Source organism: Gemella haemolysans (genome assembly GCF_901873445.1).
Taxonomy (GTDB): domain Bacteria; phylum Bacillota; class Bacilli; order Staphylococcales; family Gemellaceae; genus Gemella; species Gemella haemolysans_C.
Genome location: NZ_CABFLN010000001.1, coordinates 1 through 57,671 on the forward strand (window position 1 = coordinate 1; position 57,671 = coordinate 57,671).

At 30.1% G+C, this 57,671-nt stretch carries 51 protein-coding genes and 1 other RNA gene (1 of these 52 running past the window's edge); 11 read left to right on the top strand and 41 right to left on the bottom strand.

The window, feature by feature from the left end; translation table 11 throughout:
• Positions 1-158 precede the first annotated feature (158 nt).
• The 11 genes from JX287_RS00005 to JX287_RS00055 all read right to left on the bottom strand — a co-directional run bounded on the left by JX287_RS00005 (position 159) and on the right by JX287_RS00055 (position 8,480).
• The gene (locus JX287_RS00005; RefSeq protein WP_204641197.1) at positions 159-611 is read right to left on the bottom strand and encodes a DUF2335 domain-containing protein; all 453 of its coding nucleotides are present in this window, start codon (positions 609-611) and stop codon (positions 159-161) included.
• Positions 586-774 carry a hypothetical protein gene (locus JX287_RS00010; RefSeq protein WP_204641198.1) on the bottom strand — a complete coding sequence of 63 codons (189 nt, stop codon included), beginning with the start codon at positions 772-774 and terminating at the stop codon, positions 586-588. Before JX287_RS00010 ends, JX287_RS00005 begins: the two co-directional genes overlap by 26 nt.
• Before the next feature lie 566 nt (positions 775-1,340).
• Positions 1,341-2,099, bottom strand: a complete 759-nt coding sequence (locus tag JX287_RS00015; protein ID WP_204641199.1) for a hypothetical protein — start codon at positions 2,097-2,099, stop codon at positions 1,341-1,343.
• A complete protein-coding gene (locus tag JX287_RS00020; protein ID WP_204641200.1) occupies positions 2,092-2,508 on the bottom strand; it encodes a Panacea domain-containing protein in 417 nt (138 codons plus the stop codon). The genes JX287_RS00015 and JX287_RS00020 overlap by 8 nt, the downstream gene beginning before the upstream one ends.
• Positions 2,509-2,734: 226 nt before the next feature.
• Entirely contained in the window at positions 2,735-3,148 is a 414-nt protein-coding gene (locus tag JX287_RS09010; RefSeq protein ID WP_275576612.1) for an SH3 domain-containing protein, read from the bottom strand.
• Between the two features lie 1,132 nt (positions 3,149-4,280).
• Positions 4,281-4,994 carry a hypothetical protein gene (locus tag JX287_RS00030; protein WP_204641202.1) on the bottom strand — a complete coding sequence of 238 codons (714 nt, stop codon included), beginning with the start codon at positions 4,992-4,994 and terminating at the stop codon, positions 4,281-4,283.
• A gap of 31 nt (positions 4,995-5,025) precedes the next feature.
• Positions 5,026-5,496 (bottom strand): hypothetical protein, encoded by a 471-nt coding sequence (locus tag JX287_RS00035; RefSeq protein ID WP_204641203.1) that lies wholly within the window; start codon positions 5,494-5,496, stop codon positions 5,026-5,028.
• Positions 5,497-6,131: 635 nt separating this feature from the next.
• Positions 6,132-7,346 carry an AAA family ATPase gene (locus tag JX287_RS00040; RefSeq protein ID WP_204641204.1) on the bottom strand — a complete coding sequence of 405 codons (1,215 nt, stop codon included), beginning with the start codon at positions 7,344-7,346 and terminating at the stop codon, positions 6,132-6,134.
• A gap of 34 nt (positions 7,347-7,380) precedes the next feature.
• Positions 7,381-7,680, bottom strand: a complete 300-nt coding sequence (locus JX287_RS00045; protein WP_204641205.1) for a hypothetical protein — start codon at positions 7,678-7,680, stop codon at positions 7,381-7,383.
• A gap of 89 nt (positions 7,681-7,769) precedes the next feature.
• Positions 7,770-8,015, bottom strand: a complete 246-nt coding sequence (locus tag JX287_RS00050) for a helix-turn-helix domain-containing protein (RefSeq protein WP_204641206.1) — start codon at positions 8,013-8,015, stop codon at positions 7,770-7,772.
• A 255-nt stretch (positions 8,016-8,270) separates the two neighbouring features.
• Positions 8,271-8,480: a transcriptional regulator gene (locus JX287_RS00055; RefSeq protein WP_204641207.1), complete on the bottom strand. Its 210-nt coding sequence runs from the start codon at positions 8,478-8,480 to the stop codon at positions 8,271-8,273.
• A 163-nt stretch (positions 8,481-8,643) separates the two neighbouring features.
• Here JX287_RS00055 and JX287_RS00060 point away from each other — a divergent pair, with 163 nt between their 5' ends.
• The 3 genes from JX287_RS00060 (at position 8,644) to JX287_RS00070 (ending at position 11,309) form a co-directional block, all read left to right on the top strand.
• Positions 8,644-9,300 carry a helix-turn-helix domain-containing protein gene (locus JX287_RS00060; protein ID WP_204641208.1) on the top strand — a complete coding sequence of 219 codons (657 nt, stop codon included), beginning with the start codon at positions 8,644-8,646 and terminating at the stop codon, positions 9,298-9,300.
• Positions 9,290-9,889, top strand: coding sequence for a hypothetical protein (locus JX287_RS00065; protein ID WP_204641209.1), 600 nt, complete (start codon positions 9,290-9,292; stop codon positions 9,887-9,889). Before JX287_RS00060 ends, JX287_RS00065 begins: the two co-directional genes overlap by 11 nt.
• Positions 9,890-10,163: 274 nt before the next feature.
• Positions 10,164-11,309, top strand: coding sequence for a site-specific integrase (locus JX287_RS00070; protein ID WP_204641210.1), 1,146 nt, complete (start codon positions 10,164-10,166; stop codon positions 11,307-11,309).
• Positions 11,310-11,385: 76 nt separating this feature from the next.
• Here the strand turns inward: JX287_RS00070 and rpmG are convergent, their stop codons facing one another.
• Positions 11,386-11,535, bottom strand: coding sequence for a 50S ribosomal protein L33 (rpmG, locus tag JX287_RS00075; protein WP_003145675.1), 150 nt, complete (start codon positions 11,533-11,535; stop codon positions 11,386-11,388).
• 154 nt (positions 11,536-11,689) lie between these two features.
• Positions 11,690-12,343: a fructose-6-phosphate aldolase gene (gene fsa, locus JX287_RS00080; protein ID WP_204641211.1), complete on the bottom strand. Its 654-nt coding sequence runs from the start codon at positions 12,341-12,343 to the stop codon at positions 11,690-11,692.
• A 145-nt stretch (positions 12,344-12,488) separates the two neighbouring features.
• On the opposite strand from fsa, the gene JX287_RS00085 reads away from it, so the two are divergent.
• Positions 12,489-12,848: a hypothetical protein gene (locus JX287_RS00085; protein ID WP_204641212.1), complete on the top strand. Its 360-nt coding sequence runs from the start codon at positions 12,489-12,491 to the stop codon at positions 12,846-12,848.
• Positions 12,849-12,938: 90 nt separating this feature from the next.
• Here JX287_RS00085 and JX287_RS00090 read toward each other — a convergent pair whose 3' ends face one another.
• The 19 genes from JX287_RS00090 to JX287_RS00180 all read right to left on the bottom strand — a co-directional run bounded on the left by JX287_RS00090 (position 12,939) and on the right by JX287_RS00180 (position 31,882).
• Positions 12,939-13,781 (bottom strand): DegV family protein, encoded by an 843-nt coding sequence (locus JX287_RS00090; RefSeq protein WP_204641213.1) that lies wholly within the window; start codon positions 13,779-13,781, stop codon positions 12,939-12,941.
• 18 nt (positions 13,782-13,799) lie between these two features.
• Positions 13,800-14,228: a DUF1836 domain-containing protein gene (locus tag JX287_RS00095; RefSeq protein WP_204641214.1), complete on the bottom strand. Its 429-nt coding sequence runs from the start codon at positions 14,226-14,228 to the stop codon at positions 13,800-13,802.
• A gap of 126 nt (positions 14,229-14,354) precedes the next feature.
• Positions 14,355-15,716 carry an MATE family efflux transporter gene (locus JX287_RS00100; RefSeq protein WP_204641215.1) on the bottom strand — a complete coding sequence of 454 codons (1,362 nt, stop codon included), beginning with the start codon at positions 15,714-15,716 and terminating at the stop codon, positions 14,355-14,357.
• A gap of 86 nt (positions 15,717-15,802) precedes the next feature.
• Positions 15,803-16,067: signal recognition particle sRNA large type (gene ffs / locus JX287_RS00105), an RNA gene on the bottom strand.
• 149 nt (positions 16,068-16,216) lie between these two features.
• Positions 16,217-16,474 (bottom strand): hypothetical protein, encoded by a 258-nt coding sequence (locus JX287_RS00110; protein ID WP_204641216.1) that lies wholly within the window; start codon positions 16,472-16,474, stop codon positions 16,217-16,219.
• 42 nt (positions 16,475-16,516) lie between these two features.
• Positions 16,517-16,966: a threonine/serine exporter family protein gene (locus JX287_RS00115; protein ID WP_204641217.1), complete on the bottom strand. Its 450-nt coding sequence runs from the start codon at positions 16,964-16,966 to the stop codon at positions 16,517-16,519.
• 10 nt (positions 16,967-16,976) lie between these two features.
• Positions 16,977-17,747, bottom strand: a complete 771-nt coding sequence (locus JX287_RS00120; RefSeq protein ID WP_204641218.1) for a threonine/serine ThrE exporter family protein — start codon at positions 17,745-17,747, stop codon at positions 16,977-16,979.
• A gap of 25 nt (positions 17,748-17,772) precedes the next feature.
• The gene (locus JX287_RS00125) at positions 17,773-18,453 is read right to left on the bottom strand and encodes a tRNA (adenine(22)-N(1))-methyltransferase (protein WP_204641219.1); all 681 of its coding nucleotides are present in this window, start codon (positions 18,451-18,453) and stop codon (positions 17,773-17,775) included.
• A 15-nt stretch (positions 18,454-18,468) separates the two neighbouring features.
• Positions 18,469-19,677, bottom strand: a complete 1,209-nt coding sequence (locus JX287_RS00130) for a DNA polymerase IV (RefSeq protein WP_204641220.1) — start codon at positions 19,675-19,677, stop codon at positions 18,469-18,471.
• A gap of 114 nt (positions 19,678-19,791) precedes the next feature.
• Complete coding sequence (locus JX287_RS00135; protein WP_204641221.1) at positions 19,792-21,654, bottom strand: ribonuclease J; 1,863 nt, start codon at positions 21,652-21,654, stop codon at positions 19,792-19,794.
• The gene (locus JX287_RS00140; protein WP_204641222.1) at positions 21,647-22,423 is read right to left on the bottom strand and encodes a ribonuclease HII; all 777 of its coding nucleotides are present in this window, start codon (positions 22,421-22,423) and stop codon (positions 21,647-21,649) included. Before JX287_RS00140 ends, JX287_RS00135 begins: the two co-directional genes overlap by 8 nt.
• Entirely contained in the window at positions 22,413-23,291 is an 879-nt protein-coding gene (gene ylqF, locus JX287_RS00145; RefSeq protein WP_204641223.1) for a ribosome biogenesis GTPase YlqF, read from the bottom strand. The genes JX287_RS00140 and ylqF overlap by 11 nt, the downstream gene beginning before the upstream one ends.
• A gap of 226 nt (positions 23,292-23,517) precedes the next feature.
• Positions 23,518-24,180, bottom strand: coding sequence for a methionine ABC transporter permease (locus JX287_RS00150; RefSeq protein WP_204641224.1), 663 nt, complete (start codon positions 24,178-24,180; stop codon positions 23,518-23,520).
• Positions 24,180-25,193: a methionine ABC transporter ATP-binding protein gene (locus JX287_RS00155; protein ID WP_102170296.1), complete on the bottom strand. Its 1,014-nt coding sequence runs from the start codon at positions 25,191-25,193 to the stop codon at positions 24,180-24,182. Before JX287_RS00155 ends, JX287_RS00150 begins: the two co-directional genes overlap by 1 nt.
• Positions 25,194-25,547: 354 nt before the next feature.
• Positions 25,548-26,540 (bottom strand): DHH family phosphoesterase, encoded by a 993-nt coding sequence (locus tag JX287_RS00160; protein ID WP_204641225.1) that lies wholly within the window; start codon positions 26,538-26,540, stop codon positions 25,548-25,550.
• Positions 26,541-26,556: 16 nt separating this feature from the next.
• Complete coding sequence (locus JX287_RS00165; protein WP_204641226.1) at positions 26,557-27,864, bottom strand: DRTGG domain-containing protein; 1,308 nt, start codon at positions 27,862-27,864, stop codon at positions 26,557-26,559.
• A gap of 271 nt (positions 27,865-28,135) precedes the next feature.
• Entirely contained in the window at positions 28,136-29,518 is a 1,383-nt protein-coding gene (gene glmU, locus JX287_RS00170) for a bifunctional UDP-N-acetylglucosamine diphosphorylase/glucosamine-1-phosphate N-acetyltransferase GlmU (protein ID WP_204641227.1), read from the bottom strand.
• A complete protein-coding gene (purR, locus tag JX287_RS00175; RefSeq protein ID WP_204641228.1) occupies positions 29,511-30,365 on the bottom strand; it encodes a pur operon repressor in 855 nt (284 codons plus the stop codon). Before purR ends, glmU begins: the two co-directional genes overlap by 8 nt.
• A gap of 215 nt (positions 30,366-30,580) precedes the next feature.
• Entirely contained in the window at positions 30,581-31,882 is a 1,302-nt protein-coding gene (locus tag JX287_RS00180; protein ID WP_204641229.1) for a hemolysin family protein, read from the bottom strand.
• 200 nt (positions 31,883-32,082) lie between these two features.
• Here JX287_RS00180 and JX287_RS00185 point away from each other — a divergent pair, with 200 nt between their 5' ends.
• Entirely contained in the window at positions 32,083-33,009 is a 927-nt protein-coding gene (locus JX287_RS00185; RefSeq protein WP_204641230.1) for an alpha/beta fold hydrolase, read from the top strand.
• Positions 33,010-33,018: 9 nt separating this feature from the next.
• Entirely contained in the window at positions 33,019-33,846 is an 828-nt protein-coding gene (locus tag JX287_RS00190; RefSeq protein ID WP_204641231.1) for an acetylxylan esterase, read from the top strand.
• Positions 33,847-33,899: 53 nt separating this feature from the next.
• Here JX287_RS00190 and JX287_RS00195 read toward each other — a convergent pair whose 3' ends face one another.
• The 6 genes from JX287_RS00195 to JX287_RS00220 form a co-directional block, all read right to left on the bottom strand.
• Positions 33,900-35,159 carry a Glu/Leu/Phe/Val family dehydrogenase gene (locus JX287_RS00195; protein ID WP_048802154.1) on the bottom strand — a complete coding sequence of 420 codons (1,260 nt, stop codon included), beginning with the start codon at positions 35,157-35,159 and terminating at the stop codon, positions 33,900-33,902.
• 330 nt (positions 35,160-35,489) lie between these two features.
• Positions 35,490-36,419, bottom strand: a complete 930-nt coding sequence (gene mmuM, locus JX287_RS00200; protein ID WP_204641232.1) for a homocysteine S-methyltransferase — start codon at positions 36,417-36,419, stop codon at positions 35,490-35,492.
• A 12-nt stretch (positions 36,420-36,431) separates the two neighbouring features.
• Positions 36,432-37,799 carry an amino acid permease gene (locus JX287_RS00205; RefSeq protein ID WP_204641233.1) on the bottom strand — a complete coding sequence of 456 codons (1,368 nt, stop codon included), beginning with the start codon at positions 37,797-37,799 and terminating at the stop codon, positions 36,432-36,434.
• 146 nt (positions 37,800-37,945) lie between these two features.
• Complete coding sequence (gene polA / locus JX287_RS00210; RefSeq protein ID WP_204641234.1) at positions 37,946-40,585, bottom strand: DNA polymerase I; 2,640 nt, start codon at positions 40,583-40,585, stop codon at positions 37,946-37,948.
• A 163-nt stretch (positions 40,586-40,748) separates the two neighbouring features.
• A complete protein-coding gene (locus tag JX287_RS00215) occupies positions 40,749-41,951 on the bottom strand; it encodes a glycosyltransferase (RefSeq protein ID WP_204641235.1) in 1,203 nt (400 codons plus the stop codon).
• 213 nt (positions 41,952-42,164) lie between these two features.
• Positions 42,165-42,893: a rhodanese-like domain-containing protein gene (locus JX287_RS00220; RefSeq protein WP_204641236.1), complete on the bottom strand. Its 729-nt coding sequence runs from the start codon at positions 42,891-42,893 to the stop codon at positions 42,165-42,167.
• A gap of 149 nt (positions 42,894-43,042) precedes the next feature.
• On the opposite strand from JX287_RS00220, the gene JX287_RS00225 reads away from it, so the two are divergent.
• Complete coding sequence (locus tag JX287_RS00225; RefSeq protein WP_204641237.1) at positions 43,043-44,566, top strand: ClC family H(+)/Cl(-) exchange transporter; 1,524 nt, start codon at positions 43,043-43,045, stop codon at positions 44,564-44,566.
• 143 nt (positions 44,567-44,709) lie between these two features.
• Here the strand turns inward: JX287_RS00225 and JX287_RS00230 are convergent, their stop codons facing one another.
• Both JX287_RS00230 and JX287_RS00235 read right to left on the bottom strand, forming a co-directional pair.
• The gene (locus tag JX287_RS00230; protein ID WP_204641238.1) at positions 44,710-45,507 is read right to left on the bottom strand and encodes a Cof-type HAD-IIB family hydrolase; all 798 of its coding nucleotides are present in this window, start codon (positions 45,505-45,507) and stop codon (positions 44,710-44,712) included.
• A gap of 2 nt (positions 45,508-45,509) precedes the next feature.
• Positions 45,510-46,514 carry a LacI family DNA-binding transcriptional regulator gene (locus tag JX287_RS00235; protein ID WP_204641239.1) on the bottom strand — a complete coding sequence of 335 codons (1,005 nt, stop codon included), beginning with the start codon at positions 46,512-46,514 and terminating at the stop codon, positions 45,510-45,512.
• A 430-nt stretch (positions 46,515-46,944) separates the two neighbouring features.
• Between JX287_RS00235 and JX287_RS00240 the strand changes: the two genes are divergently transcribed.
• The 4 genes from JX287_RS00240 (at position 46,945) to JX287_RS00255 (ending at position 50,100) form a co-directional block, all read left to right on the top strand.
• Complete coding sequence (locus JX287_RS00240) at positions 46,945-47,679, top strand: ATP-binding cassette domain-containing protein (protein ID WP_048802161.1); 735 nt, start codon at positions 46,945-46,947, stop codon at positions 47,677-47,679.
• Positions 47,672-48,343, top strand: coding sequence for a methionine ABC transporter permease (locus JX287_RS00245; protein WP_204641240.1), 672 nt, complete (start codon positions 47,672-47,674; stop codon positions 48,341-48,343). The genes JX287_RS00240 and JX287_RS00245 overlap by 8 nt, the downstream gene beginning before the upstream one ends.
• Positions 48,344-48,347: 4 nt before the next feature.
• A complete protein-coding gene (locus JX287_RS00250) occupies positions 48,348-49,172 on the top strand; it encodes a MetQ/NlpA family ABC transporter substrate-binding protein (protein ID WP_048802163.1) in 825 nt (274 codons plus the stop codon).
• Positions 49,173-49,269: 97 nt separating this feature from the next.
• Positions 49,270-50,100, top strand: a complete 831-nt coding sequence (locus JX287_RS00255; RefSeq protein WP_204641241.1) for a MetQ/NlpA family ABC transporter substrate-binding protein — start codon at positions 49,270-49,272, stop codon at positions 50,098-50,100.
• A 546-nt stretch (positions 50,101-50,646) separates the two neighbouring features.
• Here the strand turns inward: JX287_RS00255 and JX287_RS00260 are convergent.
• On the bottom strand, positions 50,647-57,671 hold the 3' portion of the coding sequence (locus tag JX287_RS00260) for a Rib/alpha-like domain-containing protein (RefSeq protein WP_204641242.1). Its footprint extends 2,479 nt past the window's final position; the window shows 7,025 of its 9,504 coding nt (coding positions 2,480-9,504); the start codon falls outside the window, past its right edge — the gene reads right to left on this strand; it ends in the stop codon at positions 50,647-50,649.

Genomic DNA, 57,671 nt, shown 5'->3' on the forward strand with positions numbered 1-57,671 from the left:
ATTCAAGAACTAAAATCTAATTTACAATGTTTAACTATTTAATTTCAATCAAAAAATTATCTTTTTAATATCTATTTTAAAAAAAAGGAATCATAAGCTTAAAGCTCATGACCCTTCTCATCAGTCCTAAATTTTGAAGAACCGATGTCTATACTTTATTATTTATCCGTCTTACCTCTACTTAAATTCAGAAAAGAATTAACTAATCCACCTAGTGCAGGAATTGCAAATACTCCTGCTCCAACATTATTTCCTTTATACGCTAATATTGCAGCACTTATTAACCCTATGATAGATATGGAAAATGCAAATACTAAGCCTAAGTTTTCATTTTTCACATTAGACTCTACTATTTTTTGTTCAATCTTTCTTCTATGCTCAGATTGTTCTTCTGCCATTTTCATAAACCTATCCGCACCATTAGGAATAATTTTATCAAATTCCCTTAGCATTTCTGGGGGAGGTACAGCTCCAGAGTATGTAATTGATCTACTCATCTCTAATTTCTGTATCATTTCACCCTTTTTATTATCAGGTAGTTCTATCATTTCTTTTTCTAATTCTTCTAGTTTTTTATCATCAGTATTAGCAGTATTTGTTTCTAAAGTCATTAAAACTTGCCCTCATATCATTTTCTACAGTTTTCCAATCAGAAGCTAAACTTTCTGAATCACTTAGTACTTTATATTCTTCTGATTTACTAAACATACTAGAGAACCCAAAAACAATTGCAATTCCTCTAATTAAGTTATATATAAATGATGTTTGTTTCATAAGAAACCCCTCCTTAGTTAAATTAATTATACTATTTAAAATAATAAAATTCAAGAATTAATAGTCACTTTCAATTATATTTTCAAAATAAAATTTAATATTTATTAATAAATTAGTACTATCTCATTATTATAAATAAAACAATAGTTTTTAAAAGTTTCATAGTTGTTACGTCACTCTAACACGCTGTATTTTACGTTCTAAGCGTTCTGATTATACTTTACCTTATAATTATACTCCTTGACCTCTTACAAGGTAAATAAAAGCTTATATATATTTACTGCATTAAGACACGGTATTCATGGTATTACTTTATAGGTTATAAATGTCAAGTTTTATCAAGTTTTTTATGTTATTTCATCTTTTAAAAATAAATGTAGTAATTTGTAGTATCTTCTTATCACTAACTATTCAAATAAATTGTACAGTTACTTTCCTATACAGCTAATTTATTCTTATCAAAAACTAAAGAAAAAGTTAAAAAGTACAGAAAAAAAGCGTACTAACAAAATTTCTCATTTGTTAATACGCTCTTATCCAATTTAATATTTTAGTTTTAGTCGTTATTAATTTCTATTATTTATGAAATCCATATAATATTTTTTAGAAAACTTCATTATACAACATATCATTAAAGCCAATGTTCCATTGCCAAAAACAAATAAACCTATCATTTTCCATATATTCAGATCTTTAATAGTAGCTATAGCTGCTATTATTGAAGCATTAACTCCTAAAACGGTAAATATAGTAAATACAACGCTCATAAGTGCTATTAAGTCAAATTTATGAGCACTTACCGAATTTGTTAAAGTAGTTATTTCTTGAGTGCTTGAATTTAGTTTAGTAGTTAAACTAGTAATTTTTTCTTTACTTGAATCTAATTCCCTAGTTAGTTCATCTATTAACTCTTTTTGTTTTGTATATAAATTATTCTTTTGACTTAAAGCTAATTCTGTATGTTCTATTATCTTAGCCATTATTCTAGCTTGCTTTCTGTCTACATCATATACTCCATTACTATTCTTTAATTTTTCAATTTTTCTAGTTAAACATTTTTTTAGCTCAGCTATAAAATCGCTTAAATCAATATCTTCTCCAACTTCAAAAATAAATCTAGTAAATGTAGAGTAAGGTAAATTATATTGCTTATATGTATTGGTAAAAGAAAAAAGTTCATCAAAATCTACTTCATCTATCATATCTGTCTCAATATATTTACTCAATACGTGTTTATATTTACTTTCAAACTGAGTTTGTTCATTTTTAATCTCTTTTAATAATTCTAATATATCATTATCACTCAAAGGGGGTTTTTTAGCCATTTATTACATCCTCTAAAGAATATTTTACATCACTAGTTCCATGATATATTTTATCAGCATTAGATTTCCAAAAGATATGTCTATGACTCTCTTCTACTAAAGAGAATGGATCTTTCTCTAAAAGAATTAATATGCTATTATTAAAGATATTTAAATCATTATCCTTTTTTCCACTATCTATAATAGCTCTTGAACCATATCCTCTATATTTTCTATATATTGAAGGAACTACCGGTCCATAACGCCAAACATAAAACGGTTCGTCATACATTTGAGATAATAACTCATGATTATCTTTCTGCTCTCTCATTGCGAAGTACATTACTTTTTGCAATTGAAGATTGCTTACTGATAAATTATTTTCATAAGCTACTGCCAATATATGATTTGCAAAATTTAACATACTCATGATAAATCTCCTCCTTTATAGATGTATCACTTTTTCATTGTGTTACATCCTCTATTTATATTGTACAATATTATGAACACTCTATCAACTTTTTTTATTGGCAGTTTTAATAACCGGGAAATAGAGAGTAAACTAGAATTGTTATATCAATAATTCTTTAAATAAAAAAATTTCAAACAAAAAAGTCTATCCTAAATTTTTCTAAGATAGGCTAAAACAAAGGAGACTATTCAAAACTTCCAAATATACAGTTATTTACTCCATCAATAAACTCACCAGTTGCTACATAGTTTTTAATACCACTAGCTCCAATGTAGCTAGTCCATACATACCCTTCAGCTATGCAGTAACTATCATAGTTTATCACTTCACCGTTACCATAAACTGCAACTACTTCTCCACTTAAACTTGGACTTCTTCTAACATTTAAAGCATCTATACCTACTGTAAAATGCCAATTTGGTTCTGTTAAATTGAACTCACTAAAATTCATATCTGAATTTACAGAATTAGAATTATTATCGTATGGAAATCTGAACCAACCAATTACTCCAGTAAAAACTCTAGTTATATATCTCGCTGAACCACCTACATATAATGCATCCCAATTACCAGCAACATTTTGTTCTATAGTTTCCATAGTCCACTTTATTCCTATAACGTTTTGTATCATTTACTTATATAGGCTTTTATTTAAGGTTTTTAATACTCTATATAGGCTTTTATGTCACTAAATGCCACTAATTTCTATAAGAGTTTTTATTCTCGTATTTTCCAGTAATTTTACTATATAGTTTTCAATGTAGTATTTTGTAGTAATTCTATATAGGATTTTACACTCACATTTTCCAACATTTCAACTTACACAGGATTTTATTCCAACATTTTCCAACAATTTAACTTTCGTACGAAAAAATATGTACAGTGACGGCGTGAAAGGTCGAACAACATGGTAGAGAGGTACTATCCCCCCTTTTAAAACTTCTTTTTGATATATATGTTTTTTTATATAAGGTTTTCTAAGGTTTTTGAAAACTCCTTTAAGACAGCCGAAACAGCCGATTTTAAAGCTATATAGATTTTTATACCAACATTTACCAACATTTATAGGTTTTATTTGTCAAGTTTTGACAAGTTTTTTTATCTATATAACATGTTTTTATGCCAACATTTGCCAACATTCTATACAACATGAATAACACTCATATTTCTTAAATTTTATCTATATATAGGTTTTTATTCCTACATTTTCCAACATTTTATACTACGCCTTATAGAATTTTATGCCACTAAAAGCCACTATCTCAACATTTACTATATAGGTTTTTACACTCTCATTTTCCAACATTTTATGTAAAAAAACGTTATTTTTACCTCTAAAAATGGTAGTTTTTGTTAGTAAAAAGTAGTTTTTTCATACTGCTGTTTAAAAGCTGTTTAACGTGTTTCAACTCAATTTAGTGTAATTATATCTATTTCCACACAGAAGCGGTCTAATAACTGCATATTACCGCTCATAATGGAAAAGAAATAGTCACTGTTCATTATTATTGTTTTTTCTCTATATACATTTCAAACCTTAGCATTTCTTAGCATTCTACCTTAGTAATTTATACCTTTTACCGCTTCTAAAAATAGTGTATTTTATGAATTTTTTCACGCTTCGTTCACGCTTCAATATAATTTTATCGTAAAAAAAAGACACCTAATCAATAGATGTCTTGGTTGTGTATATCAAGTTTTGTTCTTTGTTCATTCATTGTTCAATAGGTTTATATATCCAGTTTTTCAAGATACTCATTATGTAACTTCATACAGTAACGTTCACTTTTTAAACCTACCAGTCTTGCTACCTTTTGCCATTCTTCTAACATATAGTATCGCCACCAAAATATATACCTTATTCGTATATCTTCTATTTGGTCTATAACGCTTGATAGGTATTCTCTTTCTTTCTCTATTGCTATTTTGAGTTTACTTATCTTATTTTCAGTATCTTGTATTTTAGCTAATAGATTAGTACCAGTAAAATCATAGTTAGTTCTACTGCATGTTATTTTTACTTTTGTATAGTCCATGGTCTGAACATGTGATTTACTATGTTGTTTTTCTTGCAACTCTTCTACTAAGTCGTATAATCTATATAACTGTTCTGTTAAGGCTCTATACCTATTTAATTTTTGCTTTTTATCATTGTTCAATCTTTGTTCAGTGGTTTTGGTGGTTCTCTTTTTCTCATCCTTAATATACCCTTTCTCAGATAATATGTTAAATAAATTAATTTTATGTTCATTAATAACCTTGCTTTCTTCTTCAGTTGCCTTACGTGATAGATTAAAATATACAGTTATCAATAACTCTTGTATCTTGGCGGGGTGGGTGTTTAAATATTCTTTTATAGTGCTAGCTTCTTTAATAGTCTCATCTTCTGAATAGCGTTCTATTATTTTATCTAGCTTGATTAATTGTTCTCTTGATAACTGCATTATTTAAATTCCTTTCTTTCGTATTATATATTTACCATAAATCGCCTACAATGTATCCATTATCTTTTTTTAGATATCCACAATATAAAGCTTGTAACACTAAATACTCTAGTATCTTGTATTTCTCTAGTAAATACCATGAAATTTCATTATCTTCCATTCTATATTCTTCAGTATCTTTTTTCTTCTTAAGTGGCTTCATAATATCTATTTCTTCATCAAAACAGATATTCAATAATTCAATAGTTATATTATGCTTATTGTTTCTTGGTACTAGTCTTATATCACTACCATAATTTAAGCCTTTGTAAATTTTTTCTTCTTTACTATATACAAGAAATCCAACTTTTATTAGTCTACCTTGAATATATTCTAAAGGTTGCATATTCTGTTTTAACCAATTTCTAACCTCTAATATATCTTTACATGGGTACATAACTCTAAATTTTTGAAAATCTTTATCTGTTATCTTTTTATATTTTTTTCTTGATCTCTTTTTCATTACCACACCTCCTACTTTTAGAAAATCAATTCTTAAATTTAAAAAATAGAAATACCATAAATTTTTAAAGCGACAAGTTTTTATTTTTTTTCTTTTTTTCGCTTTCCCTATCCGTGGGGTAAGGACGGTACAAGGGGGCTAGCTTTAAAGCCCCTTGTCCGTATTACCCACATAGGGGGTTATTGCCACCTACCAGACTATATACATCGTAGATAGTATATAGTGGGGTGTCTGACAAAAATACTTGTCGTTTAATGTCGTTTAGTAATTCTTAAATTCTATTAATCGTTGATTTGATAACTTTTATATGCGACAAGTATTTTAATTTGTCATATTTGTCGTAAAAAAACGACAAGTATATATTAAAAAACGCTTTTTGTCGCATTGTCGCATAGCGTCATTTGTCGTTTTTGTCGTTTCTGTCGTGGATAAAATAAATATATTTATTTTTTTAATCATGGTTTTCACAAGTGAAATATCAAATATAAATATTTTACTTTATATATTTTATGGTTATATGTCGTTTATTTATTTTGGCATGTATTTTAAAACTAATAAATAAACTTTTCCGTTAATACGACAACTATTTATAACTTTAAAATGTCTGTGTCGTTTTATTAAATATTATTTTATTTTTAATACAAATCATCAATTAAAGTATAAGTATTATCTATTTTTATAATTTCACCATCGCAGTCTTTAATTTTTCGTTGTAACGTCCTTTTACTTATACCTAAATATTCCTGTAAATCTTTTGAGGTTGGATATTCTCCTTCTAGTTGTCTAAACTTCTGAATACTTTCAATAATCTGTTTTTTATTAGAAGCTTTATTAATATCTTTTGTTTTACGCTTATCTTTTTTAGGTAGAGTATCAACAGCCTTTTTCCCTACTTCTAGATTTTCAATATATTCTGATGTTACATTGTATAAATATGGAAAATAAAAATAATAGAAATAATCTTCTGATCCATTTTCTTTTGATACTATCTTCAGTTTATAAAATTTCCTACGATTAACCATTTTCATCTGTTCATCGATCTCTGCAATAATCTTTTCTTTTTCATAGTCTTCTAAGAAATCAAGGGTATTTATTCTTTCTTTTAGCTCAATTATCTCATTTTCTAAACCTTTGCTAATATCAAATTTAAAAGTAGTTAAAATTTCCGGAATGGTATTTTTCAAATATCCTATTACTTCATCACATTTAATAGTGTCTAAGTAATAATCAGAAGGATATAATTCTAAAAATTCAATATATACATCACAAAATAAATGTAATTTAGTATATTTAATTTGATTATCTGTTTCTATATTACCAATTCGTGGGGTAAAATTATCATGTGTAAATACAATAGCAGTATTTAAATTGAAAGCTAATCTAGATAATGTGGTTTTAACTGGGATACTATTATAATTTTGATTTTCTAATTGTGTACATGTATCAATAGTATCAATTATAATTAAATCATATTTTTCAAAACTAGCATTATTTATAAAATTACATAATTCATCAATTTTATTAAAACTTTCGTTTCTAACATCTAAAATTTCTAAATTTTCGTTAACCGCTTCATTTCTTCCTAATTTCTCTATTGTTTTCACAACATAACTAAATTTACTACTTGTATTAACAAACAGAACTTTCTTACCACTTACTTTAAATCTATCTAACCAATAACCATTGTTTATTATACTAATAGCTAAACTTATTACAACACTTGTTTTACAACTGTTAGCACTCCCGACTAAAGCCATTACTTCATGTTTATTTAGTAAACTAGTTATTATTTCATCATTATTATTAATTTGAATTACTTCTTTTAATTTTAATGGTTTTACATCTTCCATATTTTTACCCTTTCTGTGTATATAGTATTCATAATTACATCACCTCTTTTAATGCTTCTTTAACTTTGTCTAGTTTTTCATAGCATAAAATAGATAATTCTTCTGATGTATTAATAGCAATAGAATTAGTTAAATTATGTAAGTTGTTTCCGTTGTTTACTTTGTCCCAATACTTGAGTAATTCTTCACTACTTATTGTTGAATTTTTTAATTCTTCAGGTGTTAGTACCTTAATTGCGTTTGTATGAGTTGCTAATAACTCCATTGAAACCTGTAGACTTGTCAACCTTTGTTCTATTTCCTCAATGTGTTTAATCACTTCTTGTTTATCCATTTTTATTATCTCCATTCTATTTTTATTTTAAGAAGCGGTAATAATACTGCCTTTATTAACTTCTTTGATATGTGCTAGATACCTTTATTTTAAATTGTGTTTTCTTTCAAAAACTTGTTTACTTCACTTTCAAGATAAATATACTGCCTACCTACTTTAGTAGGTCTTAAACCGCGTCTATTTAAGTCTGATAAGGTATCAACTCCAATTCCTAAGGTTTCACATAGTTCTTTTTGGTTGTATCGTTTATCTTGCTTTATTTCATCTTGTAAGATGTCTTTTACTATCTCACGTACTGCCTTAATCACTTCTTGTTCAAATTCTACACTGAACATATAATCACTCTCCTTTTAGTAAATGCTGTCCGTTAGCATAGCTAGTATATAAATAAATGCTGTTATGAATGGTATGAATACCACTGCACAACAAAAAGTATTAATGTATAGATCTTTATTTTCCATACTTAAAACTCCTTTCTTGTGTTATAATGTAAGAAAGTATTTTTGATAAATACTTGTCTTTAACCTTTTAAGTAGTTGAGTTGGTGGCTTGATACTTGAAAGGTTTTTGACATTTTTGACTCAAAGCGTCTAAAAAAATATACTTTCCAAAGTCTCTTCGGGAAAACTTTTTTTAAAATAGTTAGTAAGTATAACTTTTTCACTATCGGTAAATTTCTGTTTACGTTCCTTTTTACAATAAGTCCCTTGAGATATATTTAAATAGTCAGCCATATCAGATTGCCTTTTGTTTAGTGCCTCTCTAAAAGCCTTTACTTTATTAATTCTTACTGTATTCATTATTATCACCTCCTATTTTTTTGACTCTTTTGACACAATTAAATATTACCATTCATTTTTTTAGTTGTCAAGAATATTTTTGACATTTTTGACATTTTTTATTCCTTTTTTATAATAAATATTGTATAATGGTATCAATAAAATAAAATTAAGGATGTGTATTATGAAATTTAATGTTGATAAAATTAAAGTCGGTGAGCGTATATTTAACATAAGGAATAGTTTAAATTTGACTTTAGAACAATTTGGAAAAGATAAAGACATAAACGCTGAACGTAGTAATGCTTCAAAATGGGAACGTGGAGCAACTTTACCTAATCGTTCTAGATTAAAAGCAATAGCTAAAAAAGGAAATATGACTGTAAATGAATTATTATATGGTTCTATTGATGAATTTTTGGATAATAATTTAGTTTCTATACTTGAATATCAAACTGGAAACAAAGTATCATCTAACGAAGAGTATTCAATCGCTAGACTTCAGTTTAAAAAATGGTTAGAAGATAGAAATATAACATTAGAAAATATCAATTATATTTATGATTATATTGACCAAAATAATGCTTCATGGAATCCTTGGAATATTGATATTAATTATTTAGAAACTATGGAAAATATAAGGGTTAATATGCAAGACGGTACATATTCTCTAGTACCATTAATTGAAATGTTAACAGCGAAAGATAGAAAACAACTTATTAAAAAAGTTATATCAAAACTTAAGACTTATCAATTATCAGATAGTGATAAGAAATATATACAAAGTATAGAAGATGGTTATGCTAAAGAATTGAAGAATGAGGTAGAGAATGGAAAATAAAGAAAAAATCAATATTTCAGACTTAATAAAAGGATTAGCAGAGAGAGAAAAAAATGCAGTTCTAATACATAAAGATTTAGAAAATATAATGGATAATTTGACTGAGGAAGAAATCTCTCGTAATCTAGTTTCACTTAAACTTATGGATTTATTGCATATTAAATCAAATCTAGAAAATACTAAAGCAGCATTTACTAGATCAGAAAATGCTATTAAACCGCTTTTATCATCAGCGCTTAGTTTTGGTTTAGGTGCATTATCAGTAGGCATAAATAAAGCAGAAACTTTAAAAGAGATATGTATTTATACTGGATATCTAGTTTTTCTAGTTATTTGTTTTCTTGGTTATATAAAATATCTTTTGTTCCAAAAAATTGATTATCATGATAATAATGTTGATGTAATTTTATCGCTTACTAATTTAGTAATTGATAACCAAAAAGAAAAGTTAAAAAATAATTTAAGTATAGATGATAATAAAAAAGTAATCGATGGATCAGTACAAGGAAAAAAAGAAAATAAGGAGAAAAGTAATAAAAAAAGAGATAATAAAAATTATAAGAAAAAACAAAAAAGCACCAGTAAATAATTACTAGCGCTTTACGGATTTAATAAAAATGAAAAACATACTTTATTAAAGAATATATACATATTATATCATATAAATGCTGTTATATCAATGTTTCCGCTTCTTAATTAAAACCACAAGCTATTTAAACCGTTTCTAAGCGTTCCAATTGTTAAAAGGTGTAATTACATTACCTAACCTTTAAAAATCTTACCACGTCCATTATATAAGGTGATTTTCACCTAATCATTTATTAATTTCTTTGATATGTGCTAGATAGAAAGGAAACGGAAAAATGATTAAAGAATATATAAATAAACGTGACAATAAAAAATATTACATGGTAAAACTTTATCTAGGTATAGACGATAAAGGACGACGAAAAGAAACTACTAGACGTGGTTTTAAAACTAAAAAAGAAGCTCAACTATGTGAAGCTAAGATTAAAACTGAAATAGCTAATAATGGTTTATTAAATACAGATGTTACAACATTTAAAGAAATATATGAATTATGGTACGAGGGTTACCAACATACTATTAAAGAAAGTACTTTACTTGTTAATCAACACATCTTTAATTTACTACTTGATAAATTAGAAAATATGCAATTAAAAAAGATTACTCTACCTTATTGCCAAAAAATCATTAACAATTACAGCAAGAGTTTTTCACTTGCTGTTCTTAAAAAAATAAAGATCTATGGTAGCATGATTTTAGATTATGCTGTTAAGATGAAAGTTATCTACAGTAACCCTATGAAAGATGTTTTGTTACCTAAGAAAGATGATGATATTACTTCAGATGATAAGGATAAATATTACTCTAAAGAAGAGTTAAAACAATTCCTTACTTTAGTTGACAATGAGAACGATATAAAACTAACTGCAATGTTTAGGGTTTTAGCTTTTACAGGTATTCGTAAAGGTGAGTTACAGGCTCTTGAATGGTCTGATATTGACTTCACCAACAATACAATTAATATAAATAAGACGTTAGCATTGAATACAGAAAAAAAAGTAGTTGTTCAAACTCCTAAAAGTAAAAGTAGTGTAAGAAATATTAGTATTGATGAACAAACCGCCAATATTTTAAAACGTTGGAAATTAAACCAAAAGGAAAGGTTTTTAATGGTTGGTACAAGAGTAAAGAAACAACAACCTTGTTTTACTGATGAGGTTACAAACTCTTATTTATACCTAAATTTCATGAATGCTAATTTAAAACGTATCTGTAAAAAGCACGAGTTTAAAGAAATTAAAGTACATGGTTTCAGACACACACATTGTAGCTTACTTTTTGAAAGTGGTGTTACCATTCAAGAGGTACAAGAAAGATTAGGTCACTCTGACTTAAAAACAACAATGAGTATTTATGCTCACGTAACAGAAAAACAAAAAGAAGAAGTTGGGAAAAAATTCGCAAAATACGTAAATTTTTAATGTGTGGGTCAAGTGTGGGTCAAGTGGAAAAACAAAAAGCCTTAAACGTTGATACTTTAAGGCTTCTCTAACTTTATTATTTAGTTTCTCTGTGTAAAGTCACTTTTTTTAATCTTGGACAGTATTTTTTAAGTTCAATACGGTCCGGATTATTTCTTTTGTTCTTTTTAGTAATGTAGTTTCTGTCACCACATTCTGTACAAGCTAATGTTACATTTACGCGCATTAATATAACCTCCTATAAAATTTAATCTTAACAACTTTTTCATACAACAAAATATATTATAACATTACTTTATAAATATTTCTAGTATAAAGTGTAAATTTTTTAAATTTTTTTAAGAAATATGACTTTAAATTACGTAAATCGTTTCTATCGATTACTCACCAAATACTTTATAGTAATCTTGTTTGAATTTTTCTATTCCAATATCAGTTAATGGATGTTTAACCATTTGTTTAATTACAGAATAAGGAACAGTAGCAATATCGCACCCTAATTTAGCACATTCAGTAACATGAATTGGATTTCTTACACTTGCAGCGATAATTTGTGTATCAATATCATTATTAGCGAAAATTTCCACTATCTCTTCTATTAATAATAATCCATTATGAGAAATATCATCTAATCTACCTAAAAATGGAGAAACATATGTCGCTCCAGCTCTAGCTGCTAATAACGCTTGAGTTGGACTAAAGATTAGAGTAACATTTGTTTTAATTCCCTCTTTTTTTAATACATTTACAGCTTTTAATCCATCTTCAGTCATTGGAATTTTAACAACCATATTTGGATGGATTTTCGCAATTTCCCTTGCTTCTTCTATCATATCCTTCCAATCAGTAGTAGTTGCTTTTACTTCCCCACTAATAGGACCGTCCACTATTGATGTAATCTCCTTGATTACTTCTTTAAAATCACGTCCTTCTTTTGCGATTAACGATGGATTTGTAGTTACTCCACAAATTACCCCTAATTCATTAGCATTTCTAATATCTTCAACATTTGCTGTATCTATAAAAAATTTCATTGTATTATCTCCTCTCATTCTATAGTAATTTCATAATATCACATTCAGAAAGTGTTTTCAATTTTGTAGCTTGAATAATAATTATTTCTTTATTGTTTTTCACACCAATATATGATAGAATAACACTATAATTAGGAGGCAGATGATGAAGAAATTTTTAGAAAAAGTACCATATTTAATTTTTTCTTTCTTTTTATTTATAATACTCCCTCTGTGTTCTTATTTTATATCAAATAGATCAGGTATGATAATTTTATTATTAATTATCTTATATCCTGTTATTAGTTTTCTAATTTCGTTTCTATATGCATATAATAAAGAAGACTTTAGCTATATTTTCTCATTTATTATAGGAATTTTTTATATATTATCATGTTTAATCATTTTAAACTTTGATATTCTTATCTATGGTTTAGGTTATATATTCTTCAGCCTTTGTGGTCAAGGGACTGGTTTTTTAATTGGGAAGTTTCGAAAACGTAAAAAAAGAGCTAAACAGAGTTAGTTGAATTTATTAAAAAAGAGAAGAAGTGTTCATATTTTACAAACACTTCTTCTCTTTTTGTTAAGAGCATTAAATCTTTAAAGGTTTAACTTATATTTCATATCCTAAAAGCATTCCACCTTCTTCTCCGTAAAAACTACAGATTCCAGATGTGGGAACAACAATAAATTCTACTTCAGAAAATTTTTCTTTTAATTTTTCTTCTATTTTTTTACAAATATTTTCATTATTTCTATGAGTAATTACAGCTCTTCCACCTTTGTAGCCGGCTTTAATCATTTCATCAACTACGGTAGAAATAGCTTTTTTCTCACCACGCACTTTATGAAGTAAATGTAGGGTTCCTTCAGTACTCGCTTCTCCCACCATACGCATATTCAATAATCCTACTACTGCAGCTGCTAACTTAGATAAACGTCCATTTTTCACAAGATTATCCACCTTTTCTAATGAGAAAATAAGTTTTGTATTTTTTTGATACTCATTCATTTTTTCAACTACTTCATCAAAAGATAGCCCATCTTTTATTAATTCGTTTATCTTAAGAAGGAATAAGTCATTTTGTCCACCAGCAGAAAGTGTATTAACTATGTGAATATTAACATTTTCATTTTCTTCTTTCAACATCTTCTCACCGATTACTGCACTGTTATAACTCCCTGACATTCCACCAGTTAAAGTTAAAACTATTACATTATCTGCACCTCTATATGCTGAAAGATACGCCTCCGGACTAGGACATGCTGATCTTGCTGACTCAGAACTAGCATACATTTCTTCCATCATTTTATCAATATCTAAATCTAAGGAATCAACAAAAACCTTATCTTCTATTTGCAATGAAAATGGTACTCGCTCATAAGAGACATTTTCCGCTTTATTAGGAATTTCTCTAAAATCGCAAGCAGTATCAACTACAATTTTCCACTCCATAATTTACCTCCAAGTATTTTATTTTAACTTTTCTACTAGATCATGTGTTTTTTTATATAATCTCACAGTATCACAGGCTGCCACTATTACTTCTGCTAGTCCCTCTCTCTTCTCGCCATTCATACACATAACAAAATTATCATACATCTCTTCAGAACTTCCCTCTGAAGTCAAGCTATTTATTGTCTTACTAATCTCTTGAATTGAGAATACATTTTTTAAACATGTAATTACTATTAATCTTGCTAATTGTTTTCGATTATATTTTTTCTTAATTGGTTTATCTAAGTGAGCATTTTTTACATAATTATTTATCATCGCTGAAGTTAAACCTTTATCATCATCGACAATTGAGGAGTTATCTAATCGATTAACGTATAATAGTACTTGATCTAAGTACAAATCAATATCTGGTAACTCAGACCATTTTGGATATACTTTGTTCAAATTCTTTTCTCCTTCTTATCTAGTTCTGATAATCACATTATATAGTTTTTCAAAATTAGAGTCAAGTGATTATACAAGTAAAATAAAAAAAATTTTGTAGTATTTAAATTTACCACAAAATTTTTACTATTTAGCTAATTTTATTTTTTTCTTAATTCCTCTTCTCATATATAGATAGTAGAATAAGACACCTAAAGCATATACTGCAAGTCCTATTATCCAACCTATCCATAAACCTTCTATACCAATACCTTGTTTAAAAACAAAATAATAAGCTGTAGGAATACCTACTAGATAATAACCAATAAACATTACCACACAAATCGGTACAACTTTTTTGTATCCGCGAAGTACTCCTGCTAGTGCTGATGCAAATGAATCACAAATAGCAAAACCAATTGCAAATAATAATAGCTCTGCTGTTAAATTAATTACTCCACTATCATTAGTATATAAGTATGGAATTTTTGTATCAAATAACCAGACGATTATTCCAGCTATTATAGAAAATATCATTCCCATTATTACCGTCAGTTTTGTATACTCTGTTGCCATTTTATAGTCTTTTGCTCCTACATGAAATGCTATTATAATTGTTGCAGTATTCGCAACACTAACTGGTAAAGTATATAAAAATCCAGAGAAATTTAACGCAGCTTGATGGGAAGCAATAACTGTAGTATCAAAACGTGATACCATTAAAGATAACGTTGAAAAAACAACCGTCTCAAGTGCTGTAGCTAGAGCTATTGGAACTCCTAGCTTAAAGATTTCTCCCCATTTTTCAAATTTAATTTTTTCTTTTTCGAATATTTTATACTTATTAATTTTAGGGTTTGTTAGTACTATAAATAATGCGATGAAAAATAATACTGTATATGTTACTGAAACAGCAATTGCATTTCCAGCTCCACCAAGCTCTGGCATACCAAACTTCCCAAAAATGAAACTATACGCGAAAAATACATTTACAGGTACAGACACTATCATCATTATCATCGATAATCTTGTCAATCCTAAACTATCTATAAACGAACGTAAAACTACATACAAGAAGATTGATAGCACTCCAAAACTTTCATAAAACAGATAGTTCTTAGTTATTTCTGCAATATTACTATCCATACCTAATTGGTCTACTATTGGTGTTGCTAAAGTATTTAACCCAATAATTAAAACAATACTAATAATTACAGCTATGTACAGAAATTGTCTAACTACTGTAGGTATCTCTTCTTCTTTATTTTTTCCAATCAATTGTGAAACTATTGGAATTAATGCTAAGACGATCGCATTTAAAGTATACATAATTGGATTCCAAATATTAACACCCATACTCACACCAGCTAAATCTGTAGGACTATAGTGTCCCGCCATAAACGTTCCAATCATCCCAGATGAATATGAAATTACTTGATACACTAAAACAGGCAATAGTAATTTAATAAGAATACTTGCTCTTTCAGAAAAGTTTTTTCCTTGATACATATGTTCTCTCCTTTATATATTTTTTCTTTTTTCACACAAAAAAAATCCAAAAGCGAATTTACTTTTAGATATCATCGATTTATACTATATGCAACCGAGACTTGAATAGATTAAAAAACCGTTAGTCTAATCGCCAACTCAACCTCGACAAAAACTCACACCCACAATAGACTTACTTAATGCTGCTTCCTTCCGGACCTGACATGGTTCATAAGTATTGCGTCGTAAGGTGCCTTAGTCTCAACATTACGTGTTAAACTCGACATTCCCTATTCTACCCGCATCTCGGTATTCGGTCTTGCTAAAGCGGATTGCAAGTACAGGGCACCGCTAACTCCCCACCTAGCATTTTTTAATTATAACAAATTTAAATATAAAAAGCAAGGAATTAATAAAATTTATAAAATAAACTCCAAATTAGTACTTCATATAGTAGCATTATAATTTTTCAACATAATATCTACTACAAAAATACTATTTTGGAGTTTTTCTAACATTTATTATTTTAACTTATTTAATTCACTTAATTCTAAGATACATTCACCTTCACTAATAACTAAACAAGGTATACCAATTCTCATATTTCCTCTTATTTCTTCAAACTGAGTGTATGTGTCTCTTACAAATAAGAACTCTTTAAAGTTTTTCAACGAAGACATAACTTCTACTTCTTTATAAGTAATTCCTAATTCTGCTAGTTTTTCTTTAAATGGTGCAGTATCTGGACAAGTTTCTGCAAAGTATAAAATATATTCCATAATAATCTCCTTTTATAAAATCTTTCTTTTATTATATCACTTTTAACGTTTTCTTTGTATTTTTACCCTCTGAATTGAAGAAGAAAATACAGATGCTAGTAGTATCCCCATTGCTATTGCTCCAGCCTGAAGGAGTGTTTCCATCCCTACTTTTGAAGCTACACCATAATTCTTTGTTACTATATTTTGCATTGTATTATACATACCATATCCTGGCACTAACGGCACCATCCCTGTATAAATAAATATAGTAGCCGGGAGCTTTAAAAGCTTAGATGCATTTGTTGATAATATACCAACACAAACGGCACCTAAAAAACTACTCACAACAACGTCTGCTAATAACAAGTTAACTACCACTTGAATTAACCAACCGATAGCTCCAATCAGTCCACAAGTAAACAATGATTTTCTCGGCGCATTAAAGAAAATTGCAAATGCTACACTAACTACAAAACCTGCAATAAATTGTATAAAAACATTATTCTCCATAAATTTCTCCTTACACCAATTTTAATCCCATAACCACACCAAGTGCAATAGCTGTAGATACAAAAATTGCTGCCTGTATACCAATCATCCCTGATAAATAATCACCAGCCATAAAATCACGTACAGCATTGGTAACCTGTACTCCAGGAACAAGCGGCATTAACCCCGCAATAATAATACTAAAAGGATTATGTATTAAGAAAAACTTGTTTAACACCATTACCAAAATGGTAGCTATAAAGGCCCCTAAAAAATTACTCACAAAAGATGTAAGTTTATATTTCACAGTTAAAGTCAAGAACATAGCTTCTATTGCCATAATAAAGAATGCGTATAAACTGTCCTTAAACATTCCTCCAAACATTATCGCAAAAAAAGGACCCGATAAGGTTAAAGCAATAATCACAGAAGTATTTGAATATCTTTTTCTAGCCTTTATTTCCTTCATTTTTTTGAAGGCATAATCTAGAGTACAACCACCCATTACCATTCTTCTTGAGATATCATTTAATAGCGCAATTTTTTCTAAATCACGATCTCCTAATACGACTCTTCTCATCGCAGTATAAGTATTATCATCATAAACAAAAGAGACAATTACAAAGTTATATGTCACTAAACTATTTGCAGCTTTTATATTATCAAACAATCTAAAAATTCTATTTACAGTATCTTCTACTCTATATACTTCAGCTCCATATGCCAACATACTTTTAGCTATTTTCATACTAAAATTCAATAACATTTTAGCTTCTTTTTCATCACGTAAAGACTGTAACATACCTTCCCTCCTCTTAAAAAAATTATTATGAAATAATTTCTAATATTTTTTTATATTTATTTTTAAATTCTTCCACTTTATTCTCTTGAATTTCTGTTGCTTTTTCAAGTTGATTTAAAATATACTCAATTTTAGACAACTCTAATTTTTGCTTTTTTACAAATAGCTCATTCTTTTCTGCTAATAAATATTTCCCAAAGTTGATTTCATCTTCTGATAAGTTCATAACCCCTGGTTTTGCTACTATGATTTCATAAATATGTCCATCTTCTTCAATAATATTTTCTGCAGTTATTTCATATCCTAATTCTTGTAATTTTTCTCTAACGAAGTTTTCACCAACATTAGGTTGTAATACCAGATTTGGTTTATTTGCTAATTTATCTTTTCCTTTTTCTAGTATATCAGCAATTAGCTTTCCACCCATACCACAAATTGTTATTACTTCAATATTATCACTTAATTCTATAGCATCAAGTCCAGCTGCTTTACGACAATCTATAGTTCCTACTAAATTTTCTTCTTGAACATTTTTTATAGAAACCTTATGTGGACCTTCTACTATTTCTCCAGCTACAGCATAATCTATTTTATTGTTTTTAGCTAAATAAATAGGTAGATATGCATGATCACTACCAATGTCGGCCAATCTTCGATTTTCAACATATTCAGCTACTAATTTTAATCTTTTATTAATCGCTAACATCTTTTCTCCTTTTTATTAATCAAGAAAATCCTTACTAAAACTTGTTGTAATAACAGATTTACTTTTTTTATCAAAGTTTGCAAAATCAGTTATTATATTATCACCAAATTCAGCTTTTAACTTTTTAGAAAGCTTTCTTAGTTTCTGTTCTTCTTTATAATCTTTTTTATCAAAAATATCAAGTTGTACCTTTAATTCCTTTGATTTTTTAATATCATTTAATGACACTCCAAGCAACCTAACTCCTTGTGTGAAATCATAATGTTCCAATAATAATTCCCATGCATAACTAAAAATATCATTTGCACTAAATATAAATTCTGAAATTTTTTTAGATCTCGTAATTGTTTTAAAATCACTAAATCTTATCATTATTGAAATATTATTTCCAACATAGTTACGAGATTGTACTCTCGAACTGACTTTTTCAGATAGTTTTTTTATTTCTTTTAAAATATCGTCTTCATCTATTAAATCATTTGTGAATGTTTTTGAATTTCCAATTGATTTTCTATCAACTGTATATTTTAGTTCATCGCTACCTTCTCCATTAGCCCTATTCTTTAATCTTAAACCTTGAACACCTAATAGACTGTGTAGAATCACCTCATTCGCTTCAGCAACATCACCAATAGTATTAATTCCAATCTTTTTAAGTTTTTTAGTGGAAGCTTTACCACAACCATGCATTTCCCCTATATCTAAATTCCAAAGAATATCTTTATAATTTTTTTTATTTATAATTGAGAATCCAAGAGGTTTTTTTAAATTGGAACCCATCTTCGCGAAAAATTTATTAAAAGATATCCCTACCGATGAAGGCATTCCCAATTGCTTGTATATTCTTCTTTGTATTGTGGCTATTACCTTTATTGGTTCATGAAAATCACTTAAATCTATATATGCTTCATCAACAGAAACTACCTCAATTTTATCTGTATATTCTCGTACTAAATCAAAAATCATCTTTGATTCCTGCTGGTATTTCTGCATATCAGGTCGAAGAATTTTAATGTTAGGATAAATCTTTCTGGCATCTCCTACACGCATAGTAGTTTTTATACCTAATTTCCTCGCTTCGTAATTAGAGGTTACAATTATTCCATGTCTTGTTTTCACTTCTCCTGCTATTGCTAAAGGTTTTCCTTTCAATTCAGGATTATACTTTTCTTCTACACTTGCATAAAAGCAATTCATATCAATATGAGCAATAACTTTAGACATTTTTTCACCCCTTTTAATAGACTAAAAACGGGAACAATAGGGAGCCATTCTATTAAATGTTTAATACACTGTTCGAATTGTTCCCTATTATAATTTCCCGTTATATTTTCATTATTATACTAATGAAAAGTTAATTATTATTATTGGTTTTCTCTTAGTATTGTCATATAGTAAGCTAGATAACATACTTCTTATCTCTGCCTTAACAGCAGCACATTCTCTAATACTCTTGATTGGATTGTTTTCTAAGTACTCAATTACTTTTTCTTCAGCTTCTTTAATCAATTCCATACTCTTCTTAACATAGACAAAACCTTTTGTTTGAATTACTGGTTTACCTACTAAAGTTTTCTCTTTTTTACTAATCGCATATGAAGCCACGAAAATCCCGTCGTTAGAAAGCAGTTTTCTATCTTTTAATACACTATCTTCTACATCACCAATTCCACGACCATCAACTAGTATATTTCCTACCGGAACATTATTTTGAAGTGTTTTCGACTTACTTCCACTGATTTCTAAAGTTGTTCCTTTAGATAAAATATGAATATTTTCAGCAGCAACACCTGTTTCAGCAGCAATTTCAGCATGTTTACGAAGATTTCTAAATTCTCCTTGAACTGGAATAAAGTGCTTAGGCATTAGCATATTTAACATCATTTTTAACTCTTCTTTGGTAGCATGGCTCGCAGCGTGTAGACGTTTAGAAGCCGTTACAACATTTGCTCCAAGTTTAACTAGTAAGTTTAATGTTTGGAATAACATCACTTCCATATTTGGAGATGGTGTCGCCGCAACCATAATCGTATCTCCAGATTCAATCTGAATTCCATTAACTTTTTTCTCAGCGATATTTTTCATCGCCTCGATTGGCTCTCCCTGATCTCCAGATGAAAGAATACATACTTCGTTTTGTGGATAGTCTTTTAATTCTTCAATTGAAATTAAGTTACTATCTTCAATTTGTAAGTAATTCATATTTCTTGCAGTATTGATAGATGCTTCAATAGCTTGACCTAAAAGTAAAATTTTTCTATTTTGAGCCAGTGCTGCTCTAACAATATGAGAGATTGTTAAAAAGTTAGAAGCGTAACATGTTACTATAATGCGTTTATTTGCTTGATAAAATGCATTATCAATTTGCTCAGCAGCTTCATTTTCAGGAACATTATATCCCTTAACATTAGCGTTACTTGAATCACTTAGTAAAGCAAGAACACCTTTTTGACCTAGTGTACTAATTTTTACGATATCAGATTTATATTCTTTACTTACTGATTGGTCAAATTTAAACTCACCAGTATAAACAATATTTCCTTGACTAGTCTCAATACAAATACCTAAAGAATCAGGCATTGAATATGTTGTCTTAAAGAATGTAACACTAGCATTATTGAAATCATATTTATTATTATCTTTTACATAGTAAAACTTAATTCTTCTTTTTATTCCTAATTGTTTAAGATGATTTTTTAATAAATCAATTGTTAACTTAGAACCATAAACGGGACATTTTAATTTATCAATAATATATGGAACAGCCCCCATTGAACTCACGTGTCCATTAGATAAAAATAATCCTTTAATTTTTTGTTTATTTCTAACTAAGTAACTAATATCAGGTATAACAGCATCAATACCGATCATTTCTGTTTCAGGGAACATTAACCCCGCATCAAGAACGTAAATTTCGTCCCCAATTTCAACCATATACATATTTTTGGCTACTTCTTCTACCCCTCCTAGTGGAGTAATACGAATTTTAGCTAATTTTTTAGATTTATTTTGTTGAGATTTATCTCTATTCATATTATTAATTTTCTTTACTACTTGTTTTGAGTTATTTGGTTGCTCTTTAACTACAACTTTTTTTGAATTTTTTGGTCTAGTATTATTTTTCTTAGACACTTGTCCATTATTTTTCTTGCTATTATTTTTTTGTAAATTTTTAGCAATACTTATTCCGTTATTACTCATGTTTTCCTCCTTGTATCATTGATTTTATTGGTTCGAAGTCTCTTCTATGTATAGGTGTAACACCGTACTTTTTCAAGCCTTCTAGATGTTTCTTTGTTCCATATCCTGCATTATTTTCAAAATCATAATAAGGATATTTTTGGGCATATTCTTTCATTAGATTATCACGATAAACTTTCGCCATTACTGATGCCGCTGCAATAGATACACTCTTCTCATCACCTTTTACCATACTAAAATTAGGTATAGGATAATTTTCAAACGGCATAGCATCTATAAGTAGAAAGTCCGGTTTAACTTCTAACTTTTCAACTGCTCTTTGCATTGCTATACGCGCAGCGTTGTAAATATTATATTTTTCAATTTCAATATTATCAACTTCACAAATAGCATAAGCAACAGCTTCATTTTTTATCTGTTCATATAATGCTTCACGTTTCTTTTCAGATAATTTCTTTGAATCATTTAATCCTTCGAAATAGCTGTCTTTTTTTAAAATCACAGCGGCAGCAACTACTGGTCCAGCGAGTGGTCCTCTACCTACTTCATCTATTCCACAAATATACTTACATCCATTATTATAACATTTATTTTCGTAAAATGATTTTTTTTCATACTCTTTTTTATAAAAAAGTTTTTTCTCTTGCTTCTTAGCATAACTTAGTAGTAGTTTTTGAACTCCCAATCTTTCATCTTTTTTTAGCTCACTTAATATTTCCTCGGAAATAAATTCTTGATTTAAGACTTCTTTTACCTCACTAATTTTCATTTTGTTCCTCATTTTCTAATAAATCATTATAATTATCTAACGTAATAAGTCCAAATTTTTGTGTTCTAAAATCTTGAATTAATAGTTTAATTGTTGAATCGTAATCATAATCTCCACCAATTTTTTTAAATCTTTTTTCAGCTACTTTTTCCATAATAAATACATTTTCATCATCACTATTAACATTTATCTTATATAGATTATTTAGATTTTCTAAATAATTTTCTTTTAAAAGCTCTATTAAGTATAAACTAACATCGTCAAGTGGAGTAATGTCATCTTTTATAGAACCAATTAAACTTAACTTTTTACCAATTTCTTGATTATCAAACTTTGGCATAAGTATTCCTGGAGTATCTAATAATTCTATATCTTTGTTTAATTTTAACCATTGTTGTTTTTTAGTAACACCAGGTTTATTAGCAGTATTAGCTACATTTTTCTTAATCAGTTTATTTATAAACGTCGATTTACCAACGTTAGGTACACCTATTACCATTGATCTGATTGCTCTTGGTTTAATTCCTTTTGCAACTTGGCGAGCTATTTTTTCTGCTAATTCTTCTTTTGCTTTATCAATTACTTTATTTAAGTTATTACTATTTTTCGCATCAGTATATACTACAGTATATCCTTTATTTTCAAAGTAATTTTTCCATTTTGCTGTTTCAGCTCTATCACATAAATCTATTTTATTAAATATAATTATTTTCTTCTTATCTTTTACTACTTGATCTAAGTACATATTGTGAGAAGAAAGTGGGCAACGTGCATCTACTAGTTCAAAAACTATATCTACTAATTTTAGTTTTTCTTTCACTTCTCTTGTTGCCTTGGCCATATGCCCCGGGAACCATTGAATAACCATAAATTTAACTCCTTTTATTTTTATTTTATAAATTCTACTATTTTATACAGTCTTTACTATTTTACCACATTTTTGAGTTTTTTTAACCTATTTTGGTGTCAATTATTCGTAAAACATTAATATTTTATAATTTTCATGTCTATCAATTAAAAAATCGTTCATTTTTTACGCACAACCTCATATAAATAAAAAGAACAAGACAGCTACGCTACCTTGTTCTTTTTATTTATCTTTTATCTACTTTCTTAACGATAGTATCCCCTAGAATTTGAATTGTAAATACAATGATTAAAATTAACACTGTCGCAACGAATGTTAAAGTACTGTTATTACGTTGGAATCCATCTAAATAAGCTAAGTTACCTAATCCTCCAGCTCCGATAACACCTGCCATCGCTGTTGATCCAACTAAAGCGATTGCTGTAACAGTTAATCCTGAAATAATTGCTGGTAAACTCTCAGGAATTAAAACTTTTGTAATAATTGTAGATTTTTTAGCTCCCATAGCGCGTGCAGCTTCTATTACACCTTTATCTACCTCACGTAGACCAATTTCTACTAAACGAGCATAGAACGGTGCTGCTGAAATAATAAGTGCGGGAATCGCTGCTTGAACACCGATAATTGTACCAATTAATGCCTTAGTAAATGGAATTAATAATACAATTAAGATAATAAACGGAATCGCTCTAAAAATATTAACAATCGCTGTAACAACTGCATAAAAACCACGTCCAAATGTACTCTTACTATTAGATGTTAAGTACAATAGCAATCCTAAAAACAATCCGACAATAAACACTGCTATTAATGACTCAAAAGTCATAATTAGTGTTTCAATAGTTTTATCTTGTACTTTATCCCAATTAACTCTTGAAAAATCAAACATTATAACACCTCCGTTAAAATACCTAGTTCATTTAATCTAGCTATTACTTTATCTGTATTTTCTTTAGAACCAATCAATTGAACAAATAGCGTACCAATATTAGCATTTGCTGTTTTATCAATATGTCCATTGATAATATTAAAATCAAAATCGATTTCTTTTAATAACATACTAAGAATAGGTTTTTTCGAAGTATTATTGTCAAATGTAAATTTAATAATAATACCATCTGTAAATACTTTCTTCCATTCTTCGATATTTTCTCTTTCTTCAAATTCCGATGCAAATGAAGTCTGAGCTAAGAATTTCTTCGTTACTTCTTGTGTTGGGTGATAGAACACTTCAGAAACAAGACCATCTTCAGCAATTGTACCACCATCGATAACAGCAACTTTTGTACAAATTGTTTTAATTACATTCATTTCGTGAGTAATTAAAACAACAGTTATATTAGTTTTATTATGAATTTCTTTAATTAAATTTAATACCTCTGCTGTTGTTTCAGGGTCAAGTGCACTCGTTGCCTCATCACAAAGTAAAATTGAAGGATTCCCTGCTAATGCACGTGCAATACCTACTCTTTGTTTTTGACCACCAGAAAGTTGAGAAGGATAAGCATGCAGTCTATCTTCTAATCCAACTAACTTAGCTAATTCCTCTACTCTTTCTTTAATCTCAGCTTTTGATTTTCCTAAAATTTCTAATGGAAATGCAATATTTTCCGCAACAGTTCTACTCCATAATAGATTGAAATGTTGGAAAATCATTCCGATTTTTTGACGTTTTAATCTACGTTGCTCTTCAGTTATTTTATTGAAGTCATCGCCATCAATAATAACCTCACCATCTGTAGCCACCTCAAGTCCGTTTAACAGCCTTACTAACGTACTTTTTCCGGCACCAGAATAACCAATAATACCGTAAATATCACCTTTTTCAACTTTTAAATTAATATCTTTTAGAGCATGAACTTCATTATTATAAATCTTATTAACTTTTTTTAACTCAATCATGTCTATCTCCTTTCTCTTTTTAAAAAATAAAAAACACCCTTACTCCTACAGGAATAAGGGCGTTTTACGCGGTACCACCTTATATTTTACTTATTACAACTACTAACATAGTCTATCCTATAACGTGGATCACCGAACAAAGTTTACAATTTATGTTTACCTTATTAACCACTCGAACCATTTTCATAAATTTTATATTATACCTTTTCAGCTAACGGTACTCTCTTTAAATACTACATTTATTACTTATACGAGTATTGGTTTTTATTAATTTCTATTAAGTATAACATTATAATTTTATAGTGTCAAGTGTAATTTTTGAAAATATCTTAGAAAGATTCTGAAAATATTACTCTAATTTTCTAATTTAATATTGTTTTCTTTTAAGTATTCTGCTACGACTCTTGCCATATCATCTAATAAATCATCTAATTCTTCCCAGTTTTTGACCGTTGCACCACTCGCTAACGGGTGACCTCCACCTGCATACTTTTCTGCTAAAGTATTTATAACAGGTCCCTTAGATCTAATACGCACACGTACTTTATTCCCCTCATCTATTGCAAAGCACCATGCATATAAACCTTTTAAGCTTCTAAGTAAGTTTACTCCTGTTGAAACTTCTCCTGGATCTACACCATATTTATCCATATCTTCTTTTGTAATTTTTAAATATGCAACTCCATCTTGATAGACATCATAATTCTCAAAAATAAATGCTCTAAAACGCATAATATTTTCACTGATAATCTCCATCTTATCTAATAAAGCGCTCATATTGAAATCATACTTAATAAGTTCTGAGGCTACTTTAAGCGTATTGTTAGAAGTATTCGGGAATAAGAATCTACCAGTATCTCCTACAATACCAAGATAAAGTAATTTTGCCGCTTCATCATTCAATTTTATATTATGTTTTTCGTTTAAATATGTATAAAAATTATATATTAATTCACTACAAGATGAAACCTCAGTATCAACTAAATTAATACTTCCATAATTATCTAGTGGTGGGTGATGATCGATTTTTATTAGGAAATTATTTTTCGTAAATAATTTCCCATCAATTCTTGGAAAATTAGCCGTATCTGTTACAATAACTAAAGCATCTTTATAGTCTTCTTCTGTTACTTCTGAGTTTTTGAATAAGAAGTCCAATGAAGGGGAATCCTTACCTACAGTTATTAGAGTTTTTTCCGGAAAGTTTTCTTTAATAATTTGATACATTGCCCCTTGAGATCCATATGCATCTGGATCTGGTCTTTCATGTCTATGAATTATAATTTTATCATTTTCTTTAATCTTTTGAAAAATTTCCTCATATAAATTTTCGTAGTTTATATTCATCTAATTTCTTCTTTCTCTAATTTCTTTGGAATACTTGACAAGTTACCATAGCTTTTGCAACTAATTCTGTCTTATCATAAACTTCAACATCAAATTTGGCTGTTTTACGCCCTATATCCAAAATATTTACTTTTGTTGTTATTGTTCTATCTAATGGTACAGATTTTAAAAAATAAAGAGTAGTATTTTGCATAAGCACTTCACTTCTATTGTAGTTGTAACTTGTAATATGAATAGATTCGTCAATAATACTTAATAGAGCTGAGCTAGAGAATGTACCAAATTGATCTAACATTTGAGGAATAACTTTAACCTGTAATCCATCAGCTCTCGGAACTATACCTTTACGCATAATTTCATCAAATGTATCATTATTATGACCTTCTTGAAACCTATTATTTGTTAATAATGAGTTAATAACTATTTTTCTAGTAACTACACCAAGTAATGTATTTTTTGAATCTATTACAGGCATTAATTCATATCCTTCAGATAGCATAGTATTAGCTACTGAAGATATAGGTGTTTCTAAAGTCGTAGTTGCTACTTTTCTTTCCATAACTTCTTTTATTAGTGCATCTTTTTCTTGTAAAAATACATCACGAGCTGTAACAATACCAACTAATTTAGCATATTCATTGATTACAGGATATCTAGTGTGACCTACTTCTAATTGTAAATCATACCAGTCTTTTACAGTATCATTTAGATTTATTGTATATAGATTTTCAACTTTCATATAAATACTTTCAACAGTAATTATATCTCTCTTAATTATTTGGTCATTAGTTACACGATTTATTAAATGAGTTACTGAAAAAGTATCGTGCGGGGTTATAATTAAAGGTAAATTTTTACTATCAGCTAATGCTTTTATTGAATCATTTGGAACATATCCTCCTGTAACTAAGATAGCACATTCTTTTTCTAATGACATCTCAATAATTTTAGGACGATTACCAATAATTAATAATGTACCTTTTCGTATGTGTTGTCCTACTTGTTCAGAATCCATTGCCCCAATTGCAAAGTCCTGAACTATTTCATGAACTCCCCCGCGTCCAGCGATTAATTGTCCACTTACTATATTAACAATCTCTGAATATGATAATTTTTCTACATTATCTCGTTCTTTCTTCTGAATTCTCACTGTACCGACACGTTCTATCGATGATACAAAACCACGATTTTCAGATTCTTTTATTGCACGATATGCTGTTCCTTCACTAACTTTCAATTCTTTAGCTACTTGACGTACAGAAATCTTGCTACCAATCGGTAAGCTCTTTATATATTCTAATATTTTTTGGTGTTTTGATTTCATAATGATTCCTCCTTATATTTTTATTATAATACAAATATTTTATTTATAACACATTCTATACATATGTAATTATATACTTTTTATAGAACTATTTCAAGATGAAAGAGGACGAAAAATAACTAATTTTACTTATTTTTCATCCTCTTCTATATTATTTTGTATATATTTTAAACTTTGAAAAATATATTGAATATTTTTGAAAAATTTAATGATACAGTTTGTTTTCAATATTTTTACTATAACACCCTATTAACTGTTTAATATTAATATTTTACGATTTTCTACCCGCAGGCATTTTTCTAGCATATCCTTCTTTATTCTCTTGTTTCACCCTTGCTATTACTAAAGCATCAGATGGAGCATTTTCTGTAACAGTAGTTCCTGCAGCAACCACAGCACCATCACCTATTTCTAAAGGTGCTATTAAGTTTGAATTACATCCTATAAATGCATCGCTTCCTATTTTTGTTCTATATTTATTTTTACCATCGTAGTTAACAGTAATTGTTCCACAACCAATATTTGTATTTCTTCCTACTTCAGTATCTCCTAAATAACTTAAATGAGCTGTTTTAGACCCATCTCCATATGTAGTATTTTTTAATTCTACAAAATTACCTACTCTTACGTGTTGACCTAATTCACAATTATTTCTAATGTGGGAATATGGGCCAACACTAGTAAAGTCCCCAATTTTCGAGTCACTGATAGTTGAAGATAGAACTTTTACTCCATTTCCTATCTGTGCATTTTCTAAGTATGAATTAGGTTTAATTTGACAATCTTCTCCAATTACAGTATTAGATTTAATAGTAACGTTTGGATAAATCGTTGTATCACGCCCGATTACTGCATTCGGTGCAATATATGTATTTGTAGGATCTACTAGAGTAACTCCCGCTAGCATATGTTTAGTGTTAATTCTATTTCTCATAACATTTTCAGCGTAAGCTAACGCTACTCTGTCATTAACTCCAAAAGTTTCATCAAAATCATCACATAGATAAGTTTCAATAATTTCTTTTTGTTCTCTAATTAAGGCTAGTACATCTGGAAGATAATATTCACCTTGATTATTATCATTTTTTACTTTTTCTAGCATTTCAAACAATAATTTGTTATCAAAGCAATAAATTCCTGAGTTTATTTCTTTAATTTTTTTCTCTTGTTCTGTTGCATCTTTTTCTTCAACAATTTTCACTAACTTTCCATTCACATCACGAATAATACGACCATAAGCAAATGGATTATCTGCAATTGCTGTTAATACAGTTGCTTTTGCATTTGTATTTTCATGGTGATCTAGCATACTATTAATAGTCTCTGGACGAATTAGAGGAGTATCTCCATACATTACAATAGTTGTACCCTCTTTATCTTTTAATTCATCTTTGGCTACTTTTACAGCATGAGCAGTTCCCAATTGTTCTGCTTGAAGTACAAACTTAGTTCTGTTCCCTAGAACCTCTTTAACTCTTTCAGCTCCATGACCAACTACAGTTATTACCTCTTGCATTTCTAAGTCATTAAGGCTATCTAATACAAGTTCTACCATCGTTCTATCACAAACTTTATGCAATACTTTATATAGTTTTGATTGCATTCTAGTTCCTTTTCCAGCTGCAAGAATTACTGCATATCTATTATTACTCATTTTCAACATCCTCTTTTTCTACTTGTCTTAATTTTTCAATAACATTCCCTAATTTTACATCGAAAGTTCCATTAAATTCGTCAATATTTTCAATTTTTGAAAGGTATAAGTAATCATCTTCATGTTCTCTTGACGAATCAAAACACTGTGTGATTATTACTTTACCAACAACATTAACGTCAAATTCATTCATCAGACTTTCCATACCTGTAAGAACTCCTCCCCCACGCATGAAATCATCAACTAATAGTACTTTTGATCCTGTATTTAAACTTCGTTTAGATAAAATCATTGTTTCTATCTTCTTAGTAGAACCTGAAACATAGTTAATAGCTACAGTGGTTCCTTCTGTAACTTTATTATCTCTTCTTATTATTATTACAGGTTTATTTAATATTGAAGCTATGGCGTAAGCTACTGGAATTCCTTTTGTAGCGACAGTTACAACAGCATCTATCTCCTTATTTTTATATACAGTAGCAACTACTCGTCCTAATTTATTCATCAGACTAGGATCACCTATTATGTCTGACATAAAAATATACCCACCTGCTAATAAACGATTTCCATCATTTATTTTATCAAGAAAACTACTTAGAATTTCTTTAGCATCTTCTTCTACTAAAGTTGGTGTAAAGATAACACCACCACTAACTCCTGCTAAAGTTTTAACTTCTCCTATATTTTCTTCTTTAAAACCATTTTTTATTATATGTATATCTTCACTTATTGAAGATTTAGCTTGATTAAATTTTGAAACGAAATATGTTAATGGAATTAATTTATTCGGATTATTTAATAAATACTCCGTCATTACTACTATTCTTTCACTTCTCTTTAACTTCATCTTATACTCCTTACATAGCATATTTGGTAACATTACCATACTATATACATTCAATATATTTTATTCGTATATTATATGTATATAATACCACTATTGTTCGGAATAGTAAAGGGTATACAATAATTTTTAAGTTGATTTTAATTAACTAAACTTTTTATCACATCACCTATAATAAAGAGAAGATAGCTTAATAAAGCTATCTTCTCTTTTTCTATTTATTTTTCTTTCCAAACTTCTAAAGTTCGTATTTGATTTTCTTCTACTTTTCTCACAACAAAAGTTAATTTATCAATAGAATATACAGCTCCAACTTTCGCTTCATATTTTTCTAAATAAACATAAGCCCCAATTGTATCAACTTCTTCGTGGGGGAGTTGAACATGGAATAGTGCATTGACATCTTGGATTGGCACCCATCCATCAATAAGATAATGTCCATTTTTTAGTTTTTTAACTAAACTTTGTTCATCTTCATCAAACTCATCGCGAATTTCACCAGTAATTTCTTCTACTATATCTTCTAAAGTAACTACACCACTAGTTCCACCATATTCATCAGTAATTACTATCATGTGTTCCCTATTTTGTTTTATAGTTGCTAAAACTTGAGAAATCGGAGTATGTTCAAATATTTTTATAGCTGGTGTTATATATTCTTCTAAATCTTTAGTATTCTCCAAAGGTTTATCAGCAAACAATAATTTTTTAACATTTAAAATCCCTAAAATACGATCTTTATCTCCGTCTTCAATAACTGGATATCTAGTATATTCTTCTTGTTTTAATTGTCTCATGATAATTCCTAAAGAATCACTCATATCTATTGCTTCAACCTCTGTTCTAGGTGTCATAATCTCTTTTGCAATTTTATTATCAAATTCAAATACTCTTTCTACATATCGATACTCTACATCATTAATTTGACCATGTGCTCTTGAAGATTTCATTATCGTTCTCAATTCTTGTTCACTATGAATATCATCATGCTCTGATGCTGGTTCGAAACCAAACATTTTTGCTATGACATTCGCTAATGAATTAAGTAGCCAAACTAGCGGACGCATTACTTTATCAAACATATACATTGGCCAAGCAACTCGCAGACAAGTTTTTTCTGCAGATTGAATTGCTATAGTTTTAGGAACTAATTCCCCTAAAACTACATGTAATAGCGTCATAAATCCAAATGATACTACTAACGAGATTGTATGTGTAACTGCCTCATTTAGATGAAGTAATTCAAAAATCGGATTAAATAGAGAATGGAATGTTGATTCCCCAATCCAACCTAATCCTAAAGAAACGATTGTTATACCTAACTGTGTAGCAGATAAATAATGATCCAATTGCTCAACCATTACTACCAAAATTTTCGCTGTTTTATTTCCAGATTCAACTAATTCATTTACCCTTGTAGGTCTAAGCTTAACAAGTGCAAACTCAAACATTACGAATATTGCTGAGGCAATAAGTAATAATATAATTATAAATATTTTAATTAAGATACTGAGATCCATATGGTTTCAATTTAACCTCTTTCCTTATTTTTTAGTCATTAATAAATAATTTTACTACATATAAACTTTTTTTTCAATTATTATACCACCTATAAGTTTTATCGCTTCTTCCAATCTATTAGTAATTCATATTGATGGATATTTTTTCTTTTGAGTGATAGTATATTAAGTAATTGAAAACGCTAAAATAGGAGGTTATAATGAATAGCGCAAATAAATTCCAAAATTTTTGGTCAGAAAAAATAAACTATATGAATAGCCTTCAAATTAATTACAAGGTGGAAAAAACTTCATTTTCACAATTTGAAAATATAGAATTTTATAATTTAACTTTTAATAGTTTTGATAATTCAACAATATATGCCAAATATATAAAAAATATAAAGTATAGAACTCTATATCCAAATAAAGCTATCCCTATACTTTTCTATTTCCATGGCTACCCCGCTTCAAGTAGAAACTGGTTAGAAAAGTCCGCCCTTGCTTCTTTTGGATACGATGTAGTTGCAATAGATTTTAGAAATCAAGGCGGATTAAGTAAAGACAAAAGTAATTCCTCACCTTCAGTTTTCGGTCATCTTACAATAGGTCTAGACGAAAATATAGAAGATATGATATTTTACAAAAACATTTTAGATGCTCTTATTCTTTCTAGAATAGTTACCTCATTTGATAAAGTAGATTCGAAGAATATAATTACCTATGGAGCTTCTCAAGGTGGGGCTTTTTCTATAATGTTTGCTGCATTAAATAAAAGTGTTACAAAATGCATAAGTTTATATCCTTTCCTTTCAGACTTCCAAACCTTCTATGATCTTGATAATAGAAACAATGCATATGCAGAATTTACTTATTATGCACGTTGGTTTAATACTACAGGACAAAACACTAAAAATTTTTTAAGTAATCTTTATTACATAGATACTTTAAATTTTGCCAAACTATTAAATTGCGAAGTTTTATTTGGAATTTCTAACCTTGATGAAGATTGCCCTAAAACAACTCAAGAAAAAGTCTATAACAATATTAAAAGTAAAAAGAAAGTATATATTTATAAAAAACATTATCATGAGAGCATCCCAAATTTTAACGATGAAATAGTTAACTTCTTATTAAACAAAGATTAGGAGTATGTTATGAAATTAAAAAAATATAGAAAATTAAATTATTCGGAACAAATCTTAAATATTGACCATCCATTTGTTCAATATAAAAAGATTAATTTTAGGGGAATAGATAATTCAAAAATAGAACTGGATCTTGCGATTCCAAATTCTGATATTAAAGGAATCATAATTGACTTTCCAGAATTTAAAGTTAAAAATAAAGATTATTTAACTTTAACTAAATACAGTCTGTTAGGCTACGCTTTAGTATCTTTACATATTAGAGGACAAGCTGGAAACAGTGAAAACAATACTCCTAGTTCACATTTTCCATTTTTAGATGATAGTTATGAATTCCCATATTATAGTTTAGTTTTTCAAGATGCTCTAGATACTCTCCAGATAATTGAATCTCTATTCCTTCATAAAGATATATATGTTACTGGCGTTGGACAAGGTGCTGCTATTAGTATAGTTTGTGCAAAATTTTATGAAACTATTAAAGAACTTTTCATTTCAGATTGTTCACTTTGCGATATAAAAAATACCTATATTCAAAACAAAAAAAGCCCAATATTTAAAAAGTTATATAATTTTGAAATTGATCTACCTGAAAAAACTGATTATTTATATACTGTCCTGGATTCAATCGATATACTTAATATTAGTAGCTTCGTTACTCAAAAGGTTCACTATTCACTTTCATATCTGAGTCCTAAAACACCTCATTCTGCACAACTAAAATTAATTGATTCCCTTAATGATATAGAGGTTCAACACTACAAATTTTTAGATTACAAAAAAATATTTCAACATCAATTCGATGATTATATACTAGAAACACTCTCAAATAGATAAAAAATGAATCGACAGTAGTCTTATCCTCTGTCGATTCATTACTTTTAATGCAATTAGCTTAATTTACCTTTTAGCTTCATATTTTTAACAATTTTTTCAATAGAGTTTACATATGCAGCTTTTCTCATTGGGATATCAAATCTTTCTTTCACTTCCCAAATATCATTAAATGCTTTTGTCATTACTCTTGCTTGTTTTTCAACTACTTCCTCTTCAGTCCAGTAGTATCCTTGTAAGTTTTGTACCCATTCGAAGTAAGATACAGTTACACCACCACTATTTGCAAGAATGTCAGGTATTACAACAACACCTTTTTCTCGTAATGCCTTGTCACCTTCTAATGTAGCAGGACCATTAGCTCCTTCTGAAATTACAGGAGCTTTAATTAAACTTGCTTCCTTAGCATCAATAGCATTTTCTAAAGCACATGGACAAAGTACATCTACATCTAATGCCCAGAATTCATCCAATGTTAAACGTTTTGTATTTGGTAATGTATGGAATCTAACTTTCTTATCTTTACATTCTTGAAGTTCAGCGTATGATAATCCTTCTTCACGGTAAACCGCATATTGAACCCCATCATCATCACGTTCTGTTACTGCAACAACTGTTGCTCCAAATTTAACAGCAGTATCTACAGTATAACTACCAACGTTACCAAATCCTTGAACGGCAAATTTCGCACCTTGTGTAGATTTTCCTAATTTTTCTAATGCTAGTTTTGCAGCAAGTGCTACACCATATCCTGTAGCTTGTGTTCTTCCTAATGAACCACCTAATTCCAATGGTTTACCTGTTAAAGTTCCAACACCTTGTTCTCCTGTAAGCACATTATATTCATCAATCATCCAAGACATAATTTGACCATTTGTATTTACGTCTGGTGCAGGAACATCTTGTTTTTCACCTAGGTATTTGTATAATCCTCGAATATATCCTCTAGAAAGTCTTTCTAATTCACCTTTAGATAAATCTTTTGGATCTACAATAATACCACCTTTACCTCCACCATACGGAAGGTTAGCGACTGCACATTTAAATGTCATCCAAATTGATAATGCTTTAACTTCGTCTGCTGTTACAAGTGGATGGAATCTTAATCCACCTTTTGTAGGACCAATCGCATCATTATGTTGTGAACGGAATCCTTTAAAGTATTTTACCTCACCATTATCCATTCGAACCGGAATAGAAATCTCAATAAATCTTTGTGGATCTTTTAATGATTCATACACCTCTTCTTTATAACCTAATACTTCACAAGCACCTTTAATTTGTTCTCTTGCGTTAACCAATGGATTGTTATTCATAACTACATCTCCTTAGAATCTTATTTTACATTTTTAATGTAATGCTGTTTTAATTAATTATATCAAATACTACACTATTTTGTAAACTTTTATTTTTAAGAACCTTTTTAGATTTTTATATTTTTTTATGTAAACTATTTTCATTATTATTTTCAAAACAAAAAGTTGGTTTATCAGCTAAAATAATAGCTTTAAACTAATTTTTTTGAAAATAATATTAATTTTTATTTATTATTTCATAATATTTTTATAAGTTATTTAAGTCGAAATATATTTGAAATTAAAAGAAAACTAAATATTTTTATCTATTTAAATAGTATTATTTTCAGACTATTTTAAGATATTTTCTGATAAGGTTTCTGAGAGTGTTTTTATAGCCTCTTTCGATGTACAACAACACCCACCAATCATTGAACATCCTTTTCCATACCAATCAAGACAATCTTTACTAAAGATATGTTCACTATCTCCACTATTACTCCATTCTTTTATCGAAGCATCATAAACTGCTCCTCCATTAGGATAAGCAATTAGATTTTTTGATTTATTTAACGTTAATAGTTCCATTGATTTTGAGACATATTCAGGTTTAACACAATTTATACCGTAACCTATAATCTGTTTATTCCCTTCAAGTATAACTTGAACATCTCTCAATTTGCTTCCATCACTAATATGCTCAGAGTCTTTCAATGTACATGTTACCCAAGCAACGGTTTCGGGATACTCTGATAAGATATTCAACAATACTTTAATTTCTTCAAAATTAGGAATCGTCTCTATAGCAAGTAAATCGACACCTTCTTTAACTAATAATTCAATTCTTCTCTTATGAAAATTTTCTAAAAATTTACTATCTACTTTATAATCTCCTCTATATTCTGAACCATCAGCTAAATATGCTCCATAAGGACCTACAGAACCCGCTATCCACATATCTTCAGTTGTTTTAACTTCTTGCCTCGCTTGTTTTGCTAATTCTACTGATTGTCTTATAAATACTTCCGCCTCTTGTTCAGAATAACCTAAATCTTTAAAACCTAAAATACTAGCTTGATAAGTTGACGTAATAGCTATATTAGCACCAGCTTCAAAATACTCTTTGTGAACTTCTTTTATTTTCCCTGGATTCTCTACTAACACTTTTGCCGTCCACAATTTATGATTTAAATCCATTCCTTTTTTCTCTAACGCAGTAGATAAAGCTCCATCAATTACAACGTATTTTTGTTCATCTAACCATTTTTTAAAATTATTCATAATTGTAATCTCCTATTTTTTATTTTTAAATACTAGTTGATAATACCCAAAACATAATATTACAAAAGGAATAAATATTAAAAGTCCTAAACGTTGGTTAGGATCAATCGCTATACCAACCATAGAAATTAAACATAATACTATTACCAAAATAGGAACTATTGGATATAAAGGTGCTTTATATTTTAAATCATTTATTTGCCCACCATTTTTGATATATTGTTTTCTAAAATTGTAATGAGACCAACCTATTCCTAACCATACACCAACAACAGATAATCCTGAAATAGATGTTAATACTAGGTACACAGTTTCAGCTGCATATATACTTGAAAATAACGATAAGAATCCTCCAAGCATTGTAAGTGCTAAACCATAAACCGGCAATCCTTTTTTATTTAATTTAGCAAAAGATTTTGGCAATGTGTTTTGATCTGATAATGACCAAAGCATTCTTGAAGCTGCATATAATCCTGAATTAGCTGCTGATAACAATGTCACAATCAAAATAAAGTTCATTATATCTCCAATATAAGGAATACCTATATTAGTTAATATTGTTACAAATGGGCTCTCATCTAATCCTGCTTTCTCTTGAGGTAATAAAGCACCAATAACAACAATTGTCCCAATAAATAGTACGATTAATATAACTAATGTTTGAAATATTGCCTTTGGAACACTTTTCTCTGGATTTTTTGTTTCACCTGCTGCCACCCCGATAATTTCAGCTCCAGAAAATGCAAAGTTAGCTGATAATATCGCAAGAGCTATTGCACCAAATCCATTAGGAAACACACCATTTTTTGTGAATTCTTTAAACAATGGTGCTTCAGATGCACTTTGGTATTTTAAAATACCAAAAGTCGCTAATAAACCTAGAACTAATATGACAGCTAATGCTATAACTTTTATAAACGACATCCAAAACTCACTATTGGCGAATAATTTTAAGTTAAAAATATTCAACCCTAAAATAAATAACGCAAATATTAAGCACCAAATCCACTGATTAACTCCAGGGAACCATCTTCCCATAAAAATTGCTAACGTAATAAACTGGTATCCTAATGCAACTGTCCAAGTTAACCAATATAACCAAGCAACAACAAATCCTACGCCTGGATGAATATACTTACTAGCATATGTATGAAAAGCTCCCGTATTAGGGTCATGTACTGTAAGTTCACCTAAACACAACATTACTAGACATACTAAAAATGCTCCGATTAGATATGCAATTATCGTCCCTACTGCTCCTGCTTCTTGAATTAAATAACCAGAACTTAAAAAGATACCCGTACCTATAACTCCACCTAATGATAGGGTAATTAGATGCTTACTTTGCATCTCTTTAACAAAACTTTGTTTTTCCTCCATAAAAACATCCTTTCATAAATATAAATTAAGAGAATGATAATATTTCCATACTGAAAATAACTATCATTCTCCCTTGTTAATATTATATATTATTTCTTTTTATTTTAATAGTGAAAGCAATCAGACTTTTTCATATGTTTTCATTATTATTTCGCATCGTACCATGAAGACCCGCTACTTGCTTCAGCTTTAAGTTGAACATCTAAATTAGCCGCTTCTTCCATAATTTTAATCATTTCTTTTGTGAATTCTTCTTCTATATCTTTATTAACATCGAAGATTAATTCATCATGTACTTGTAATAATAATTTTGCATCTACATTTGTCTTTTCTAAATACTCAAATACATTAACCATAGCAATTTTTATAATATCCGCAGCAGTACCTTGAATTGGTGAATTCATGGCAATACGTGCATTCAGATTGGCTACAATCTTGTTTTTAGCATTTATATCCGGTAATGCTCTTCTTCTATTAAATAGAGTTTCTACATAACCATGTTCTTTTGCAAACTCTACAATATCACTCATATATTTATCAACACCTTTAAATGTTTCTAAATATTTATCGATAAATTCTTTTGCACGTTTTCTAGTTATACCTAGGTTATTAGATAATCCAAAATCAGAAATTCCATAAACAATACCAAAGTTAACAGCTTTAGCCTCTCGACGCATTGAAGAAGTTACCTCATCAAGACTCACTCCATTAACATCACTAGCAGTTTTAGTATGAATATCTACATCATGCTTAAATGCATCTATCATTCCTGCATCTTGTGCTATATGTGCTAGAACTCTAAGCTCTATTTGAGAATAGTCGATAGATAATATAACCCTATCGGCAGAAGCTGGAACAAACGCTTTTCTAATTTTTTTCCCTTCTTCGATTCTTGTAGGAATATTTTGAAGATTCGGATTCACTGAAGATAAACGCCCAGTTTGTGCTAATGTCTGCTCATAACGTGTATGAATTTTTCCTTCACGAGTAATATCTTTCACTAACCCTTTTGCATAAGTTGAGTTCAATTTTGTAATGGTTCTGTACTCCATAATTAATGGAATAATTTCATGACTATGTTGTAGTTGTTCTAGTACCTCAACAGCTGTAGAATATCCAGTCTTTGTTTTCTTAATAGGTAGCAGTCCTAGATCCTCAAATAATACTACCCCTAGCTGCTTAGGTGAAGCGATATTAAATTCAGAACCAGCTAAAGTGTATATACTAGATTCTAAAGTTTTAATTCTTTCATCAAACTCAGCACTCATTTCTTCAAGTGCTTTTTTACTAACATGTATACCTTCAAATTCCATATTAGCCAAAACTTTTGCAACTTTAATCTCTATATTTTTATATAAATCCATCATATTCTCTTCAGAAAGTTTTTCTTCCATCAACGGTTTCATAAGTGAAATACTCTCTGCAATTTCTGCTATATATGGATTAATAACTTCTTGAGCAGGTAAAGTACGTTTAGCACCCTTGCCATATATTTCTTCATCACTACTTATTATTTTTCCAAGATAGTTAAAGACGATTTTGTCAATTTCAGTTTTTGTGTTTACATCTAGTAAATAAGAAACTATCTTAACATCAAATACTTCACCATTAATATCAACACCATTTCTCTTAGCTATAAATAAAATCTTTTTGAAGTCATATACTGTTTTAAGCAATTCACTTTGAAGATATTCTACTACAAATTCATTAGTGAAAAATTGTTCTTCACTAAATATATAAGCATCCCCTTCTCTATAAACTACTATTCCTACTACATCTGAATTATGATAATCTTCTGTATAACACTCTACATGTAAAGTACTGTCGGTAAAATCTATTTTCGTATTTTTATCTGCTAAAATACTATTAATTTCCTTTTTAGGAGTAACTGTTTCTTCATTAGTTACCTCTATATCTTCAGTAGAATTTTCTTGTGATAATTTTCTTAGAAATGAAACAAATTCAAGTTTTTCAAACAACTCTCTTTTAAGTTCTATATTCTCACTATAAGTTAAATCTTCTAACTTATTGTCAACTGGAACTTCCGTATAAATAGTTGCTAATTTTTTACTCAACAGAGCATCTTCTCTACCTTCTGTTAGTCGCTCTTTTAGTTTTTTTCCACTAATATTGTCAATATTCTCTAGTACATTTTCTACAGTTTTATATTCAGTTAATAGTTTTATGGCAGTTTTTTCTCCTACTCCAGCAATCCCTGGAATATTATCGCTCTTATCTCCCATAAGACCTTTCATGTCAACGATCTGTTCTGGAGTTAATCCGTATTTTTCAGCAATAAATTCTGGCGTGTAATAATCTATATCAGTAACTCCACGTTTAGTATAATAGATTGTTATATTCTCACTAGCGAGTTGAGTTAAATCCTTATCTCCAGTTACTATTATAACTTCCAAGCCTTCTTTTTCGGCGATTTTAGCGTAACTACCGATAATATCATCCGCTTCATAATCAAAATGTTCTTCATACTTTATTCCATATGAATCCAGAAGTTCTCTAACATAACCGAATTGCTCTACTAACTCACTAGGAGTTTTATCCCTAGTACCTTTGTACGCTTCATAACTTTGGTGTCTAAAAGTTTGTTTTCCTTTATCAAAGGCAACTAATGCATACTTTGGATTAGTATCCGCTAATATTTTCTCTAACATCAATGTAAATCCATAAACACTATTAGTATATAGCCCTTTTTTATTTTTCAAAGCTGGCATAGCATAAAAAGCACGATAACTTAAGCTATTCCCATCTATTAATATTATCTTATCCATTTAAATCTCCTAATTTTAATTCTAGAAATTATAAAGAGGTACGAAACAAAAATCACATTTTTTTAAAAGCGATATTTGAGTCGCCCTCATACTATACTTTATATATCACTATTTTTTATAAATTTCTCTTTTTACTTCTACATATATCTTCTAATTATTGATTTTACAACAATTTATAAATTGTTTCTATCTTTTTCTTCCAAGAATGTTGCTCAATTTCTTCAAGTAAATAAGCTGGAATCTCGCGTTCCTCTCTCGTTCTTTCTATCATAACTTCTAAAGTTTCTACTAGCCTTTCTACAAAAGCTGGCTTTTCTTCTTCTACCGCTTTATCAGTATCATAAATAGTCGGCATTTTTACATACTCAATTATCTCAGAATTATTTATTTTTTCTCCAAGAAATTCTATAAGCCCTTCTATCTCAGTAGCAACTACTCTAAGTCCACTTCCTAAAGCTTCAACCGCGATTAATCCCAATCCTTCAAAATAAGAAGGTAATACAAATATATCTTTATGACGCATAATCTCGCCTAGATGAACTTGATCAACCGCATTATAAATTCTTATTCTCTTAGAATCACCAACTAAAGACTCAACTCTAGGTCTATCTTCATCTTTCAAATTCCCTATTAATTCTAATTCTACTTTAGTGTCTTTTTTCTCTAATAATCTAAAAGCTTTAATTAATTCATAAAAACCTTTTGACTCGTCGAATTTTCCTGCATATAAAATTTTCACATTATCATGTTTTTCATATTTTTCTGCAGGATAAAAGATTTTTTCATTATATCCCGCACCAATATTCACAATTTTTTCTACAGGATAATTATAAATATTAGCTATTCCATCTATAACACCACTGCTTAATGCCAATATCTTATCTAACTTCCCAAGACTTTTTACGTATTTATCTTTCATTGCAGGATTTTTTTCAGCTTGTCTTATATCGGTATTATGACATACACCTAGAACTTTTTCATTTTCAAAAACATCACAAACCATAGAACTCAAAATCCATAAATGATGTGTGATTACAACATCTGGTTTAAATGTTTCTCTAGCTTGGATCAACTTTTTACGAAATGCCGCTTGCCAAGATTCAATCATTTCATCTGTCATATTTTTATATAGTGTATTATCATACGGCATAATATCACTCATTCCAACAATCGGAAAACTGATGTCTTTCCCTTGAAATTCAACTTCAAATTTTTCATCTACAAAGTTAAAATTATACTCTGGAGTCGTAGCGTAAATAGCAGCTTGCTCTACGTTAAATCCCTTTAATCCATCTATAACATTAGTAAAATATACACCACTTCCTGTTTTTATCGGAAGTTGAGCTAACACATGTAAAATCCTCATATTTTTATCCTCTGTTTCATATTTTCCATCATCTCTATTATAACCTAATTTGTATATTTTTTATAGTAAACGCATTAAATTAATATAATAGAACGCAAAAATAAAGAGCAACTCATAAAATAAGATTATTTAAAAATCTATTTTATCTAGTTACTCTCAAATTTGATTGAAAATCATTATAAACGATAACCTATCGTTTTTTAAATTCTACCCTCAAGCACTGCAAGTCGCAGCTTCTTTTTCATCTTGACTTTCGATATAGTCGTTTTTGTTATAAAATGCATTTCTATAACTAGCAGTATTAAATGGTTCAATTAAATTGATAATTGTATATCCATCTAAACCAAGTTTCTTACATACCGCTTTACTTAGCTCAGGTTTGTCGCTATAAACAAAAATTTCTGAAGACATATCTAATTTTTCGATTACACTGTCTATTTCCTCAGGTGAAACTTTAATTTCTTCATCACTTAACACTTCAGAACCAAGGTTTAATAATTGTTTATTTTTGCTTGCTGAAATACGATATTTGAATTCTGATAATAAGGCATTACTATAAATAGCTTTTCCATAGTCATATTGTTTTACACCATCACCAATATGAAGTTTTGTGAATCCACGTTCTCTCAGCAACTTCTCAGTAGCACGTGATGTTACATCGACTACACAATATAAAATTATATCTTTATCCTTGTAGTCATCAAGCACATCGCTACCATTTTTAAAAAGTTTAATCGGAAGATTCACGGCATTTATAGCGTGACCTCTTGCATATTCTTTTCGCCAACGAACATCAACTACTAAAGCTTCTTCGAATGTTTTCTTCTCAACATCTGCTCCAGCAATTCTTCCTGGTTTTCCTTTTAGTAATTTAAGCCAAAATGCATATAATCCAGATACAATAATTAATAATACAATTACTATAATTAAGAATATTTTCATTACGTTTACTCCTTTCATCATATAATTATATTTTAGCATACATTTTGTATTTTTAATATTAAATTGTATTAATAAAATATTTTTTTGATTTTTTTTGTAATAAGGAGTAAAATGTTGATATAGACAAAATTTTTCGAAAGGAGATCTGGATGAAAATATCAAAAATTAGTAAAATTGAAAATAAAAATTTAAAAATTGAATCCTCTTTATTAATTGATGGAATTTTAGTAGGTTTAGCTGCTGGAATTGTCGGTGCTAGTTACAGACTTCTTATTGGTTATAGTGAGAAACTTGTTCATTATACAGCCGACTTTATTAAAACTGAATTTATATATAAAATAGGTCTCTTATTAATTCTAATCCTACTTGCCTTGTTTTCTGGCTTTTTATTAAAACGTGAACCGATGGCTAGTGGAAGTGGAATTCCTCAAGTTTCTGCAGAAATTACCGGTAGACTAAATTCAAATCCATTACGAGTTCTAATTTATAAAATAACTGGTGGATTAACGGCAAGTCTCGGTGGTTTATCACTTGGACGTGAAGGTCCCTCTATTCAACTAGGTGCAATGAGTGGAAAACTCGTCTCTAGAATATTAAAAAAGGATAGCGTGAAAGAAAAGTATCTTATTACTTGTGGTGCTAGTGCAGGTCTATCCATCGCCTTTGGAGCTCCACTTGCTGGTGTTTTATTTTCTATAGAAGAAGTACATAAGCAAATAACTAAAAAAATCGTTATCTGTTGTTTCAGTGCTGCTGTAGTAGCAAATATAGTTGGTCAGTATATTTTTGGACTTACTGCTATTTTCAAATTTCCTGAAATACCCTATGTTGAAGTAAGTATTTATCCTTGGGTTGTTTTATTAGGAATTCTATTAGGAATATTTGGGACATTTTATAATATTACTATAAAAATACTTTTTAAAATTTATGAATATTTTAGATTAAATATAGTATTTAGACCTCAAGTAGCATTTATAATTTCATTCGGACTATTTATTTTTTATCCAATAGTGCTTGGTAGCGGTCATAGTTTAGTAGAATTTCTGATAGAGAATAAATTTAGCTTTATGTTTTTATTAACCTTATATTTCATAAAAACTTTATTTTCACTTATTTCTTTCACATCAGGAGTCGCAGGCGGTATATTCTTACCTATCTTAATACAAGGTGCTGTACTCGGAACATTGTTTAGTAACTTTTTTGATGCTAAATATACTGCATTATTTGTAATATTATCAATGTCAGGTTACTTAACTGCAATTGTACGTAGTCCTATTACTTCAATAATTTTATTATTTGAAATGACACAAAAACTAAATTATTTCCTGCCGATCGCGCTATGTTGCTTATTTGCATATATCACTGCAAATATACTTGGAACAAAGCCTGTTTACGAATATTTACTTGACCGCATTTTAACTAGTAATAAACTAGGAGATGATGAACTAGAAATGGAAGTAGAAATTCTAACTACTATATCAAATGATAGTACATTAATAGGAAAAGAAATTCGTGAAATCGATTGGACAAAAGGTGCTCTTGTTTCTCATATCGAGCGCTCTGGTCGTGAAATCGTACCAAAAGGAAGTACAATTCTAGAAGCAAATGATAAACTTACCGTCATTATGCCAAAAGAATGTGTAGATTTATTTTTAAAGCAATTTAGTGATTAAAAAAATAGGGTTACTCAAAAGCTCTAAATTTAAGACAGTTTATATAAAAATTTAAATATACCGTAGTTTATCAATATCTAACAAACTTTAAGGGAGTGACTCGACAAAATAACAATTTTGCCGAGTCACTCCCGTTTTTATCCTTATAATACATTAAAATGTTTTAGAGCATGAGTAATTCCATCATCATCTACACTAGTTGTAATGTAATCTGCTATTTCTTTAACATTATCACCTGCATTTTCCATTGCTACACCAATTCCAGCATGTTTTAGCATATCTATATCATTTCCACCATCACCAAAAGCCATCGTTTCTTCTAATTTTATACCAAAGTGAGAAATAATTGCATCAATTCCAGTATTTTTTCCACCATCTTTTGGAATAACATCTGTAAAATGTGTAGTCCAACGAGCTGCTTTTGAATTAGGCATATACGCTAAAAAGTCTTCTTCTTCCTCTTCTGTTACAAAAACATTTAGTTGATATACTTTTTCATTAACAGCCTTATCGTAAGCTGATGGATCTTCTTTAAATCTTTCTGGATCTCCTAACTCATCTTCTAACCATTTAACCCTCGAGTTTTTCAGATTCATGAAAGCTCCATCTAATAATGCAAAATCACAAGCTATATTATTCTCTTTAAAATAAGGAAGAGCACTTTTTATATCCTCTTTTGATAAAATCTTATCATTTAAAACTTCTCCAGATTCTAAATAACAATACTGTCCATTTATTGTAATATACCCATCAAACTTAAAATCTAACAAATCATTTAAAAATGTCGTATGAAATGGTGCTCTTCCTGTAGCTATAAAAATTTTAATTCCTTTTTCTTTTAGCTTTCTTAAAGTATTTGCAGTGTTTTCCGGAATAGTTTTAGTTTTAAAACTTCTTATCGTTCCATCAATATCAAAAAAAATCGCTTTTATATTCGTCATTCTTATTCTCCATATTTATTTAAATCAACTACACTATTTCTTGTTTTTAAATCATAACCTATTAATAGTTTCATAGCTGTCTCTTCTTTTTTTATAACATTAAGTAACATGCTGACTGTTTGCTTCGCTGCATCTTTTAAATCAAATTTTATAGTTGTTAATGGGGATTTTAATAAAGCAGATGAAGTATAATCTCCAAATGCAGCAACTGAATAATTTTCACCAACACTTAAACCTTCTTCTTCAAGAGCCTTCATAGCACCATAAGCTAGATTATCAGTGGCGCAAATTAAACAACTGTCATCTTTCAACTTTTCTATATTTTCTTTTACAACATCATATGCTTCTTCCATAGAAAAATTCGTAATTAGGATATTTTTTGGTTTTAAACCATATTTCTCTAAAGTCATTATGACCCCTAATTTTCTATAGTATCCTACCGCTATATCATCTTCACTTACTCCTAGATAAGCTATTTTTTTATGTCCACTAGCTAGCACATAATTAGTTAAATCTCTAGCAGCATTAAAATCATTGTACTCGACACTATATGTATATTCCCCCTCTTGTCCCAACATCACAACCGGAACATCAATAGACTTTATAGTACTCTCATATGCTTTACTCATAGTTGTCGGTAATAAAATTATCCCATCTACGTTCATTCTTGCTAATTTCTTAATATATTCTAATTGTTTATTTTCATCAAAATTAGCATTCATTATTAATGTTTCATAATTATTATCTTTTAACTCTTTATCAAGATATTTTAACGTATTACCACTAACATAAGAATGTAAACATGGCACTATTACACCGATTATTTTACTATCTGTACTTTTTAACGCTTTAGCAAAAGTATTAGGCGTATAATTGTATTTATCAACTATTTCTTTAATTCTTTCATGAGTTTCTTTTTTTAAATTCCCACCATTAAAATATCTAGAGACAGTAGTAGTACCTACTCCAGCCATTTTTGCTATATCTACTATTGTCAATTTCTTCATAGATTACCTCCTTAAGTCACAATCTTAATTATAAACGATTAAACAGAATAAATAAAGAATTATATAAGAACAATTTTAGAAAATATTTTTTACTATTTTTTTATTATTTTATTGAATAGTTCAACATAAAAATAGAACTCAAAAATACATTAATTAAATTATTCTAATACAATTTAACTAAGAGAAAATTCTATAATCCTTATACATATTACTATGATAATGGTTATCTTTTCTATAAAAGATATCATATTTCCCATCATTATATCTACAACGTTAAACTGTATCATTACAAAGTTAACAGTTTTTGTTAACAGATTCACAAACACTATCAAACAAGCACTGAACAATACAAACATTTTTTTCGAAAAAATTAAACAAAGTCCTTGAAATCCTTTTCCGAAAGTGGTATAGTTTACTTTGGAGGTATATTATGATAGTTCAATTAAAAAACGTATCAAAACAATATAAAGATGCTAACTTCAAACTTGAAAATATATCATTTGATATCAATAAGAAAGAAGTTATTGGAATAATCGGTAGAAATGGTACAGGAAAAAGTACTATTTTAAAAATGATTAACGGTATTGTATCATATGATAGTGGAGATATTTTATATAAAAACTCTTCTATAAAAAATATGGATGCAAGCACCCTTAGAAATACAAGAAAAAATCTAGCCTATATATTCCAACACTCTAATCTTATCGATAACAAAACTGTATATTATCATTTAAGTTTAGTATACAAACTAAATAAGGTTTCTGTTGATAAAAAGAAAATAGATGATATTCTTGAATTCATGAATATCACAAGACTTAAAAATAGTCTTTGTGGGAGCCTAAGTGGTGGAGAACAACAAAAAGTTGCTATCGCTATGGCACTGTTACAAGAACCAGAAGTTCTACTTTGTGATGAAATCAGTTCAGCATTAGATACTAATAGTGAAAAAGAAATATTTGCACTATTAAATAAATTGCGTACAACAACTGACATTTCAATAGTTATGATTTCTCATAGCTTATCATTACTTAAGAACTTTTGTGATCGTGTAGTGGTTATTGATGATTCTACAATAAAAGATATTGTCGTACCTAATAAAAATGCAAAAGACGATTACGACAGTAATTACTATAACTACGTAAAGGAGTTTTTATTAAATGATTGATTTATTTAAAGCCAATTACGATGGTATTATGAAAGCATTTTGGGAAACAAACTATATGATGCTTTACTCAATGTTAACAGTATTTTTCATTTCCCTACCATTAGGTATTATGCTTTTTGCTTTCAGTCGTGATTATTTATTAAAAAATAGAGCAGTTTATGAAGGACTTAGCATTTCTCTTAATGCCCTACGTAGTGTTCCATTTCTAATTTTTGTATTCATATTAATCCCTGTAAATAGATTTCTATTTAAAACATCATTTGGGAATATTGCAGCAATTCTGCCTCTTACACTAGTTGGGGTAAGTATCTATGCTCGTTTCGTTGAACAAGCATTAATTAATGTTCCTAAAAAAATTGTAGATAGAGCTATAAGCATGGGGGCTACAAAAGTTCAAATTATCAGGTATTTCTTATTACCAGCAACAATGGATAACTTAATCTTATCATTCACCTATACTACTATTAGTTTATTAGCTTATACTACTGTAATGGGTGTAATTGGTGCTGGTGGTCTTGGAGAATTTGCCTTTAGATATGGATACCAAGAATACAACTATGACTTAATGTATTTAATAGTAATAATATTTATTATTTATGTATTTATTATACAATCAATAGGTTATGGATTAGCTAAACGTTTTACAAACAAAAAGGAGAAATAATCTAATGAAGAAAGTATTATCTATTATTGCTAGCCTACTAGCTCTTGTGCTTGTTTTAACAGCATGTTCTAGTAAAACTAGCGATAAAAAAGAAGATAAAAAAGAAAACAAAACAATTAAAGTTGCTGCACATGTCCCTCCTATGACTGATATGTTAGAATTAATTAAAGAAGATTTACAAAAAGAAGGGTATACTCTTGAAATTGTAAAAGTATCTGATAATGTTCAAGCTAACGTTGCTTTAGCTAACAAAGAAATCGATGCTAACTTCTTCCAACATGAACCATTCATGAAACAGTACAACGAAAAAAATAAAACTAACTTAGTAGCTGTACAAAAAGTTTATAATTCTATTCCAGCATTCTACTCAAAAGACATCAAAAACATTAAAGATCTTAAAGATGGTGCTGATGTAGCTATCCCATCGGATGCATCTAATATGGCGCGTGCATTAAGATTATTAGCACACGGTGGATTAATCACATTAAACGATCCTAACAGTTATAACGTTACTGTAAAAGATATTAAAGACAACCCTAAACATCTTAAATTCACAGAAGTTGGTCTTTTAAACTTAAGCGATGCATATGCAGAGAAAGATTTAATCTTTAACTATCCATCATATATCGCTAAATTAAACCTAACACCTATGAAAGACGGTCTTTTATTAGAAGATAAAGGTGATTTCACATATGCAGGTGTACTTGTTGCTCGTGAAGATAACAAAGATGATGCTAAAGTTCAAGCAGTTAAAAAAGCTTTAACTAGTGAAAAAATTAAAAACTTCCTAGAAAAAGATTACAACGGAAAAGCCATCGTAGCTTTCTAATTATAAATTTTAACTAATCCAAAATCTATATATAATATCAACAACCTTACCTCTAAATAAAAAAATATAAATAATATAAAACAGGAGAAATATAATAATGAAGAAAATAATTTCATTTATCGCTAGTTTAACAGCATTATTATTAGTTTTAACAGCTTGTTCAAGCAAAACTGAAACTAAAAAAGAAGAGAAGAAAGAACCAGTTACTGTAAAAGTAGCTTCTCACACTTCTCCAATGACAGACATGTTAGAAATGATCAAAGAAGATCTTAAAAAAGAAGGTTACAACTTAGAAATCGTTAAAGTTTCTGATAACGTTCAAGCTAACGTTGCATTAAACAATAAAGAAGTTGATGCTAACTTCTTCCAACACAGACCATTCATGGAACAATTTAACCAAAAAAATAATGCTCACCTTGTAGCTATTCAACCAATTTACAACGCTACTGTAGCTTTCTACTCAAAAACTATTAAAGATCTTAAAGATCTTAAACACGGTGCAGATGTAGCTATTCCTTCAGATCCAACTAACTTAGCTCGTGCTTTACGATTATTAGATCACGCTAAAGTTATTACTCTTAAAGATCCAAACAGCTTTACAGTAACTGAAGCTGATATCAAAGATAATCCAAAACACCTTAAATTTACTAAAGTAAGTTTACTTAACCTAAACGAAGCATACAACGAAAAAGATTTAGTGTTTAACTATCCAACTTACATTTCTAAATTAGGATTAACTCCTGATAAAAATGGTCTAGCACTTGAAAAAGCAGATGATTTGACATTCGCTATCTCACTTGTAGCTCGTGAAGACAACAAAGATGATGCTAAAGTAGTAGCTGTTAAAAAAGCATTAGCAAGCGAAAAAGTTAAAGAGTACATCAACAAAGAACTTAAACCAAAAGGACACGCTACTCCAGCGTTCTAATATAAAATAAAAATCCAAAAACGTCAATAAAATCTGAAATAGCCCAAAAAATTTGAAAAAGTTTTAGAGGGCTATTTATTATGACTCTTTGTCAAGTTCAGAGCATGGGAAAAAATCATGTTAGAAATCTAGGCAGCATTTTGTTGCTTAAATTTTTTCTTACTTTCATTAAGTTTGACATTATTTTTATACTCATAAACAAATAATCTAGACATAATTAAAATGCATGGTCTGAAATTACTAAAGCTAGAATACTTTCTTGTATTCAGCTTATTTACACCCTCAGAGATTAATGGGAAACTTAGATATTCTAAAGAAGAGTGTTAAGCTATTCTCACTAAAAATAAAGAAATAAGATTAAAACGAAAAAATAGGAAAAAAGCTATACTACTTAATATATATAGCATAGCTTCCTCCTAATTTTCAAAATCAACCGTACTTGACAAAGAACCCAAATTCGGTGCTGGATTTCTCCATACCCCGAATTTATTATGTATTAACAAAGAATTATTTGAAAAAATTTAAAATTTATATCTTTTGTATAATTTATTCCTCATCTTCTCTACGTCTTTTAGCAACCACTAATAGACTTCCTAACATAGCTAATCCTAATCCTGCTAAACCTGTATTTGTTCCAGATTCACCAGTATTTGCTAATCGTTTTGTAGATTTATTAGCTATTGAATTTTCTTTGTTATCTGATGATTTTTGTGATTGTGGCTCTCCTTTTTCAGATGTTCTAATCTTCGCTGGTGTTGTTACCACTGGAACTTCTTCTGTTGGTTTACCTGGTTCTGTAATCTTAGCTGTTCCTGGAACTTCACCATCTGGTAAGTCACTATTTGGTACTTTACCTTTTCCGTCTTGTCCAATTATTACAGTAATTGTGTTTCCGTTCTTACCTGGAATTTCTACCTTAGTTCCTGGTGGGTATGTTGACCCATCTGGTTTCTTAGGTGTTACTGTGACATCCCCTGTATTTGGATCTTGATCTAATTCTACTGTTGGTGTCTTACGGGCTGGCGTTGTTACATCTACTGGTTTAGATGGTTTTTTATTCGGTTCTGTTACTATTCCTTTACCTTCTACTTCACCTTTTGGAAGTTTATCATTTGGAACTGTTCCTGAACCATTATCCCCAATAATAACTTCGATTGGAGTATTATTATCACCTGGAATAACTACTTTAGTTCCTGGTGGGTATATTGACCCATCTGGTTTCTTAGGTGTTACTACAGCATCTCCATTTGGTTTTCTTGTAATTTCAATCTTACCTGGTTGTTCTGTTCGTAATGCGTTTGGATCTAATTTTTTCGGTGTTTTCACTTGAACTACTTCTGTTGGTTTACCTGGTTCTGTAATCTTACCTGTTCCTGGTACTTCTCCATCTGGTAAGTCATTATTTGGAACTTTACCTTTTCCGTCTTCTCCTATTGTTACAGTGATTGAATTTCCGTTTTTACCTGGGATTTCCACCTTAGTTCCCGGTGGGTATGTTGTTCCATCCGGTTTCTTAGGTGTTACTGTTACATCTCCAGTCTCAGGGTCCTGATTCAACTCAACTGTTGGTTTCTTACGAGCTGGTGTAATTACATCCACCGGTTTAGATGGTCTAGCTCCCGGCTCTGTTACTGTTCCTTTTCCTGGAATATCTTGTTTTGGAAGTTTGTCATTCGGAACTGTGCCAAAACCATCTTTCCCGATTGTCACGACTATTGTTGTACCGTTTTCTCCTGGGATTTTCACCTTAGTTCCTGGTGGATACGGTGTTTCATCTGATTTCTTAGGTGTAACTTTTGCATCACCTGTTTTTTCGTCAGTTGTAATTTCAATTTTAGTTGGTTGTTCTGTTGCTGGGCTATTTGGATTGATTTTTTTCGGTGTTTCTACCTTAACATCCTCTGCTGGTTTTCCTGGTTCTGTAATCTTACCTGTTCCTGGAGTATCTTCATCAGGTAAATCATTATTTGGAACTGTACCTTTTCCATCTTTTCCAATTGTTACTTCAATAGTTTTCCCATCTCTTCCTGGAATTTCTACCTTAGTATTTTCTGGATATGGTGTTCCATCTGGTTTCTTAGGTGTTACTGTTACATCTCCAGTATTTGGATTTTGTTCCATTTCCACTGTTGGTGTCTTGCGAGCTGGTGTTGTTACAGCCACTGGTTGTGATGGTTTTTTATTCGGTTCTGTTACTGTTCCTTTTCCTGATACTTCATATTTTGGAAGTTGGTCATTCGGTACTTCGCCTGAACCATTTTCTCCTATCGTTACTACGATGCTTGTTCCATTTTCTCCTGGAATTTTCACCTTAGTATCTTTAGGATAGTTTGTTCCATCTGATTTCTTAGGTGTTACAATCGCATCTCCATTTGGTTTTCTTGTAATTTCAATTGTACCTACTTGTGCTGTTTCTGGTGCATTAGGATCAATTTTTTTCGGTGTTTCTACCTTAATCTCTACCTCTGGTTTGCCATCTTCTTTAATCTTACCTGTTCCTGGAGTATCTGTTTCTGGTAAATCATTATTAGGAACTTTTCCTGTACCATCTTTTCCAATTGTTACAGTGATTGGATTTCCATTTTTACCTGGAATTTCTACCTTCGTTCCTGGTGGATATGTTGTTCCATCTGGTTTTTTCGGTGTTACTGTCACATCTCCAGTTTTTGGATCTTGATCTAATTGCAGTGTTGGCACCTTTTTAGCTGGTGTTGTAATATCCACTGGTTGCGATGGTTTTTTATTTGGTTCTGTAATGATAGCTGTTCCAGGTACATCTCTTTCTGGTAAATCACCATTTGCAACTGTTCCTGAACCATTTTTTCCGATTGTTACTTCAATCGTTTTTCCATCTTTTCCTGGAATTTCTACCTTAGTATTTTCCGGATATGGTGTTCCATCTATTTTCTTAGGTGTTACTGTCACATCTCCAGTGCTTGGATTTTGAGTCAACTCTACCGTTGGTGTCTTGCGAGCTGGTGTTGTTACGTCTACTGGTTTTGATGGTTCTTTATTTGGTTCGGTTACTGTTCCTCGACCTATTTCCGCTTCTTTTGGAAGGTTGTCATTTGGTACAGTTCCTGAGCCATTATCTCCTATCGTTACTACTATTGCTGTTCCATTTTCACCTGGAATTTCTACCTTCGTATCTTTAGGGTACGGTTTCCCGTCTGGTTTTTTCGGTGTAACAATTGCATCCCCATTTTTCTCACGCGTAATATTTATTTCCACAGGAGTTTGTGTTGTAGCAACTTTTGGATCTGTTCCGTTTTTCTTTTCTTCCTCATCTGAAATTCCATCATTATCATCATCTTTATCTGTAACATCTGGATCTCCATCTCCATCTGTATCACGTTGAATAATAACTGGAACTTCTACTCGAATTTCCTCATCACCATTCTTAACTTTAACTGGAATGTTGACTTTAAGTTCTTCATCACTACCCCAATTAGTTACGCTCGGTGTTCCTGTTAATTTACCATCTTTATCAACACTTAATCCATTTACTGGGTTTTCTGTTGTAATTGTTGAACCGTCTTTATTCGGTGTTACAACTTTCGGTAATGTTGAAGGAACTGGTGTCTTCTCTGTAACTTTAGTTGGATCTGAGACTTTTGCAGTTAGGTTGTTTGCATTTTTCGGATCTGTTCCATTCGCTTTTTCAACTTCATCTGGAATTCCATCGTTATCATCATCTTTATCTGTAACATCTGGCTCTCCATCTCCGTCTGTATCACGTTGGATTGTTACTCTTACTGTTACTTCTTTTACTTCCGGTACTTCTTGTTTACCATTTTCTGTGAATTTTTCTACAACTTTAGTAACTTTAACCGGAATGTCGATAGGGCGTTCTTCTTCATCTTTACCCCAATTATTTACTGTTGGAGTTCCTTCTAGTTCACCTTTATCATTGACTTTTAGACCGTTCACTTGTCCTGAACCATCTGGAGTATTTGTTACAATCGTTGAACCTTCTTTATTCGGTGTTACAACTTTTGTTGGAGTAACTGGAGTTTTCTCCTTCACTTTGTCTGGATTTGTAACTACTACTTCTAATTCATTTGCAGCTTTTGGATCTGTCCCATTTTTATCCTCTACAGTATCTGGAATTCCATCATTATCATCATCTAGATCCTCAACATCTGGGATTCCATCATTATCTGTATCACGTTGGATTGTAACTGGAACTTTTACTATAGTTTCTTTATCACCATTTTTGACTTTAACCGGAATTAAGATATTACGTTCTTCTTCATCTTTTTTCCAATTATCTACTGTCGGTGTTCCTTCTAGGTTACCATCATTGTTAACTTTTAAGCCATTCACCGATCCATTTGGAGCATCTGTTGTAATTGTTGAATTTGGAATATTTGGTGTTACAACTTTTGTTGGAGTAACTGGTTTTTTCTCTTTAACTTTTTCAGGTTTCGCAACTGTTGCTGTTAGATTGTCAGGAATTTTTGGATTTGTTCCATTACTCTTCTCTACATCATCTGGAATTCCATCATTGTCATCATCTGTATCTAAAACATCTGGTGTTCCATCTCCATCTGTATCACGTTGAATTGTGACTGGAACTGTTACGTCTTTTTCTTCCGTTACTTCTTCTTTACCATTTTCAGTGAATTTTTCTACTTTTTTCGTAACTTTAACTGGAATATTGATAGTTTTTTCTTCATCATTGCCCCAATTTTCCACTGTTGGAGTTCCTGTTAATTTACCTTCTCCATTAACAGTCAGACCGTTCACTTTTCCTGAATTATCTGTTGTAGTAGTTGTAATTGTTGCTCCTTTTTTATTTGGTGTAACAACTTCTTTTGGAGTGACTTCTTTTTTCTCCATCACTACATTCGGTTTTGTAACTGCTACTGTTAGATCATCAAAAGCTTTTGGATCTGTTCCATTATTCTTTTCATCTTCATCTGAGATTCCATCGTTATCATCATCTAAATCGTCAACATCCGGAGTTCCATCTCCGTCTGTATCACGTTGAATTGTCACTGGAACATATACCGTAGCTTCTTCTTTTTTACCATCTTTTTCTCTCGTAATTTTAACAGGAATGGCGATATTACGTTCCTCTTCTCCGCCAACCCAATCTTTTACGGTCGGTGTTCCTTCTAATTTACCTTCTCCATTAACGGTTAAACCTTTTTCTGGAGTTGATGGTTCAATTGTTGCATCCGATTTATTCGGTGTTACAACTTTTGGTAAAGGTGTCGGTACTGGAGTTTTCTCTTTCACTTTAGCTGGAGCTGTAACGATCCCTGTCAGACCATTCGCTACTTTTGGATCTGTTCCATTTCTCTTTTCATCTTCATCTGAAATTCCATCGTTGTCATCATCTGGGTCTGTCACATCTGGTGTTCCATCGCCATCTGTATCACGTTGGATTTTAACCGGTACACTTACGTTAACTTCTTCCGAATCCTTCTTAACTTTTACTGGGATAGTAATATCACGTTCTTCTTCACCTTCACCCCATTTACCTACTGTTGGTCTTCCTGTTAATTTACCATTGTTATCAACTCTCAAGCCATTTACTTCAGCTGGTGTTTCTATCGTTGAGTTTTCTTTATTTGGTTTTACTACTTCTGGTATATCAACATCTGTATTCTCAGTAACGGTAGATGGTTTCACTACTCCTGTTAGACCATATGTTGTTTTATTTCCTGGTGTGTCAGGAGTTTTCGGATCTGTTCCATTTTTCTTTTCTTCCTCATCCGTAATTCCATCATTATCGTCATCTGGATCTGTAGTGTCTGGTTTCCCATCGCCATCTGTATCACGTAGAATTGTAACTGGTACGCTTACTGTGATTTCTTCAGTTCCATTTGTAACTTTTACCGGAATTGTGATAGCACGTTTTTCTTCGTCTTTGCCCCAAATTTCTACTTTTGGTATTCCTGTTAAGTTCCCGTCATTACCAACTCTTAATCCATTCACTTCATCTGGTGTTGCAATCGTTGAACCCTTTTTATTTGGTGTGACAACTTTTTTAGAGTCAACTGCACGTTTCTCCAAAACTTCATTTGGTTTCGTAACTTCTGCTGTTAAATTCATAGGTACACTAATATTCACACTAACATGATCTCTTGTTTTGTCTGGATATTCTACCACAACAATTGCAGAAACAGTTTGCCCGCCTTTGCTTGTATCCGGTGTAGTTAACCAAGTATATTTTGTTCCTTGCGGAAGGTCTTGTTTATTTCCTATACTGTCTGCCGCATCAGGTTTTGAATTTTTAGGAACTGTTCGATTTATTCCTACTGGGTTATACTTGTCATTTTGCCCTTTGACTACAATTTCAATAATTTTTTCAGCCTTATTATCATTTTTATCATAAGCTTTAATCGTTACTTTTGCAGTTCCAGGTGTTCCAGTTGGAGTTCCTACGATTTGACCATCTTCGAATCTTAATCCATCTGGTAAGCCTGTTACTTCGATTGGAGTATTTTCACGCATTCCAACTCCGCCATCGTTATCTTTAGCTGTTACTGGAATTGGCGTAATTTCCTCACGACTTGTAACTGTTGCTCCATCCGCTGAAATAGTTGGTGCTGTCTTATCACGTGGTGTTACAACAAATGAGAAAATCACCGGATTAGCTTTGTTACCTGAATCGTCTTTTGCGTTAAATATAATTGTATTTTGTTTACCAACATCTTCTGCTACAGTTTTAATTGTAAACTTAACTTCTTTCAATATAGGTGTATCTTTTACATAACTAGCCGTCACTGCCCCTAAAGTATATCTATTAAAATATTTACTTAGAAAATCATTCATATCAAAAGTAACATTTTTGTCATCTCTTGCCGTCACTGTAAATGTTACAGTTTCTCCTTCTACTACCGTTACAGTACTAGGTGTTAGAGTTAAAACTGGTGATTCATTATCTGGTGTTTTCGCTTTATCTGTTGTCGGTTCTGAATCGTCACTTGTTCCATTTTTTGTTATAGCTGTTACATCTGTTTCATTTTTTACTTTTTCAGCAGGGATTGTAATTTCACCTGTGTCTGCATTGATTTTGATTTCTGGATCACTTGAAATCCATTGATTAAACGGATCTTTCGTTCCCACTACTGTTTTTGGTGAACCATCTTCTCCTGTGTAAGTAACCGTAATTTTGTCTGCTTTGGTTGGATCTTGTGGTTTTGCTGTTACAGATCCATCCTCTTTTGCTACTACTGTTGGTTTTTCAGGCTTTGGAAATCTTGCGACTGCTTTAGCTGGGTCTGAGTCAACACTATTTCCATTTTTTGTGATAGCTGTTACTTCTGTATTGTCTTTGACTTTATCAGCCGGAATAGTGATTTCACCAGTTTTAGAATCAATAGTTACACCTGGATTGTTCTCAATAGTCCATGTGCCATCATTTCCTTTATTACCTACTACTGTTACTTTTGACCCGTCTTCTCCTGTATAAGTAACCGTAATTTTATCTGCTTTTGCTGGATCTTTTGGTTTTGCTGTTACAACACCAGTATTTGGTGCAGTTACGATTGGTTTTTCAGGTTTTGGTGCTTTTGCAGTTGCTTTTGCTGGAGTTGATTCATCACTGTTTCCATTTG

Bases quoted from the DNA above. Each gene is read 5' to 3' on its own strand.
- JX287_RS00190 (WP_204641231.1), top strand. From the start codon at position 33,019: ATGAAATTAAAAAAATATAGAAAATTAAATTATTCGGAACAAATCTTA.
- JX287_RS00150 (WP_204641224.1), bottom strand. From the start codon at position 24,180: ATGTTTGATTTTTCAAGAGTTAATTGGGATAAAGTACAAGATAAAACT.
- JX287_RS00245 (WP_204641240.1), top strand. From the start codon at position 47,672: ATGATTGATTTATTTAAAGCCAATTACGATGGTATTATGAAAGCATTT.
- JX287_RS00030 (WP_204641202.1), bottom strand. From the start codon at position 4,994: ATGCAGTTATCAAGAGAACAATTAATCAAGCTAGATAAAATAATAGAA.
- JX287_RS00100 (WP_204641215.1), bottom strand. From the start codon at position 15,716: ATGTATCAAGGAAAAAACTTTTCTGAAAGAGCAAGTATTCTTATTAAA.
- JX287_RS00040 (WP_204641204.1), bottom strand. From the start codon at position 7,346: ATGGAAGATGTAAAACCATTAAAATTAAAAGAAGTAATTCAAATTAAT.
- JX287_RS00090 (WP_204641213.1), bottom strand. From the start codon at position 13,781: ATGGAGTGGAAAATTGTAGTTGATACTGCTTGCGATTTTAGAGAAATT.
- JX287_RS00250 (WP_048802163.1), top strand. From the start codon at position 48,348: ATGAAGAAAGTATTATCTATTATTGCTAGCCTACTAGCTCTTGTGCTT.
- JX287_RS00085 (WP_204641212.1), top strand. From the start codon at position 12,489: ATGAAGAAATTTTTAGAAAAAGTACCATATTTAATTTTTTCTTTCTTT.
- JX287_RS00185 (WP_204641230.1), top strand. From the start codon at position 32,083: ATGAATAGCGCAAATAAATTCCAAAATTTTTGGTCAGAAAAAATAAAC.
- JX287_RS00120 (WP_204641218.1), bottom strand. From the start codon at position 17,747: ATGTTACAGTCTTTACGTGATGAAAAAGAAGCTAAAATGTTATTGAAT.
- ylqF (WP_204641223.1), bottom strand. From the start codon at position 23,291: ATGGTTATTCAATGGTTCCCGGGGCATATGGCCAAGGCAACAAGAGAA.
- JX287_RS00050 (WP_204641206.1), bottom strand. From the start codon at position 8,015: ATGTTCAGTGTAGAATTTGAACAAGAAGTGATTAAGGCAGTACGTGAG.
- JX287_RS00220 (WP_204641236.1), bottom strand. From the start codon at position 42,893: ATGAAAATATTCTTAATTATAGTAATTGTATTATTAATTATTGTATCT.
- JX287_RS00110 (WP_204641216.1), bottom strand. From the start codon at position 16,474: ATGGAATATATTTTATACTTTGCAGAAACTTGTCCAGATACTGCACCA.
- JX287_RS00230 (WP_204641238.1), bottom strand. From the start codon at position 45,507: ATGACGAATATAAAAGCGATTTTTTTTGATATTGATGGAACGATAAGA.
- JX287_RS00125 (WP_204641219.1), bottom strand. From the start codon at position 18,453: ATGTTAGCGATTAATAAAAGATTAAAATTAGTAGCTGAATATGTTGAA.
- mmuM (WP_204641232.1), bottom strand. From the start codon at position 36,419: ATGAATAATTTTAAAAAATGGTTAGATGAACAAAAATACGTTGTAATT.
- JX287_RS00065 (WP_204641209.1), top strand. From the start codon at position 9,290: ATGGAAAATAAAGAAAAAATCAATATTTCAGACTTAATAAAAGGATTA.
- JX287_RS00195 (WP_048802154.1), bottom strand. From the start codon at position 35,159: ATGAATAACAATCCATTGGTTAACGCAAGAGAACAAATTAAAGGTGCT.
- JX287_RS00180 (WP_204641229.1), bottom strand. From the start codon at position 31,882: ATGGATCTCAGTATCTTAATTAAAATATTTATAATTATATTATTACTT.
- JX287_RS00015 (WP_204641199.1), bottom strand. From the start codon at position 2,099: ATGGCTAAAAAACCCCCTTTGAGTGATAATGATATATTAGAATTATTA.
- JX287_RS00130 (WP_204641220.1), bottom strand. From the start codon at position 19,677: ATGTCTAAAGTTATTGCTCATATTGATATGAATTGCTTTTATGCAAGT.
- JX287_RS00060 (WP_204641208.1), top strand. From the start codon at position 8,644: ATGAAATTTAATGTTGATAAAATTAAAGTCGGTGAGCGTATATTTAAC.
- JX287_RS00045 (WP_204641205.1), bottom strand. From the start codon at position 7,680: ATGGATAAACAAGAAGTGATTAAACACATTGAGGAAATAGAACAAAGG.
- JX287_RS00020 (WP_204641200.1), bottom strand. From the start codon at position 2,508: ATGAGTATGTTAAATTTTGCAAATCATATATTGGCAGTAGCTTATGAA.
- JX287_RS00255 (WP_204641241.1), top strand. From the start codon at position 49,270: ATGAAGAAAATAATTTCATTTATCGCTAGTTTAACAGCATTATTATTA.
- JX287_RS00165 (WP_204641226.1), bottom strand. From the start codon at position 27,864: ATGAAATCAAAACACCAAAAAATATTAGAATATATAAAGAGCTTACCG.
- JX287_RS09010 (WP_275576612.1), bottom strand. From the start codon at position 3,148: ATGGAAACTATAGAACAAAATGTTGCTGGTAATTGGGATGCATTATAT.
- polA (WP_204641234.1), bottom strand. From the start codon at position 40,585: ATGGATAAGATAATATTAATAGATGGGAATAGCTTAAGTTATCGTGCT.
- JX287_RS00155 (WP_102170296.1), bottom strand. From the start codon at position 25,193: ATGATTGAGTTAAAAAAAGTTAATAAGATTTATAATAATGAAGTTCAT.
- JX287_RS00115 (WP_204641217.1), bottom strand. From the start codon at position 16,966: ATGGAGAATAATGTTTTTATACAATTTATTGCAGGTTTTGTAGTTAGT.
- JX287_RS00070 (WP_204641210.1), top strand. From the start codon at position 10,164: ATGATTAAAGAATATATAAATAAACGTGACAATAAAAAATATTACATG.
- rpmG (WP_003145675.1), bottom strand. From the start codon at position 11,535: ATGCGCGTAAATGTAACATTAGCTTGTACAGAATGTGGTGACAGAAAC.
- JX287_RS00240 (WP_048802161.1), top strand. From the start codon at position 46,945: ATGATAGTTCAATTAAAAAACGTATCAAAACAATATAAAGATGCTAAC.
- JX287_RS00140 (WP_204641222.1), bottom strand. From the start codon at position 22,423: ATGAAAATTAGTGAGGTAAAAGAAGTCTTAAATCAAGAATTTATTTCC.
- JX287_RS00235 (WP_204641239.1), bottom strand. From the start codon at position 46,514: ATGAAGAAATTGACAATAGTAGATATAGCAAAAATGGCTGGAGTAGGT.
- JX287_RS00135 (WP_204641221.1), bottom strand. From the start codon at position 21,654: ATGAGTAATAACGGAATAAGTATTGCTAAAAATTTACAAAAAAATAAT.
- JX287_RS00160 (WP_204641225.1), bottom strand. From the start codon at position 26,540: ATGAATATAAACTACGAAAATTTATATGAGGAAATTTTTCAAAAGATT.
- JX287_RS00205 (WP_204641233.1), bottom strand. From the start codon at position 37,799: ATGGAGGAAAAACAAAGTTTTGTTAAAGAGATGCAAAGTAAGCATCTA.
- purR (WP_204641228.1), bottom strand. From the start codon at position 30,365: ATGAAGTTAAAGAGAAGTGAAAGAATAGTAGTAATGACGGAGTATTTA.
- JX287_RS00055 (WP_204641207.1), bottom strand. From the start codon at position 8,480: ATGAATACAGTAAGAATTAATAAAGTAAAGGCTTTTAGAGAGGCACTA.
- JX287_RS00005 (WP_204641197.1), bottom strand. From the start codon at position 611: ATGACTTTAGAAACAAATACTGCTAATACTGATGATAAAAAACTAGAA.
- fsa (WP_204641211.1), bottom strand. From the start codon at position 12,343: ATGAAATTTTTTATAGATACAGCAAATGTTGAAGATATTAGAAATGCT.
- glmU (WP_204641227.1), bottom strand. From the start codon at position 29,518: ATGAGTAATAATAGATATGCAGTAATTCTTGCAGCTGGAAAAGGAACT.
- JX287_RS00010 (WP_204641198.1), bottom strand. From the start codon at position 774: ATGAAACAAACATCATTTATATATAACTTAATTAGAGGAATTGCAATT.
- JX287_RS00225 (WP_204641237.1), top strand. From the start codon at position 43,043: ATGAAAATATCAAAAATTAGTAAAATTGAAAATAAAAATTTAAAAATT.
- JX287_RS00035 (WP_204641203.1), bottom strand. From the start codon at position 5,496: ATGAAAAAGAGATCAAGAAAAAAATATAAAAAGATAACAGATAAAGAT.
- JX287_RS00215 (WP_204641235.1), bottom strand. From the start codon at position 41,951: ATGAGGATTTTACATGTGTTAGCTCAACTTCCGATAAAAACAGGAAGT.